Consider the following 57,671-nt stretch of genomic DNA (forward strand, 5'->3'; position numbering starts at 1 on the left):
AGTCGATATCGTGGCAGTCGCAAAGGCCGCGAAGGTTTCACCGTCTACGGTTTCTCGTACCTTCAATCACCCTGATCTGGTCAGCCCTGCGACTCGCAAAAAGATCAACAGGGCAGTGCAGCGGCTCGGGTATATCCGCAATCGTGCCGCTCAAACAATGCATGGCAAACGGTCAGGAACGATTGGCCTGGTCGTACCAACTATCAACCATGCCATCTTCGCCGAGGTCATTCAGGCTTTTTCCGACTCTATCGACAAGGCAGGATTCAGCCTTCTACTGGCGTCGCACGGGTATGATCTAGATCGGGAATACGCGATGGTCCGCAAGTTTCTTGAACATCGTGTGGACGGCGTGGCATTGGTTGGCTTGGAGCATTCCGATGCCACCAATCGGTTGATCACGCAGCAGAAAATACCTGCACTTGCGATTTGGAACTACTCAAAGGATTCGGAACTTCCTTGTGTCGGGGCCGACAACCAGTTGGCCGGCCGTCTCGCAACAGAGCACCTGCTGGCCCTAGGGCATCGTGACATTGGGCTGATCTTTCCAAAGACCAGTGGTAATGACCGCGCGCAACATCGACTTTCCGCCGTGCACGAAGCGCTACAAAATATGGGTGTCTCCGTTCCGGGCGAGCACGAATCTGAAGCTCCTTACAGCGTTTCGCAGGCCAAGCAGGCTGCGCTGAACCTTTTGGCGGAAACATCTCGACTTACGGCTTTGTTATGTGGAAATGACGTCATAGCGCAGGGCGCTTTGTTTGCGGCCCAGAAACTGGGGTTGAACGTTCCCGGCGATCTTTCAATAATGGGCATCGGAGATTTCAAGGGATCAGCTGATGTTGAGCCGGGGCTCACCACCATTCGAATCCCCGCCGAAGCCATCGGTAAACTCGCAGGTGACAAGTTCACCGATTACATTACGTCAGATGAGTCGGAACATTTTAAAATTTGCTGCGAGCTGGAGTGTGTTGTTAGAGGAACAACAGGTCCAGTGTCAGTATAATAGTCGGCATTGCCAACTTGTTTGCACATTCTGAACGGGGGTGTCGCAAACTATGAGGCCCGGTTGACGAACATGCGCGATTTGACGTTTTTCCTGTCGAATAGTTCGTTAACAGATTTCAACATGATCTCATTAAAAGGCTGCCATCTCCTCAAAGATGCAGTTTTGTACGCTGGGTACATCTATCAGTTCTGACACTAGTCCGACCCTGCGATAACAACTTCGATTTCATTTTTGTCGAGCATGGCCAGGATGTTGGCAGGAGGAACGCGGTCCGTATACAAAACATCAATTCCGGCCATGTTATGGAGAGATATCGGGGCCCGCTTGTTGAATTTTCCGCTGTCGGCTACGACGATGCGCACCTGCGCATTTTCAGCCGCAGCACGCGCGATATTGGCCTCTTCAAGATCATGAAGCATGAAGCCCAAATCGCCATTCACGGCTCCAACCGAGAACACTGCCAGCTGTACGTTGAAACGCTTCACAAGATCTAATGCCTCTGCACCGAAAGCGCCCCCATCATGGGCGCGCAGTTCTCCGCCCGCCAGAAACACCCGGTTGTTGTTGTGCTTTGACAACGTGTAAGCGACGAAAACCGAATTTGTAACTACAAACAGGTCTTTGTGTTTCCGTAGCGCGAGCGCGACGTAGGCGGTCGTCGAACCGATATCCAGAAATAGGGAATCCCCGTCGCTAATTGTATTTGCGACTGCCCGGGCTATTGCTTCTTTCGCATGTGCTTGCGTTCCCAAACGGTTTTCAAAGGGTGGCTCTATGGCGTCTTCGCTAAGATGTACGCCGCCATGCACCTTCCGCACGATCTTGCGCTCTTCCAGCGCCTTGACGTTGCGCCGGATCGTTTCATTGGAAACATTCAGTTTTTGAGCCAGGAGGCTGACCCTGCACGACCCGCCCGCATGTTGCAGCTCGCGAAGGATTTCTTCTTCGCGCTGATTTGTGGTTTTTCGTGGCTTTAACATGCGACCTCCTGAAAGGGGGATACGGCAGTCATCCCAATAAAACAATATTACGTCCAATACAGTGCCGTTCGGGGCTTTTTGTGTGAATTATAACGAATATTCGTGGCGAAGTGTGGTTTTTATTGACGTAGTTGTCAGATTGGCGCAGCATGGAAGTGTAATAAACGAAAAACACTCAAAAAGCCACATTCAGGGAGCACAACATGATCAGGAAATTCAATGCACTACACGCAATGGCATTAGTCGCTGGCGTAACTGCTTCGGCTTCTTGGGCCGCCGAATCGACGGACCCAATCAAACTGACGTTGCATGATTGGTCAGGGCAGCTGATCAACACCAAGATAATGGGATCAATCCTGCAAGAGGCCGGATACAACGTTGAGTATGTACAGGCAGACTATATCGCTCAGTTTGCGGGCCTGAAGACAGGTGATCTACATCTGGCAATGGAAATCTGGGAAACCACCGGGCGTGAAGCGCTGGACGAAGCCACCGCCTCTGGAAATGTGGTGAACGTTGGTGAAACCGGTCTGATGGCGATCGAAGAATGGTGGTACCCGACTTACATGAAAGACCGCTGCCCCGGCTTGCCAAACTGGGAAGCTCTGAAAGACTGCGCAGGGGAATTTGCCACGGCTGAAACCTCGCCAAATGGGCGCTATGTCGGCGGACCCGTGACCTGGGGCGGTTTCGACGAAGAACGCGTCGAAGCGTTAGAGCTGGAGTTTGAAGTTGTCCACGCAGGCACGGATGCTGCGCTTTTTGCAGAGCTGGAATCCGCATATCAGCGCGAAGATCCGATCATGCTGTGGGTCTATGTTCCGCACTGGGCCCCGGCCAAATATGACGGTGAATTCGTGGAGTTTCCGCCATACTCGGCCGAGTGCTACAGCGACCCGTCCGTCGGTGTGAACCCGGCCTTGGCCTATGATTGCGGAAAACCGCGCGGTCCGATCTGGAAGGCTGCTTGGTCTGGCCTGCAAGAAAAGTGGCCGGGCGCGTATGACATCATCGAAGCCTATAACATCAATAACGACGAGATGAGCGCCATGGTCGGCAAAGCCGATCTGGACGGTGTGGATATTGATGCAGTTGTCGCGGATTGGATGGAGACGAACAAGGACCGTTGGTCTGGCTGGATCTCTAAATAATCTGCTTGGCCGAAGCGGTTACCCCGCTCTCCTCTACCGCTTCGGTCTTTTTCCGTCTTAGTCCCGGACACCACTGATGACCCCCACAACAAAACTGTCCTGCCGAAACGTTTGGAAGCTTTACGGTCCAAACGCCGAGACCCTTCTGGCGCAAAATCCGAACCCATCGGCAGATGACATTCGAAATGCGGGTGTGATCGGAGCGGTACGCAACGCCAATATTGAAATCGTTGAAGGTGAAATCTTCATCATTATGGGCCTGTCCGGTTCAGGCAAATCAACCCTGGTTCGTTGTCTATCCAGGTTGATCGAACCCACGAGCGGAGAGGTTCTGTTCGACGACGCCGACCTGCTGCGCGCCAGCGAGAAAGAAATGATTGAAATCCGTCGGCACAAGATGGGCATGGTGTTTCAGCATTTTGCCCTGCTACCGCACCTGACCGTATTGCAGAATGTGATGTTCCCCCTGACTATTCAGGCTACGCCCAAACACGAAGCCGACGCAAAGGCGAGAGACGTGGTGGAACTGGTCGGCCTGAAAGGGCGCGAGGACTACTATCCACGAGAGCTCTCGGGTGGTCAGCAACAGCGTGTGGGCATTGCTCGATCGTTGGTGACAGAGCCCGATCTTTGGTTTCTGGACGAGCCTTTTTCGGCCCTCGATCCGCTGATCCGGCGCGAAATGCAGGATGAATTTCTGCGACTCCAGGAACGGTTGCATAAGACTATTGTCTTTATCACACACGACTTTGAAGAAGCTGTTCGCTTGGCCGACCGCATCGCAATTATGAAGGACGGTGAAGTCATCCAGATTGCCACCCCGGAGGAACTGGTGATGAATCCAGCGACAGATTATGTGGCTGAATTCACGCGCCATATTCCGCGCTCCAAGGTTTTGACGGTTGGTGGTGTAATGACCGTCGGCGCTGCAGGTGAAGGTGAGCCCATTGTGCAATCGACCCGCGTCTCGACCGTGGCGGAACGGATCATCGCCGCAGATGCACCAATTCCCGTGACAGACGGCAAAGGTCTGGTTATTGGCGCCATTGATCGCAAGGCTGTGGCCCATGTGCTATTCGGTGAAGGGGACGCGGTATGAGCCGCCTGTCCCGCAGTCAGCTAGTCATTCTGCTGCTTGTCGGACTCACGATCCTGCTGGGGTATTTCGGCAGTAACCTGGGAAAAGCGCTCGATGCGCGCTGGATCACCAAATTCCCGTCGGCCTGGGTCGTCCCATTCAAAACTTATATCTCATCCGCAATGTCCTGGCTGATCGAGGATGCTGCAATCGGCCCAGTTTCGTTCACCGACGTTACCCGCGCTGCTGCTTGGTTGATAGAACAGCCCTATGACCTTGTCTTGTCCCTGCTGGCCGAAGGTTTTGTCACCGGGCAAGGCAACGATGCGCAAGTCATCCTACCTGCGATCAGCTGGATCGTGGTGATCACCGCCGTAATAGCTTTGGGACAGTATTGCCGGGACTGGGGGCTCGCGGCATTGGTCGGCGGCTGCTTTACCTATCTGGCCGTCTTTGGCCAGTGGGACAGCGCGATGGTTACCCTTGCCTCGGTCCTGATTGCGGTGCCCATTGGCGCGGGCGGTGGGCTGTTGTTGGGGATATTGGCCTATCGCCACCTGACTTTCGACCGCATCATCTCGCCCATTCTGGACTTGATGCAGACAATCCCGATCTTCGCCTATCTGGTACCAATTCTGTTCATGTTCGGCTTTGGACCGATTTCGGCGCTGGTCGCCACGATCATCTATGCGACACCGCCTATGGTGCGAATCACCACGCTTGCCTTGAGAGCCGTCGACCCCGAGATTTTGGACTTCGGGCGCATGGCAGGCACGACGCAAAAGCAGTTGATGTGGCGCGTTTTGGTTCCTTCCGCCAGCCACAGTCTGATGGTAGGCGTCAATCAGGTGATCATGCTGACGCTGAACATGGTCATCATTGCCTCGATGATCGGGGCCGGAGGATTAGGGTTTGACGTCCTTGCCGCGCTGCGCCGGCTGGACATCGGCGCTGGGTTCGAGGCCGGTATTGCCATTGTAGTTCTGGCCATTGCCGTCGATCGCCTAAGTCAGGCTTTTGCTGAGCGTATGGGGCAGGTACATCACGAGCTCCCCGGCTCGTGGATCACCCGCCATCGTCGGACAGTTCTGGTAATGATCCTGCTGATTTTGACCTGGGTTCTGGGACAGTTTTCACCCCTGTTGCTGGAATATCCTGAAAGCCAGACGATCACCACTGGCGGGTTCTGGGATGACACGGTCAAATACCTGAACATCAATTATTTTGACACGTTCGAGGCGATCAAGATCTTCTTCCTGACGTGGTTCATGATCCCGATCAAAACGGTTTTGCTGGGAATCCCATGGCCTTGGGCCATTGCCATGCTGACCTTGCTGGGTTGGCACGCAGGGGGCTGGCGGCTGGCGCTGCTGTGCGGAGGACTGGCGTCGCTGATCCTCGTGTCAGGACTGTGGGCCAAGGCAATGGTGACAGTTTATCTCTGCGGAGCCTCTGTGTTTCTTGCTACCCTGATCGGTGTTCCGCTGGGCGTTGTGGCTGCTCTGAACAAACGCGCCGGGACGGTGATCAACCTGTTTATTGATACGCTGCAGACATTACCCAGCTTTGTCTATCTGATCCCGGTAGTGATGCTGTTCCGTGTCGGCGATTTCACTGCTCTGATTGCCATAGTCCTTTACGCACTGGCCCCGGCCGTGCGTTACGCGGCCCACGGCGTGCGATCGGTCAGTGAGGAATTGATCGAGGCTGGATTGGTTTCTGGCTGCACAGGCACGCAACTCCTGCGCCATATTCGCTTGCCCATGGCCCTGCCCGAAATCCTTTTGGGTATTAACCAGACCATCATGCTGGCGCTGTCCATGCTGGTTATCACGGCCCTCGTTGGCACCCGGGATCTGGGGCAAGAGGTCTACATTGCCCTGACAAAGGCTGACACTGGTCGAGGTCTGGTGGCAGGGCTGTCCATCGCATTCATTGCCATCATCGCTGATAGGCTGATCAACGCAAGCGCTCGTCAGGCACGCATCCGCTTTGGAATGGAGAGTTGATATGACCCAATCCGATCTGATGACCCGCATTCGCAAGCTACCGATCTGGCAGGGCGAGATCAAAGCCACCCCTTTGACGGGTGGGATCACAAATGTGAACTACAAGGTTACTGACAGCAGTGGATCCTACGTGGTGCGTGTCGGTGACGACATCCCTTTGCACCAGGTGATGCGCTTTAACGAACTGGCCGCCAGTAAGGCCGCCCATGCTGCAGGTCTGTCACCCGCTGTAGTATTTTCGTCCAACGAACTAACAGTGCTGGAATTCGTCGAAAGCCGCACTCTGACCGAAGAAGACGTACGCGACCCCAGTATGCTGCCTCGGGTGCTGGAACTCGTGAAAGCCTGCCACCTTGAGGTGCCCAAGCACCTGCGCGGCCCGTCGCTGGTATTCTGGGTCTTTCACGTCATCCGCGACTATGCCGCCACTCTCACCGAGCGTGGAAGTTCGCACACGGACCTGATCCCGGAACTTGTTCGAATTGGAAATGACCTGGAAGCCGAGGCCGGGCCGTTCGACATCGTGTTTGGCCATAACGACCTGCTTTGCGGCAACTTTCTGGACGATGGCACCCGCCTGTGGCTGATCGATTTCGACTACGCGGGACTCAACTCGCCATTATTTGACTTGGGGGGGCTGGCCTCGAACAACTCTCTTTCCAATGAACAAGAGGACTGGGTTCTGGAAACCTATTTCCAGGCACCCGTCACCAACCAATTACGTCATCGCTATACGGCGATGAAATGCGCCTCGCTGCTTCGTGAAACCATGTGGAGCATGGTGTCCGAGATCACCTCGGAAATCGACTTCGATTACGCAGCCTACACAAGCGAAAATCTCGCACGGTTTCGCACGGCCCTGACCGACTACAAAAACACCTGAGGACAGATATGACCGACCTTCCAAATACAGCCAAAGCCGTCATCATCGGCGGCGGCATCATCGGCTGCTCGACCGCCTATCACCTTGCTAAGCTGGGTTGGACCGACACGGTGCTGCTGGAACGCAAAAAGCTGACTTCAGGCACCACATTCCATGCTGCGGGCCTGGTGGGGCAGCTGCGTTCGAACGCCAATATCACTCAGCTGCTGGGATATTCAGTCGATCTGTACAACAAGATTGAAGAAGAAACCGGTCTGGGAACGGGTTGGAAAATGAATGGTGGTTTGCGCCTTGCCTGCAACGAGGAACGCTGGACCGAGGTCAAACGGCAGGCCACCACAGCCCATTCCTTTGGTCTGGACATGCAGCTGCTAACCCCGAAGGAAGCGCAGGATCTTTGGCCGCTGATGGATATCGGTGACGTCATCGGCGCGGCGTTCCTGCCCACCGATGGGCAAGCAAACCCCTCGGACATTACCCAGGCGCTGGCCAAGGGAGCGCGCATGGCAGGCGCGAAGATATTCGAGGATACCAAGGCCACCGATCTTGAAATCGAGAACGGCAAGATCCGCGCCGTAATCACTGAACATGGCCGTATCGAATGTGAAAAGGTGATCGTGTGTGCCGGTCAGTGGACGCGCGATTTTGCCGCCAAGTTCGGTGTGAATGTGCCGCTGGTGCCAATGGAACATCAGTACATGGTCACAGAACCATTTGGTGTACCCGGTGATCTGCCTACCCTGCGGGATCCCGATCGGCTGACCTATTACAAGGAAGAAGTTGGTGGGCTCGTCATGGGCGGTTATGAGCCGAACCCGATCCCGTGGGCGGTGAATGGCATACCTAAAGATTTCCACTACACCTTGCTCGACAGTAACTTCGACCATTTCGAACAGATCATGGAGCTGTCGCTGGGCCGGGTGCCAGCGTTGGAGACCGCGGGGATCAAGACCCTGACCAATGGTCCCGAAAGCTTCACTCCGGATGGCAACTTCATTGTAGGTGAAGCACCAGAGCTGAAGAATTTCTTTGTTGGTGCTGGTTTCAACGCCTTTGGCATTGCTTCTGGCGGTGGCGCCGGAATGGTGCTGGCAGAATGGGCCGCCAAGGGCGAGCCGCCCTTTGACCTGTGGTCCGCCGACATTCGCCGTTTTGGCCGCCCGCATTTCGACACCGATTGGGTTCGCACCCGAACAGTCGAAGCATATGGCAAACACTACACTATGGCTTGGCCTCATGAAGAACACGAGTCCGGCCGCCCCTGCCGCAAGTCACCGCTGTACGATACGCTTATGGATCAGGGCGCTTGCTTTGGAGAAAAACTGGGTTGGGAGCGTCCAAACTGGTTTGCCGACGCATCGCTGGGTGAAACGCCCAAGGACGAATACAGCTTTGGTCGCCAGAACTGGTTCGCTGCCGTTGGTCGTGAACACAAAGCGGCCCGAGAAGCGGCAGTGCTGTTCGATCAAACATCATTTGCCAAATTCGCGCTGAAAGGCCCGGACGCCTTGGCGGCGATGAACTGGATTTGTGCCAATGATGTGGACAAACCGGTGGGAGCGCTGGTCTATACCCAGATGCTCAATGACAAGGGCGGAATTGAATGCGACCTGACCGTGGGCCGTGTAGCGCATGATGAATTCTACATTGTCACTGGTACGGGCTATGCCACCCACGATTTTGACTGGATCAGCCGAAATATTCCGGACGGGCTGAACTGCCAGCTGTTCGATATCACCTCCTCGAACGCAGTGTTGTCGCTGATGGGGCCAAAAGCACGAGATATTCTGGCGGCAGTTACCCGTGATGATGTCTCGAATGACGGGTTCAGGTTTGGCACAATCCGGACAATCGGCATCGCGGGTTGCCCGGTCAAGGCGCTGCGGGTGACATATGTGGGCGAGCTTGGCTGGGAACTGCACTTGCCTGTCGAATACGCGCAAACAGTCTATTCTGCGCTGATTGAAGCAGGGCAACCGCAAGGGCTGGTTAATGCGGGCTACCGCGCAATTGAATCTCTTCGGTTAGAAAAGGGTTACCGCGCCTGGGGGTCTGATATCGGGCCTGATCACACGCCGTTTGAAAGCGGTCTGGGATGGGCTGTGAAACTGCGCAAAAACATAAACTTCAAGGGTCGCGCGGCAAGCGAGAAGCAAAAGGCCGAGGGCGTCAAAAAGATGCTGGCCTGCTTCACCGTCGACCCCGATGTGGTGCTGTTGGGCCGCGAAACAATATACCGGGATGGAGAACGGGTGGGTTGGCTAACGTCGGGAGGCTATGGCTATACAACCGGCAAATCCATCGGTTACGGCTATGTCCGAAATCAGGGCGGCGTCGATGCAGATTTTGTTACGTCCGGCACGTATGAGTTGGAGGTTGCGACCCAACGTGTCTCCTGCGACGTGACACTTCAACCGCTTTACGATCCCAAAATGGACCGTATCAAATCGTAAGATAAACTCCTGTTACCTTGATGAGGTTGGGGCAAATGTGTCCCAACCTCAATACCTCGGGAAACGTGGTTATTTTCCAGGTAAACCGAGAGGTGTCTCGGCAGGATTTACCGCCCAGATCACCAGGTTTCTGGCAGATTTGGAGTGCACAAGCACTTTGTTTCCAGTTCGCGCCGCGCAAAAGTCAAATACCCCGCCAGACTACATGCTCTGGAGAGGCACAAGTCAGATGTTCAACTGCATGGATGACTTTGTTCGGTCCATTGCAACGAATGTTCTGAACTTTCGGATGTTCTTGTTCGAAAAGAACAACCGTTGGGTAAGCTTTTCATATTCGGACATATCTCGAACGATAACGATCAGAACAAAATCCACTTCACCAGTAACATAGTAGCATTGCTGAACCTCAGGGGCAGCATAGAAGCTTTTCTTGATTTCATCGATTTTTCCGCCAGTCTCGGTTTTTAGTTCGACTTCGACGAAAATGGTCAGCGGCAATCCCACGGCTGCCGGATCAATATGCGCTGACTGCGCGGCAATGACGCCCTCCGCCTCCATGCGTTTGATCCTCCGCTGCACGCTGGGCGCAGACAGATTCACGCTTTCACCGATTTGACGGTGCGGCACCGTATTGTCCTGCTGCAACACCCTAAGAATCGCGAGATCGAAGCTATCCAGACTTCCTGATAAATATTTTTGTTTCACGGCGACCTCATGCAAGTTTGCTTCAAAATTACCAGCAATTCAGAGCGAAAACATCACTGACATTGAATTATATTTGCACCAACAATGGAAGGACCACAAATGCTCGCAAACTTTGAGACAGTCGGAATTGAAAGCCATACAGCCAAGCCAGGCTTTGGCCATGCCGCCACAGCCACCTTACCCCGCGAGGGATTTGACCTCGCACAGAGGGAAATTCAAAGCTGGAGTGGGTACGAAAGAGCGCCAATGCCGTCTCTTCAAGGTCTAGCCGAAGCACTGGATCTGGGCGCAGTCTATTACAAGCATGAAGGGTTAAGATTTGGCTTGGGCAGTTTCAAAGCACTTGGCGGCGCTTATGCGGTTCTGCGAGTATTACAGCGCGAATTAACCAAAAAGACAGGCCGTGAAGTCACTGCCGATGAGATCCGAAACGGCACCCATACTGCCGGAATTGCAGACATAACCGTCATTTCGGCGACAGATGGCAATCACGGTCGTTCAGTGGCTTGGGGTGCCCAGCGCTTCGGCGCGCCATGCCGAATTTACATTCACAAAGAAGTAAGCGCATTCCGCGCCGACGCAATGCGCCAGCTGGGGGCCGAAGTGATCAGGGTTGATGGAGATTACGACGCTTCCGTGGCACAGACCCGGACCGATGCAGCGGCACACGGTTGGTTGATTGTTTCAGATACTTCCTGGCCCGGTTACACTCAGGCACCTCTTGATGTCATGGCTGGTTACGGGGTCATGGCGCGCGAGATCGTGCAGGATTTGGCTTTGCCACCCACTCATGTCTTCCTTCAAGGCGGCGTTGGAGGCTTAGCGGCTGCCGTCACCGCGGTATTCCTCCACGAATGGGAGCAGAATGCGCCGCGCGTCATCGTGGTCGAACCTGAATTGGCCCCCTGCCTTTTTGCAAGCGCCCAGGCAAATCGGCCTACAGCCGTCGAAGTAGGCGAAGAAACCATAATGGCTGGGCTATCCTGCGGCGCGCCGTCCGAATTGGCATGGAACGTTTTGGAAGAGGCCGCCAGCGGTTTCATGAAAATCCCTGACCAGCTTGTGGCACCGGCCGTCCGCCTATTGGCAAACGGCGCTTTCGGAGATGAGCCAATCGAAGCCGGAGAAAGCGCCGTGGCCGGTCTGATTGGCTTGATCTGCGCGTCGATGCGCACCGACTTGCGAAAACAATTTCAAATTACGCCGCGATCCCGAGTGATGTTGATCGGGTCAGAGGGCGTCACAGATCCGCATGTTTTCGACCGGATCATGAATGATAGCAACTGACTTGCGGAAATGACCCGGCGTGGTATTCCCCCTTGGTGGAAGCCGCGCCCGGCTTCCACCTTCCGGCCACGCCGCAGGAGTTTACCGCTGTCCGGCCTGCAAGATACGCCTTTGTTCTTGGCCAATCATGCAGGTTCACTTCCTTTCGACAGTGAACCGCGTTCCCCAAGGGTCTGTCAGCTCTTGCGGTTGCAATACAGTCCCATCCGTCAACAGCACGATCTCATCCAAGCCGCTGCTGTCAGTTGGACGAGCTTTTGCACCATTGCTGTTCCAGACGTTGCCTGCAAAGTGATGGTGGTACCCACCCGAACTGTAGAACCCTGCTGAACCTTCGTGCAGCATGCGATCCTGCGCTAGATGTCGTGTCATGAATTCGTCGACCGCATTGATATCCCCGACCTGTAGGTGGACATGTCCGACCACCATATTTTCCGGAGCCCCGGACCAGTCTTGACGGGCCGCACCTGCAATGGCCTCCAGGTCCAGATGATGCGAGCCCATGCGGATATACTCTCCATCCATCTGCCATGTTTCAACAGGCCGGTCGGCGTAGATTTCGATCCCATTGCCTTCTGGATCGTTTAGATACAGCGCCTCGCTGACGTCGTGATCCGCCGCCCCGGTCAAAGGGATGCGGTTTTGTGCAGCATAGATCAGCCAGCGTCCCAGGTAATCGTGGTCCGGCATCAGAAAAGCTGTATGGAAAAGACCCGCCGCATGCGGATAGCGCCGCGCAGCACGGTCTTGGCGCAACTCGAGCAGAACGTTGTTTCCTGCGCCCAGTTTCAGGGTTTCGCCATCCCGCGCCAATTCCTCAAGGCCAAGCACTTGTTGGTAAAAGGTCCCAACAGTGTCCAGATTGTTCACAATCAGTGCCACACGGCCGATTGACACGGGGGCTTCGCTGCTTCTCATGCCATAGGCTCCTTTTCTGAGTTTCGAAACCCCCTTCCCATCAACCGCGCTGGCGTAGGCCCGCGTTGCCAGCATATCAGCGATCATCGCTGTACCGGCGGCGGCAGTCAAACCTCCGGCCATCCTGTTTAGAAATCCTCGCCTGTGCACATTGCCGGGTTTGATGGTCATGGGGTTTCTCCTGATCCTCAATACTCGAACACGCCGTTGGTGTTTGCAGATTCTCCGGTCTGCGCTTCTTCGATGTCCCAATGCTCTACGATGAAACCATTGTCATCAAAGCGGAAGATATCGAAAAATCCGATGCCCAGATCGCCCTCAATGTCGAGGTTGGTCTGCTTCGAATGAACCAGCACCATGTCGCCCATCGCAATAGTCTTGGCAATTTCTGTTTTTAGGCGCACGTTATCAGCAGCTAGTCCGGTCAAGTATTCTGCCAGAGCATCGCGCCCATCCGGCACGCTCGGGTTGTGCTGTATATAGTTCTCGGAGGAGATATACGCTTCGACCGCTGATAGATCACTTGGGTTTTCAAAGCTTTTCAGAACGGCGATAGCACGTTCACGGTTCTGCTCGATATTCTGATCGGAATAAACATCTGCGTTTGGTCCCTGAAACATGGTGTTTTCATTCGCCGCGCTTTCGGGGACCTGCTGGTAGTGGTCCCAGTGTTCGACCAGTTTTCCGTCCTCGGCGCGCCAGACATCAACATAGACGTACTGGTCCCCGTTACTGCCGGTCCAGACAGAATGGATTGCAACATAGGAACCCTCGGCAAGCACACGGTAGAGATCCACCTGCACATCAGGATCGGCAGTCAGTTCACTGGCAACGGCCTTGATCAACTCAACCGGCCCGTCGCCATATGCGGTGGCATGCTGAACATAGGTATCGCCGATGTACTTCCCGAAATTGTTGAGGTTCCGGTAAACCAAAACATCCCGATAGAACCCTTCGGCCAGTTTGATCGAGGCCTGGGTTTGTGCGTCAATGCTTAGCTTATCAGCATGGAGCGGAGTGGAAAGCGCCATAACCACAGCGGTTGCAGCAAAGAGGACGGATCTTCTAAACGGCATGGGTTTACCTTTTCGGTTGCATGTGGCGACCAGATAGAGATTTTCATTGATGAAAATAACAGAAAGAATAACCATACAACTCATGAAGAAAAACGATAACAAGGAACTCGGCGTCCGTTTGATACGCATGTTTGCCGCGGTCTATGACACAGGTTCGATCACGGCGGCGGCCAGACGTCTGGAGGTCACACAATCCACTGTCAGCCATGGATTGAACCGGCTACGCGGAATTGTGAAAGATGAGCTGTTTGTCCCTATGGGGCGCGGTATCTCTCCTACGCCGCGCGCAGCCCAGTTGTTTGCACAAGCGCAACATATTCTGGAGGCAGTGGACGCATTTACAGAACCCGCGCAATACGAGCCTCGTGATGACAGCGGCCAGTTTGTGATCGCCGCCAATGATTATGAGACCGAAATCGTGCTGAAACCCTTATTTCACGCGTTGCGACACCGCGCACCGAAGGTACAACTGCGCATTTGGCGCGCGCAGTCGCAACAAGACTGGGCCGAACTACTACGCAACGGGCAGGTCGATCTGGTGCTGGCGCCCGAGCTTACCGGAACCGAAGCCGACTTGATGCAGAAACTGATCCTGACCGACAATGATCTTTGCTATTTCGACCCTGACCACGTGACTGCTCCTGATACAATCGCGGCTTATTGCGCGTTGCCCCACGCGGTCATGATGCCCGGGCAACACGAACTTACCGCTATCGATTTGGCGCTCAGCCACCTGGAAAGGCATCGCCGCATCTCAGTGACGCTGCCCGGTTTCTCGGCAATCGCCTCTCTTATTCGCGGGACCAATACTATTGCGACTATGCCTGCGCGGTTAAAGGACAATATCTTTGCCGGCTTTGCTCATTGCAGCCCACCCGTCGACCTGCCACCCGATAGAATTGCGCAGATCTGGCACATGCGCCAGGCAGCGTCACCTCGCCACCAATGGCTCCGCGCGCTCATCTCGGAGATAGCGACCGCCCGATGAAGGGCAAAGGAACTTTGATTGCCATCTCTGAGATGGCGCGCAAAAGACGTGGTCCGCCGCATGCGGACCCTCCTTCCGACAACCGGAACTGATATCCTAACTGCGAAAGCGGAACGTTCACTGGAAACTTCCTGGCTGATCAACCGCCAGAAATTCATATAGCCCCTTGACGTGCCGATGTGCACCGCGCTGGCGACCTGCCCATGTCTTCCAACAAACATGCTGAAGTCTCGCAGTGGGGCCTTAAGGCGATGTGTTCGACATGCTCCCCAATCTCGCGCGCGTATCTTCTTTTACGTCGCCCATCGCCATGCGCGCAAAGGCTTGCCGCCAGCCAGGGGCGAGGTCCGTCAGATTTGCGAGGGCTTCGGCATCCTTGCGGGAAACTCGTCGTGTCAGTCGGGCGCGGGTCACGTGCTGCACGCTCCAGTCCGGATTGCGCCTTTCAATCAACGTTATTCGATCTCCTGCTTCGACCTCGCCGGTTTCCAGAACACGGTAGTACCACCCAGTGCGACCCGTTTTCTGAAACAGGTAGGGCATCCTTTCATTTCCGGTGTGCAGTCCCAGTTTCCAGCAGGGCTGACGGCCCTGGCTGATTTGAACGATTGCCGTGCCCAGCCTCAGGATGTCGCCAATGCACAGATTTTCCTCGGTCAAACCGGTTGTTGAGATGTTTTCACCAAATGCTGCGGGCTCTGCGCCGGGGGGCAGCTGCCCTTCTCTCTGCCAATCCGCATAGTGATCCTGCGCATAATGGTGAATGGCTTTTTCTGCACCGCCATGCACGGTCAGGTCCGCCTGTGCATCATCTGAAAATCCAGTAAGCGAAATGACCTGACGGCCAGACACCCGATCCTTCTGAATGGCAGAGGGCGGCTTTGCCTCCCAGCGGTTCGTGACACAACCCAGGAAAATGCCACCTATTACTGTCGATAGTTCAGGAAGGGTCATTCAGGCCTCTTTGTGTTCAATACATATCTTTTCTTCTTCGCCACGCTCGAGGCTCACTTCCAGCAAGCTGCAGAAGCCATTTTTCTGACCTTTCTTATGATAGGCGCAGGTCATGCATTTCCCGAACGAGTGACCACCGTTCGCTGCCAATGCCAACATCAAGCTCTGAAGCAGACCATCCTTGAGAGACACCTGAACGCTGGAGGGCAGATTGCCGATGGCGTCAGCAATCGGATTGGCCTCTGTCAAAACAGAGGCGCCCGCCTTGGACAGTTCGTACGAGATCGACCGCTGGTCAGATTTTTGTCGGTGCTCGGCAGCGTATCCCTTGCGCACAAGCGCTTTCAGTGTCTGGGACATCGTTCCGCGGGTTGTCCCAAGGTACTCAGCGACATGTGACGGTGAACGGGAAAACTGATTCGCCTCGGAAAGGTACTCCAGCGCCGCCCTTTGTGTCGGGTTCAGGTCGCCCGTCCAGCCCGCAGCGGAATCTATCCGGGCAAGACGGTTGATAAGGATACGAATACTGTGGGCGGTTCTCATGCCCAACAAGTAGCGAGTCGAAATTAAAGTTGCAATATGTTTCTCCGTTTGGTAGCGAGTCGATATCACTTTACCGGAGATAAGAAATGACACTCACCTGGAAATCACTTGCTGCAGTTGTGATCGGAGCTTCGTCCGCCGTCGCAGAAGGCGATCACGCGATACATCAGGAGGGGGCTGTTGTCTCTCCCGCTGATGTCGCCAAGGTGGCCGACTTTGACATCCTTGCAGCGCATGCGCATCGCAACGGCAATACCATTACGTTCCACATGACCACCAATGGTACTGCCGGGGCATCGGTGCCGGCAGGAACCGGGGCAGTAGGAGGGTCAGACGTCTGGTCCTATGTGTGGCCTACATCCCTGGATACGTCTGCAGTAGGTTTCGAAGGCGGCGCCGGCATCTTGGCAATGGCTGCAACCAGCCACCCGGATTTTGACGACACCCCGCTGTTTGATGAAAACGGCGATGGCGACCCAGCCAACGACGGTATCGAATGGCACAGCCACTGGGTTGTTCTCGCCCCGACCGAAACTTGCGGCCCGGGCGCCCTTGCAGTGCGCGATATCCCTGAAGGGACGACGCCAAAGCTTCCTGCAACCTGGCCTGGATTCCCAATCTTCCTGGACAGCCCAGGGTTCACTCCGCTGTTCGATGGTCCGGAAATTCAAGTCAAAGCCGGATTTTCCAACGACGTTCAGTTGGAAGGCATCGCTTATGATGGCGTAACCTCTGCTCTGCGGGTAAACGCCAACATTCACGCTCCGCTTTTGTGCGTCACGGATGTTTTCGACATTGCCTCGGGCGACCTGAGCCTACCGGGCAAGCTTCAATAACGATGTCAGCCGGTCGTCTCAGGCAGGCGGCCGACCTCTGAACAGGAGAGATCAATATGCAAGCGCCTGAACTGCAGGTCAGTGAATGGTTCAACACTGACAAGAACTTAATGCTTTCGGATTTCCAGGGTAAGGTTGTCGTCATTGAGGCTTTCCAGATGCTATGCCCAGGCTGCGTCATCCATGGCATCCCTCTGGCACAAGCTGTGCGGGAGCATTTTTCCAACGAACACGTCGCCGTAATCGGGTTGCACACCGTTTTCGAACATCACGACGCAATGACGCCGGTATCACTGAAAGCCTTTCTTCACGAATACCGTATCAGGTTTCCTGTGGCGGTCGACAAACAGGGCACCGGGCCTTTGCCGGAAACCATGGCGGCATACGGAATGCGCGGCACGCCCAGCCTTGTTCTATTGGATCAGTCAGGCCGGATTGCGGCACATCACTTTGGCCAGGTCTCTAAGCTGCAGCTGGGTGCAGAGATTGGAAGCCTACTTGCCAGCGAGGCTGCCGCTGTGGACGCAAGTCGGCAACCCAGCCAGGCCAGGCGGTGTGATGACACTGGCTGCGCTGTGTGAAACGGCGGCATACAGAGGGCAAACCTAAGCGTATCTACCTCCTCGGCGTGCGCGACATTGGTTCTCCATTTTCTCTGCTAAGCAAAACTGCCCGGGTTCCACATGTTCGTTTAGGCACGGTACCGCGCCCGTTTCAGACTTGCGTACCCGCGACAGCGATACGGCCGGATTATCTGGACTACGGCTTCACATCATTTGGGGGAAGTTTCGCGAACTCTGTCGTGTACGACTGCAAACCTTGTCGCGTATGAGCGAGTGAACCCAGTGAATTTCTTACTAAATCCGTGTGATCGGCAAACTTCGTCGATACCTTATTTCTTGCAATACTCGGGGAAAAGGGCTGATGAAATTCATTCACATCACTGACATACACCTCGTCCGCGACTCCGGCCCGCTAAACGGCGGCTTTCCATCCCAGCGGCTGGACGCCTGTTTGGACGATATCGTTCGGTGCCATTCCGATGCGGCGTTCTGTGTCATCTCTGGCGATTTGGCTGAATTTGCCGAGGAAGAGGCCTATCGGGCGCTCAAGGCGAAACTGGCCGCATTTCCGCTCCGCTCTTTTCTGCTGATTGGAAATCACGACGACAGAACTGTTTTCCAATCGATCTTCCCGGATCATCCAAAGGATGCCAACGGGTTTGTCCAGCATCGGTTCGAAACGGATGAGGGGGTTTTCTTGTTTCTCGATTCAACCAAAGACGGGCGCGATGTGCATGAAGGGCAGCTTTGCCCTGCCCGGCTGGACTGGCTCAGGCAGCAACTGACCCAAGCCGAGGACAAGCCAACCTATGTGTTCCTGCACCACCCGCCCTTTGACCTTGGCATTCCCCTTGTGGACGAGATCAGGCTGGTCGAGGCGGACGCCTTTGCTGACGCCCTCAAACACGGGCGCAACATTCGGCATGTGTTTTACGGCCATGTGCACCGCATGACCTATGTGAACTGGCGCGGCATTCCATTTACCAGCCTGCCCAGTCTCAACCATCAGATTCCGTTGAATGCGGCCAGTGTCGATGGCGAGTTCTGCGACGAACCTCCGGCTTACGGTGTCGTACAGATCGCCGAGGATCAGCTGACGGTGCATTTCAACACTTTCCTGCAACGTAACCCATTGCATCAGACCTGAGGTATGGAAGCCTATTGGATCGCATTGGTTCTGGTTTCGGCGGCAACCCACCCATTGCGCGACCTTACGCTGAAAGGGGTTGCGCATCCGGTGTCGTGCTATGTCGGAGTGTCTCTGACCTGGGTGATCCTGGCGGCGGTTCATACGCTGGTTATGGGTCAGGAATTGAGCCTGCCACTTGAGACCTGGCCCTTTGTCGCAATCTCAGCCCTTGGGTTGACCTTCTACTACTACGGCACATTGTCGGCCCTGAGACGTGGGAACCTGTCGGTTTATTATCCGATTATCCGTTCGTCGCCGATTGCCATTGTCGCCTTCAGCTGGCTGGCCCTTGATCAGCATTACTCGTGGTTCACCCTGCTGGGGATCGCATTGGTCCTGCTAGGCAGCCTGATGATTCAGAAGTCGCCTGGCGGACTGCTGCATGATCACAAAGCATTCGCGCTGGCAAGTATGGCGATGCTGGGATCTGCCGCTTATTCGCTAAGCGATGCCCAAGCGATGAAGCTGACCAATCCGGCACCTTTCCTGTTTTTCACCTATATTCTGGTGACACCGCTGCTTGCTGGCATCAGAGCCTGGGAAGATCGCCACTTGTCAGCCCCGTTTCTGGGGGTCGTGCGTGGCTGGGCGCAGGCACCGGTGCGGATCGCTTTTGCCGGGATTGCGTCCTATCTGTCTTACCTATTCATCCTGACCGCGTTCCAGCTTGGGGCCGAAGCCGCCACAGTCAGCGCGGTACGGCAAGCATCGATCCCGGTTTCAGTGACCCTCGCGGCGATCATATTGAAGGAATCCCGTTTTCTGCACCGTATCGGCTGGGCAAGCCTGATCGCATTGGGAATCCTTTTGATTACGCTGTCCCGAGGTTGAAACTGTAGTCACTGTCTTGACGCGCTACGAATTCGTCATTCCTTTACTGGCCTTGTTTGGGATCTCTCTGGACGTAAACAATCGGTCCTGTAATGGCCGTGCACGACAGAATCAAACGGCTACACTGATGATCCGAAACACTCCATCTCTGGAACCAACGTGTAGATGCCATAGTCGCTCGGGCAGTGCAAATACGCCAACTCCTTGACGAAAACGAACTTGGCAATCCTTAAGATCTAAATGCCGCTACGGTAGCCGATCTCCAGGTTTTCGCAGCGACAGCCTGCAACAGTCACCGGCCACTGATCCTGCCGAGCCACTCGGATGTCGCTTCTAGCCCTTGTCGCAGAATAGCAAACATATGCTCGATTTCGCTTTTTGTAATGATGAGGGGCGGTGAAAGAACACACATGTTGATCACGGGTCGTACAAGCAGACCGCGTTTCTGGCATTCCATATCGATACGACTGCCAATCTCATAGTCGCGCCCAAGCTCGCTCTGGGGATCGCCATCGACTGAGCACTGAACACACCCCATCAATCCCATCCCACGGGCATCGGCCACAATGTCAATCTGACGCAACTGCTGTAATTGATCCTGAAAAACCGGGCCGACTTTTTGAACGTGTTCGAGTATCTTTTCCCGCTCGAAAATCTCGATGTTTTTCAACCCGGCAGCCGCGCTGACCGGATGGCCCGAATAGGTGTAGCCATTCGAAAAGGTGGCATCTTTTCCCGCAACATCCGCTATCAGCCGATCTGAGATAATCGCGGCCCCCATCGGCGCATACCCGGATGTCATCCCCTTGGCGCAGGTGATTATGTCGGGCTGAATGCCAAAGACAGCCTCGGAGGCGAACCAATGACCCAATCGGCCGAAAGCCGTGACAACCTCGTCTGATATATACAGGACATCATACTTCCTGCAGATGTTCAGGCAGCGTGCGTGATATCCGATTGGTGGCACGATGACACCGCCCGAGGCCAAAACCGGTTCAGCGATAAAAGCGGCAACATTTTCCGGGCCAAGTGCCACAATGGCGTTTTCGAGATCGGCAGCTTTCTCGTTCAGAAAGCTTTCATCGCTTTGACCGGGCGCGCGGTAAAGCGGGTTCACGTCCGGCAGGAAATGCGCCAGGTCGTCGGCCTTGTCGAGCCAAAGCCTGTCACGTTCTTTTCCACTGACGCTGGCTGCCAGATAAGTGCTTCCGTGATAGGCTTTTTGCCTTGAAATGATTTTCTTTTTCTCTGGCCGACCCATAAGGTTGTTGCGGAAATGGACAAACCGGATGGCTGTATCAACCGCAGTGGAACCGCCGGTTGTAAAGAAGACATTATTCAGATCGCCGGGCGCACGTTTGGCGATTTCGCGGGCGAACTGTGCCGCAGTCGAGTTGGTGTTGTTGAAGGGTGAGAAATAGGCAAGGTTCCGGGCTTGCTCGGCCATTGCTTCGGCCATTTCCGTGCGCCCATACCCAATCTGGGTGCACCACATTCCCCCCGGACCGTCGATCAGGCGAGCACCCTTTTCGTTTATCAGATGGATGCCGCTGGCGCCTTCGATAAAGGTGCGGTCGTTTTCACCCAAAGCCTCCATCCCTTCCCACGGGTGCAGGAAGTGGTCGTTGTCCCATTGCTTGGCGTTGGAGTTATCCATGGCGGGCCATGCTTTCCGCGCTTAGTACAATAGGGAATTCTTCGCGCACCCGAGCGTCCAAAGCACCAAAATAATTAGGAAAATGGCTGTCGAGGATGGAATTCGCCTTGTTGCGGGCGCGGTCCAACAGATCCGTTTTCCCCTCATTCTCCCAAGTGTCCGTACGCTCGCGGTCCATCAGCTGTGGGTAGACAAATTCGCTGTTCATATAGCTCAGCGTGTGCGGATTGCCGAGGAAATGACCCGGATCTATGGCGCATTGGTGAATCACATCCACCGCCATGGTTTCATCAGTAACCTCTATCCCACGCAACGATCGCAGGATCATGCCGCCCGCTTCGTCATCGATGACCATGCTTTCAAAGCTGCATCCCATCAGGCTACCGACCATGCCACCAAACTCGCACAGGCGATTGGCACCAGCATGCGCCGCAAGGGTAAAGGTCAGCGCCTTTTCCAACCCGTATTGCGCATCAGGTATTTTTGCATCGGTCATACCTGCACCCACCGAGGTAGGAAGGCCGTAAAAGTTGCCCATCTGAATTGCTGCGGCACCGATCAGCGCCTGTTCGCCGCTGCCGCCAGTAAAAGACCCGCTGCGCAAGTCCGTAATGAAGGGCCAGGCCGCAAAGCAGATGGGGCAACCCGGCGTGATCAGGTTGACGATGGCAACGCAGGCAAGTGTTTCGGCCACGGTCTGAACCAGCGTTCCCGCAAGCGTCGCAGGTGCCGTGGCCCCGGCTTGAGGTGGCACGGCCAGATCGACAGTCAGGCCAAGTTTGGCGGTATCAATCAGGATCTCCATATTTTCCTTGCCGATCCGTAAGGGGGAAACAATGGGGCAGCCGCCGAATATGACGCTTGGCTTATTCAGGAAAGCCCCCTCGCCCCCTTGAGCCAGATCAAACATGCGAATGGCATGTGGAATGTGGCTGCGGTCGCGGAACGTCAGGCAGGCGGGTTTTTGGCTGCCCGCAAGCATGGCATAAATGGTGTTCATGTCATGGGTGAAGTCATCGGTCACATCCGTCGCCAGAACCGTGTCGCCCAGCATGTGTATGTTTTCCAAACGGTCGACCAGGCGGGTGAAATCATAAACATCACGCAGAACCGACGGACGATAGGTTTTGGTTTTGGAATCGAATGTTGTCACGGCGGTGCCGGAATTGGCGAAATAGACGCTTTCTGCCGTGCAATGCATGTCGTCCTTACCTTCGCGCTCCCCTCGGGCATAGACGTAAAACTCCTTGGCGGCGCCTGCCAGAATGTCCTCCATCAGGGCGCGTGGGAAGCACAGCCGGTTGAGGTCACTCAGCACTGCACCTTTAGGAAGCACCAGCTCAAGCAACTCCGGGAAATGGTCGGTAATTCCGGTTTGTTCCAGGACGGTCAAGGCCGCATGATGGATGTTCTCCATATCGGTCTGAGTCAGCGGTCTATAGCGTCCGCCGCTCAGACCCCCGCGTACGGCTTCGTTACCCGTGGTCGTCTGTTGTACCTTCAGACGCGCTGCGCGCCCCCCGCCCCCGCGACGACGTGAACGGGGTGCTTCATTGGTGCTGTTCATGTTGCATCCTCTGCCAAATCAATAATCTCACGGCGAAACCAGTCTTTGTCTGCATCGGCCTTTGGGCGTTCGAAATCGCGGGCGGCGCGATGGCCTGCAAAAACCGCGTCTGCGATCAGCCCCGGCGACGCGGCATCACCAATGAGGTCAAGGGTTTTCAAACCGGCTCCCTTCAGGCTGTCGAAAAGGGCGGTTTCACGCTGGCGCTCGGTCACCAGAACCGTTGAGGCGCACGGGATTTCAGTTTCGCGGTCGGTAAAGGCACAGCCTATCCGCACCGCGTCGCTCTGAACCGCCGTAAGCACCTGATTGCAGCGGATATCGACCGCCAGTTCGATCATGCGGGCCTGGATGCGGGACTGTTCCAATGTGTGAACGGCGTAGGCCGAAACCAAACTCTCAGGCGTGGCAAAAATGACCTGATATCCGGCAGTCGCCAATTTCTCGGCAATCACCCCAGCCAGATAGATGTGATCATCATCATAGATCATCACCGGGCCGTCCGGGGGCAGAACGCCTTTCATGATGTCATCAGGCGTCAACACCTTGGCATCCGGCGTGACCCTAGGCAGGCGGCGCTGCGTATTGCGACCCACTCCATCGGCACGCCAATGGCTGCCGGTTGCAACAAAGACATGCTCGATGCCAAGCTCGGCGACTTGTCCGGCTTCGAGCTTGCTGTCCGTGAATAACTGAACATTGGCCCGCTGTTTCAGATCGTTCAGGCGATAGTCAACCACGCGCGACCAGGCGGCGAGGCCGGGAAGTCTGCTTTCCATACCTACCCGTCCACCAAATTCGGCCGAGGCCTCGGCCAGAGTCACCTGATACCCGCGCCGTGCCAATTGCATCGTGCATTCCAACCCCGCAGGTCCGCCGCCGATGACCAGCACTTCGGCCTCGCTTTTTTTCGGCGCGATGATCTCGGGGTGCCAGCCACGGCGCCATTCCTCGCCCATCGTTGGGTTTTGCGTGCAACGGATCGGAATACCCAGATTGTCCGACGACACGCAGATATTGCAGCCGATGCATTCGCGGATTTCGTCGATCCTGCCTTCCTCGATCTTTTTTGGAATGAAAGGGTCCGCAATGGATGGCCGCGCGGCACCGATGAGGTCGACAATTCCCTTTTTGACCATCGACAGCATCATGTCCGGGGACGTCAGTCGGCCCACGCCAACAACAGGTTTTCGGGTGATCTGTTTGACGTGGGACAGAAACGCGTTCTGATAGCCATCTTCGGGCTGGAAACGGGTCGTTGCGCTGTCATTGGACCAATCCGCGACATTCACGTCCCACAGGTCGGGAAGATCGGCCAATAGCTCAACAACCGCGCGGCCTTCTTCTGCTGCCTGCATACCGTCGGCGCCCATCATCTCGTCAATGGCAAAGCGGAACGCAACGGCACAGCTGTCGCCTATGGCATCGTGGGTGTCTTCCAGCAACTCACGGGTCAGCCGCACACGGTTTTCAAGCGACCCCCCATATTCATCGCTGCGCTGGTTCATATGGGCTAGCATGAAATGTTGCGCCAATGTCATGTTGTGCCCGGCATAGACATAAACGATGTCAAACCCGGCCTCTTTCGCGCGCAGGGCCGCGTCGCGGTGCCAGCGGCGAAGTTCCCTAATATCAGCCTTGTCCATAGCCTGCGCATGCTTTGGTTGCGTCGTATCCACAGACATCTCGGACGGTGCAAGAACCGGAGCGCGGGTCAGCAGGTTTTGCGCGTGGTTGCCGTTATGAACCAGCTGTATGGCCGCCAACGCGCCATGTGAATGCACTGCATCTGTCATCAGCCGCAGCGCAGGCACATCGCGTGCGTCCCACAATCGCCCTTCGGGGAACGGGGACAAGTCCGAGGTCGGGTGAATCTCGGTCTCCTGATTGGACACCACGGCCCAGCCACCTTCTGCTTTCATTCCCCGAACGGCAGCGTCCGCCCGCGGCCTGAGATGCCCCATCCCGGTGCAATGCGGCACCTGATAAAAGCGGTTTCTGGCTGTGACGGGCCCGATCTGGACCGGTTCGAAAAGCAGAGCATATGGGTTCGCGTTCGACATAATCACGCGTTTTCCTGTAGTTGAGTTCCGGAGCCTAAAGGCTCCGGATAGTGGGTTATGTTAGAAGCCGGCTTTGATCCGCTCGAATTCGGCCAGCATCTTCGCCTCAAGCTCGGGGTTCACAGCATCAAAAAACAAGCTACCTTCGAAGAAGCTTTTGGGATCGGAAAAACCATAGGCTTCGATATTGGCCTGATCGGCGATTTCAAACGCTTTTGCGTTGGAATGCGGGTAGCCCCAGTTGTCGATGATGTACTGACCACTGGCAGGGTCCGTAAGCGCGTTCAAAAGGTCATAGACCTGATCGACCGGTGTCGTGGACGATTTCAGATGCACATAGCCACACGCCCAGGTCGCGATGCCCTTGTCCACGTTGCGCATCATGGCCGCGGGCACTTCGTTCCAGATCAGGTTCAGTTCGGACTGGTTCCAGGCCCAACCCATTTCGATCTCGCCACTGGTCATGGCCTGGTCAAACTGACCCGCATCGGACCAGTAAAAACGCATGTTCGGATGGATCGAGCGCAGGAAATCCGATGCTTCCTTGAATTGCTCATCGCTCAGGTTGGTGTAGTCATCCGCGTTTCCGGTGGCCAGCGCGGCCAGGGCATAAGCAGACGATGCGGCATCCGGGATGGCGATTTTACCCGCAAAGGCCGGGTCTGCCATCAGTTGCAGCGAGATGTCATCCCCCGAGATCTTGTCGGTGCGATAGATAAGGCCCGTGTTCCCCCATTCAAACGGCAGCATGTAAAGCTGGCCGTCCAGAACGATGGCGTCGACCTCTTTGATCTCGGGCAGCACATCCGCCCAATTGGTCAGCTTGCTTTCGTCCAAAGGCTGAATCAGATCAGCTGCGACCCATTTTCTGACAGCGTCGGAACAAGGATGTGCCAGATCAGCGGTAAAACCGGAACTCAGCTTGGTAAAGGCTTCTTCCTGGCTTCCGAAATAGGAATAGCTTGGCGCTTCATCCCCGTATTTTTCCATGTAGCTGGCAAAGAATCCGGGATCTTCATATCCCGACCAGTCAAAAACCGTCAGATCGGCGCCACCTGCACTGGCACTGCCTGTCGTTATTGCCGTCGCACACGCGAAGGCCGCAATTCCCTGAAGTTTCATTCTATCCTCCCTCTGTTTTATTCCGAGATCGTACCAAGATCGATCACGCTAGCCGCCTGAAGCCCCAGCCAAACGACATCGCCGCGTTTAAAGTCGACCGTGTGGAAATAGTTCGGAACCGAGACCGAGATTGGTTTCTCGGCCCCAGCCACCTGAATGTGGTAGTGAATATTCTCACCGTAGAAGGCGACGTTGCTGACAGTGCCCTGAACCGTTGATGGGTAGTCTTCTGGACGGTCCTCAGCAATCTCCAACTGTTCCGGTCGAATACCGATGTTCATGTTTCTGGCGCTGGTCGCCACATTGGGGTTTCTCTCGATTTCCATCCGCCCGAAGGCAGCCGCATCGATTGACAACATGTCACCGCTTTCGCTCAGTAACCGGGCCGGCAATATGTTCATCTCACCGATGAAGCTGGCCACTTGTTGATCACAGGGACGGGCATAAAGCGTCGTTGGCGTGTCAACTTGTTTGAGTTGTCCGTTGAACATCACGCCGATACGGTCGGACATGGTCATAGCCTCGTACTGGTCATGCGTGACCATCACAAAGGTAATGCCAAGCGACTGTTGCAGATTGCGCATTTCAAACTGCATCTGTTCACGCAGCTTCTTGTCAAGCGCTGACAAGGGTTCATCCAAAAGCAACACCTTTGGCCGCATGATCAGCGCGCGGGCAAGCGCCACCCTTTGACGCTGCCCGCCCGACAACTCGCTTGCGCCGCGATCCTGAAGACCACCCAGTTCGACCATTTCCAAAGCTTCGGCGACGCGCTGGTCGATCTCGGCCTTGGGCGCTTTGCCCCGCAACCCGTAGGCTACGTTGTTCCCGACATTGAGGTGTGGGAAGATTGCGTAGCTTTGGAAGACCATGTTCGTCGGGCGGTTGTTGGCCGGCACTCCTTCCATATCCTGACCGTCAATCAGCACCTTCCCCCTGGTGGGTTCCTGAAAGCCCGCGATCATGCGTAAAACCGTGGTCTTGCCACACCCTGAAGGACCGAGGAGCGAAAAGAACTCACCCTCTCTGAGGTCAAGGTTTATTCCGCTCGCGGCCACAAATGTTCCGTAGCGCTTTTCGACGTCCCTGAGCTCTATGATGTTTCTGTGTGTCATCGGACCTCTGATGCGGATGAACGGCGGCGGAAGTATTCGGCCAGAACCAGAAGCAGAACCGAAGTCAGCAGCAGGATCGACCCCAGCGCCAACACATTTGGAAGCTTGGCGGGGAAACGGATCTGGCTCCAGATGTAAACCGGCAGGGTTGGCTGGTTGCCGGACAGGAAAAAGGCAAGGACGAACTCATCGAAACTGACGGTGAATGTGACCAAAACACTGGCTACGATACCGGGGGCGACGACCGGCAGCGTCACGCGGCGGAAGGTTTCGAACACACCGACGCCCAGATCGTAAGATGCTTCCTCCAGTGATGCGTCGAAGTCATCAAAGGCTGATTTCAAGATCGAGACAGAGAACGGCAGCGCGAGAAACGTGTGGCCCAGAATGACGGTCAGCAATGACGGCTTGAGACCAAGAAACAGAAACAGGACCAGCATTGAAGAGGCGACGATAATACCTGGGATCACCAAAGGCAGCATCACCAGACCTTCTGCCGCGCGTTGACCCCGAAAACGGTACCGAACGAAGGCACGGGCGGCGAACAATCCCATGGCGGTCGACAGAAGGGCAACAACAGTGCCGACAGCAAGCGAATTCCAAAGCGCCTGGATCAACGTGTCCTGCTCGCCCAGCTTCCGATACCAGTCCAGTGTCCAGCCCTTAATCGGGAACGCAACGATTGTGCCGCTGTTGAAAGAGAACAAAGGCAGGAACAAAACCGGCAGGTACAGAAACAGCAGATACACGAACGCATAGGCTGTCAGGGTCGTAGGACGTCTCATCTGATCCGCCTCCCCAGCCGTGTGGCGGACATGACAAACACGATGGCCGCAAAGCCCACCGACAGCATTGCGATTAACGATAGCGTAGCCCCAAGTGGCCAGTTGTTGGCGGCCCCGAACTGCACCTGAATAAGATTGGCGATCATCTTCCCATCTGAACCACCAACCAGAGCCGGGGTCACATAATCACCGACTGTAGGGATGAAGATGATCAGGCAAGCAGCAATGATACCTGGGATCGTCAGCGGCAGCGTCACCCGCATAAAACGTTGAAAGGGGCTGTTCCCAAGATCTGTTGCAGCCTCAAGAAGGCTCGGATCGATCTTTTGCAGTGAGACATAGATCGGCAGGATCGCAAATGGTGCCCAGGCATGAGCGAGCGTCAGCACGACTGCGAATTCGTTGTAGAGCAGGAAGTCGAGAGGTTCGCTGATCAAACCCAGCGCAAGAAGCGCAGAGTTCATCACTCCATTGAACCCCAGAATGAGCTTCCAGGCAAATACGCGCAGCAAATAGCTGGACCAAAACGGTATGGTGATCAGTAATAACCAGATGGTCTTTTTCTGGGCCTTCATCGCGATAAAATACGCGATGGGATAGGCCAGCGCGACGGTGACTATGGTCACCGCTCCGGCAATCCAGATCGACCGAAGCATCAGGTGTCGGACCAGCGGATCCGCAAACGCATCGCTGTAATTCTTCAGCGTCGGTGTCTTGTCGAGCGTCACATAGGTTTGGGTCCAGAATGAATAGGCAATCAGGATCACCAATGGCGCCGCGACCAGAAAGCCCACGTAAGCCGTGGCTGGCGCGCTAAGGGTATATCCCCGGGACGCTTCGCTGCGAAAGATCACCCAACCTCCCTTCCCGCAATTCACGAGTCACTAATGGACGATCGTCCATTAAATGTTGCGCCAGAATGGCCTTTCGTGTCAATATTCCTGTGAGCTACCTCTATGAGACATTCACAAACGGTTGGTACCATTGAATAAAGCGCAAAGCGTCAAGGAACAAAAACGCGGTTCAAAGCGGGATCCGGAAGCCAATAAACAGCTACTGATCGACGCGACTCTGGACACGATTGCCGATATTGGGGTGACCGATACCTCGGTCAGCCGAATCTGCGAGCGCTCCGGTCTGTCACGCGGAATGATCCATTTGCATTTCGGGGGTAAGGACAATTTACTGACCGCAGCCGCCCAGCATTTCAGCACCGAGTATTATGCCGAGATGGACAGAAGGACAGATCTGGGCCCGAGCGCAAGACCCGAAGACCGTGTTATGGCAGTGATTGAGGCCGACCTGTCAGAAGCACTGCTCAATCCCCGCAGTACTAAAATCTGGCATGCGTTTCGGGGTATCGCAAGCTCTCATCCAGGTATCGCCCGTTACAGCAGCACTCAGGATGACAAACTTGTCGAAACCTTGCGGTCCGCGTTCACAGAGATAGCCTCGGAAAACAGAGGCGACCCGAACCTGGTAGATGACGCAACCAGCGGAACGCTGGCCTTGCTGGAGGGGATGTGGGTGAACTACCTAACCGATATGCAGGGATTTTCACGCCGCCGCTCTGTCAACCTTGTTCGAAGGTTTTTATGCGGACTTTTCCCCGGAAAATTCTAGGTCTAAGCCTAGGCGGCGTCCCAATTCAAATTGGATAGCTCGGAGACAGAAGTTTCTGAGAGATAATTGTTCCGGGCGCATGCAATCAGCTCGCCTGTGCTTTCGTTTTGCAAGATTTGCGATAGCCGTGCCAACACTTAATTGTCCTTACTTCAGATACTGACAGGTGACGAAGCACCCTGCCCCTCGGGCCCTAACGCGCTTGTCCCACTTGTCGAACAGATACAGGTTTTTCGTACCCAAACTGGATATGCGTGACCTTTCCCATAGGCGTGGACTCTGGCTTTACCATCAAAACAATGCCCACACGCCGCCGAAAAAATGTTTCACTTTGGGGAATTTTTTCCAGGTGCCTTCGTAGTTGTATTGTCTGCCATTCGGCAGACCTGAAACAGTCGGAGAATACAATGTCCCTAAAGTCCCTTACTTTTTCTGGTGTCGCGCTGGTTGCGACTGCAACCGGTTCATTTGCGGATGGTCACACCGGTGCGCCAGCCGTAACTGGCAAGCTCAACGGAGAAACCTTCCTTATGGATGCGCACAAGATGACTCTCTATACCTTTGACAAGGACGAAACAGGCGTTTCGAATTGCTATGATGACTGTGCCACCAAATGGCCGCCGCTGATGGGTGATGCCAACATGGAACTGAAAAAAGGCTACAGCCTGATCGAACGCATGGATGGCAGCGTTCAGATCGCCTACAAAGGAAAGCCGCTTTATCTATGGTTCAAAGACGAAAACCCTGGGGACATGACAGGGGACGGTGTAAAAGGTGTTTGGCATATCGCACGCCCCTGAACCTTGGTGCCGGGGGAAGGTTTCCTCTCCCGGCTTACGTACATGCTTCAGTCATTTGAAAACCAGCTTGAAAACTGCCTCCCCGATCTTTGGCGTTATGCCTGGTCGCTGACCCGTGATCCGGATGCGGCGGATGATCTGGTGCAGGATTGTGTTGAACGCGCCCTTCGCAAACGATTGCTATGGCTTCCGGGACGGCCGTTGAAACCATGGCTCACTAAAATATTGTTGAACCTCTACCGGGACAGGTGGCGTCGAGAGACCAAATTCAACACTGTCGATCTCGACAACATTTCGACGCTGGCAGCTACGACAAGCACGGCCGAAGAACGGTTGGAACTCAAGGCTGTCTGGAAGGCGCTGGATTCTGTTCCCCAAGATCAGCGAGAAGCCCTTCTTTCTGTTGTGATTGGTGGGTTAAGCTATGACGAAGCGGCCACAACTTTGTCCATTCCAAAGGGTACGCTGATGTCGCGGATCTCGCGCGCGCGTACTAAAATCAAATCTGAAATGGACGCTTCGACCGCCGTGAAGATCAGGAGCGTGAAATGACGCACACCCCATCCATCGAAGACCTGGTTCAGCGTAGCATAGACGGTGAGTTGTCACCGGAAGAGAGCGAACGCCTTGACCGTCACCTTGCCCGTCACCCGGACGATGCAGCGCGCGTTCGTGCAATGCAGCGTCAATCTGATCTGATAAACAAGGCGGTCCCTGTACCTTCTGCGGCACATCTTCGAAGTCTGCGGAAACAGGCCACGCCACCCTCGCCAGTCTCTTTGAGGCTGGTTGCTTCGGTCGCGGTTTTTACAGTCGGATTCGGCTTGGGATCTTATTTGCAACCTTGGAACAGTGGAACAACCGACGATCTGGCATTGTTTTCGCAACACGCAAAGGCGGCGCATTCTTTATTCGCCGTTGAGGTTCTTCACCCTGTAGAAGTCGCCGCTGCGGAAAAAGACCACTTGCAAACCTGGCTCTCCAATCGTCTGGGCTCTGCCATTATCGCGCCGCAACTTGGGGAAACCGGGTTTTCCCTGATTGGAGGACGCCTTTTGCCCGCAGGAGACCAAGCCTCAGCTTTATTTATGTACGAGAATGCAGAGGGTGATCGGTTAAGTTTGATGGCCACGCATGGCGACACAACTCAAACTCAATCATTTCGGTTTCGACAAGAGGACGGGTATCTTGTCGTCTTCTGGCAGGACGGACCCTGGCAGTATACGTTGGTCGGGGACCAGAAACGTGACCCGATGGAACACATCGCCCGCCTGGCGCATGGTCAAATGATCTAGAAACCGCTTTCGACGGCTTGGCTCGCGCAGAAGATTTGCGACAACACCTTTGGGGTTATGGCAGATCATCCAGCAACATCGGGTACAGCAAGTTTCCTGCCTGCGGCCCGGCCCCAAGGTAATCAACCCATTGATCGGTCGACTCGTTGTACCGCCGGTACCGTTCGATCTTGTCATATAGCCCGTTGACGATGGTTTGCTGCTCTGAAATCGGAAGGCGCACCCAATCATCTTCAGTAATAGTCATGATCTGAGACTTATAGGGCAGGTCAGACAGGTATTCGTCCAACGCCACAGCTTCGGCAAGGCTGGGGTCTGATTGGCGTGATACCTGATCAGGTCTGCGGCTCATGTCTGCGGCAACTCCAAGAACCTGTGCAAAGAACTGATCAGGGTTCACGACGTTCCGCTCGGCCTGGTCGACAATGATCCGCAACGCTTCTTCCAGGTTACTCAGATCCGCCTTCGAGATGAGCAATCTGATAGACAAAGGTTTCAATCCTGGTCGATCAAAATCCCGATCCGCCACATAAGCTTCAAACAAGTCGGGCGCTCGCGCGCCTTCTGTTTTTCCAAGGTAGGCCAGTTGCATAGTCCGGCTTGCTGTACTCAGGCCGGAAAACCTGTTGTCACCTTTGTCAGCAATGGCGTCTTCGTCCAAAATCTCGTCGCCGCCGCTGCGACGATAAGAAGACGTATGCTTTGCCACAATCCCACCCAACGTGCGTGCGGTTTCCTTATAGACGTCTGGGTCACCGTTCTCGATCGGGAAATACAAGGGAGCAGAATTCGGAAAGGCGGTCAGTTGCTTATAAGCCGCTTCAGCCGAAGGGTGGTCTTTGGCACCTCGCGCGGTACGCAGATGCATGACGGCCATCGCACCACCTATGCGCTCACGGACAATCCTGTTCAGACTTTCGGCGCTCAACCCTGTGGCAGAATACTGATCATCGAATTCGCGTGGACCTGCATCTGTAACCAGTACGATAAACCGTCCCCCAAAGTCGCTCCAGTCCATGCCTTCCAATGCGTATTCAATACCGCGATAGCTGTCTTCGCGAAAATTCTTACTGCTGGATTCCGCTTCTTGCATCTGATCGATGCCACTCAGGAAGTTGTCAACGTTAAGGCCCTGCTGAAGATCCACGAATGTCCGAACGTCATACCCAAGGCCCGGAGCTGCCTCGAGGCTGTCGCGATAGCCAACAAGCCCGAAACTGATCGCGTCTGCTGCCGCTGATCCTGCGGCCTCTCGATAAACCTCTTGCAGTGCTGCACGGGTAGCGCGGATATACGGCTCCATCGATATCGTAGTGTCCACGACAAAGACCACTGCTGTTTTTAAGTCGCCCGAATTCTGACTACCCGATGGCGCCGGGCGGTTCGGGGCGTTGGCACTGGCAACGGCCACTTGCAGCAGATTTACGAACGGTCCGATGTCGAACACAGCCTCTTCCGTTGCCAGGATTGGCATTACATAAAGGTTTTGACGCTGATCAATCGTTTCGCGCGGGCCTAAGGCGATCACGCTTTCTGACGGTTCGCCGCCCTGCTCAGCTGCCAGCGCTTCATCTCTGGCGTTTTTTGCAAGACCGGCGGGGTTTTCGCTTTCGATGATGTCATAGATCGGGTCGATATCATTAAAAAACAAAACGCGTCCGACATTGTCACTGCCTTCCAACGTTGCAACAATGTTCTGATTCCAGGGAATAGCCGCCCCTTCCGGAATCCACATAAGATCGTCGCCTTGATCGCTCGCTCCGATTTGCATCCAGTCGCCGTCACGAGCATAGACAAAAAACACCTGTAATGGAGAAAGAGACGCCGCGGAACTTTCGCTGTCTGGCTCGGGCCTCGCGTCGATCCGCTCACGGATCAGAACCCTTTGATACAGGCTTTCTTTGCCTTCGATTGGAAGCGGAGATCTTGATTGCGCCGTAGCCGGACCGACCATAGAGGCCAACAAGGCAACTAGGGAAATAACTCGTATCAACATCTTCTTCACCTCCTCACTCAGCCAATCGATCCAAAGCCTGACGCGCCGTGTCCGACCCAAGATCAGCTGCGCGCTGATAATAACGCCGTGCTGCCGACGGGTCAGGGCGCGGGAAAGGCGATGTAACGGTGCTGTGCGTTTTAGGATCATACATCTCAGCAATCAGGATATTGGCTGATGCCCGATCCTGTTGGGACAACTCCTGATCGTTGCTGATCGCAATCAGCGCGCCCAAAGCGGCATCCAGATTCTGTGCCCCGCCCACAGCCAAGAGGTCTCGTGCGGCTGTCAGTGGGTTATCGGCAGCAACGGCCTCCTGCGCAATCCCGACAGACTCATTGACCTTGGCTGACGAACCACCAGCTCCTGACAGAAAATACCATGCACCTCCAGCAATTGCGATCAGAGCGACGATACCCGCCGCAATCAAAGGTAGTTTGCTGCCCCCACCCTGGTCGGGCGCGGCAGTCGGCTGACGGGGTACAGCCGCCGAAGTCGGTGCTGCCTTGGCACCGCTCATTGCTGTGCGAAACAAGCCAGGCAGGTCACTGGGACGGTCTTTGGGGTTGGCTTTCAGCAGGTGTTCCAAAACAGATTTCAGACCGGGCGCAACCTTTGGATCGGTTATCTTGATGTCCACCTTTCGGTCTTCAACCGCGGCAAAACCTTTACCTTCACCTGGCAACTCGAGCCCGGTCGTACGCATCAACACAAGACCCAATGCGTAGGCATCGGTCGCGGCTGAAACACTATTGCCAAACAAACCCAACTGTTCTGGAGCACAATAGCGCAGCTTGCCTGCAAAACTGTCGCCGATTATCGATTTGTCGGTTCCGATGCTGTCAGATGCCAAACCGAAATCTATGAACTTCGCTTGATTAATGTCTTCATGCGAGATCATCACATTGTCGGGTGCAACATCTCGATGAACGATGCCCAGTTTATGGATTGCCTCCAGCCCCTGCGCCAGTCGCAACCCCAATTTTAGAACGTCATCGGACGAAAGTCGCGCGCCCTTTTTCAGATAATGCGACAGAGGATGACCCGGTACAAATTCCATGACCAGAAACAAGCGCCCGTCCTTATCCAGCATGGAGGTTTCGAACCGGACCACCGCCTCGCTACGGACAGTTCGCAGCAAATTCGCTTCGCGCCGGAACAGGTCAACCGCTTTTTGGTTCTTGGCAAAGCTAGGTGTCATTACTTTGATTGCCACTTCGTGACCGCTGGCCCGGTTCAAACCCCGGAATGTGGCACCCATACCACCTTCACCCAACAGAGACTTGATCTCGTAGGTATCCTGAAGGACGCTGCCGGGTCGAAGCCCAAGTACAGAATGTTCCATAGCTTATGTTACCTCCGGCTCTTCAAACTGATCGCGCTGTGTTTGGAAAAGGTGCGGATATCCATGATTTGAAAACAGATGCCAGCAAAAACAAGCGAAGCGGTAATCCCGAACACCACAGTCAGAAAGGCTGCAATGATGGTCGTTGTATCCGGCCCCAGCGGAGATAGCCGCAACATCGTAATTGCTGTGAAACAGAAAAAGACAATGGATAGACAAGTCGTTATCCAGACCAGTACTTCAAGCGATTTGTTCAATACATCCCGCATAGTTCAACCTTTCCAATTCATTCTTCGACAAACGACAAAGCAACTGCCTGAAAGTCGTTCGCAATCTGATCCAAATCCGAATAGCCAGCTACGCTTCGCGCACCGATATGATCCTGAACCATAGCAAGGCAAGTCGCGCGCTCGCGACCCCGCTCTGCTTCTGTCGGATAGATGAAATCGATCTGCTTGCGCAGCAAAACAGGTGAATACTGATCGACCAACCCTTCGATCAGGTTGGCATATTCGACAATATCAGCCTTGGCCTTGGCCTCAAGTTCGGCCAGCTTGGCCGCAGCGTCCTCTTTGGCAGCAAGCACTTCGTCAAGGAAAGACTGGTCCCCGCTTGCCCGCGCTTCCGCCTCCAGCGCATCCAGCTCAGGTGCAATTGTCAGTGATGAAATCAGCGCATTTAGATAACGTCGAATGCCCTGCCCGCAGACAAGTACACCCGAGGTCAGGATAAGGCGGATCGACTGGTCGCGTTGCGCGTTACGTTCCACACGCCCCCTGTTCAAGGTATCCTTGATCACCGCCAATTGAGTTTTGGTCCGATCCGACAACGTCTCGGCCGATATCTCATCCAGAAGGTCCATCGCCTCTTGTTCGCTGGCCGCTACAGCAAGACCTTCGTCCGGGCGTGCCAATTGGTCCAGTCCATCTTTCAGAGCCTGGTCCTGATCAGCCGAAGTAATGGCCAAGCCCTGCAACACAAGACGTGTGCCGGTAAACCGGTCCGCTGAAGAGGTATTGGACAAAATGTCAAACGGCGGCACTTCGAACCGGGTCGAAGAAGTGATGTCCGCCAAGGGTGTGCGTGCATCACCCCCCCGTTTCACAAATCCTCCGGCCTGTCCGTGCAATCGGCCGTGACGGACCAAAGCAAATGGATCGCCAACGATTTCGGCCGCATTGCCCAGCATGTCATGCAGACCCAAAGGGTTGGGGCGCAACGAACCTATAACCTGTAATTTACCGCCCGCCGACGCTGTTCCACCATGTGCTATGAATTCGTCCTGCGGCGTCCCTTCCGGAATCGGGGGCAAGGGCGCCCGGAACAGAGCTTGATCAACGGCCAACCCACCGCGGGCAGAGTATTCCCACTCTTCTTCAGTCGGCAATCGCAGATACCCACGTGTTTCACCGACACGCGGTAACGTATCCGGGGCGTTCTGCATCAACCATAGCGTATAGGCCTCAGCAAAGCGCTGATAGTCGAGCTTTGATTGTGCGACGGCAGGAACAAACTCGCGTCGGCGGGGTTCCTTTTCGGAACATTGACCAGCCATGACCACATCCCATTGTGCCTGTGCCAACTCGTATTTGGCCATGTAGAAGTAGCCCTTGGCCGCACCATCTTCATCCGCGAACGCACCAGATACAAACGCCCGGCGAAGACCGTTCAGATAGGGCTGCTCGCTTCCTTCCTGACCAAGTACAACCGAAACATCGCCAATCACGCCGTCAGTATTAGGAGTTGCGATCTTTCGAAACGTCATCGCTCCGCCGCACGGCATTGGCAGAGTCAAATCTCCCTCGGCGGGTTGCGGATTAAAATATTTCTCGCGCCAAGTGATGTCCTGCGCCTGTGCGGTTGAAGTCAAGCTGAAAAGGCCGATCAGAGTGGCAATCATACTCAGAGGAAGTCTAGGCATGGGTCAAAACCTCCTGTGGTTCAACATTGCGAACGGCAAATACCGCCCAGGCCGCTGCCGTGACAGCTGTCACAGCGCCCAGACCCAGAGTGGCCAGAATGTCACCGGGGTAAAGGCGCGCAATGGCCTCTCCGGGCGCCGTTTCGAAGCTGGCATTGATGGCAAGCAGAAAAGGCAGGATGATAACCAAGGTCGCAATCACACCACCCAGTACAAGCGTCAGGCTTTGCACAACGGGAATGACGCACCGCTGACGATCGGGCATCGTCAACATGGAAAACAAACTGAAGATGACGCGTTGACGCTCGACCATACCACGAAGGTTGGCTGACATTGCAGCCCAAAACCCGAACATCGCCAATGCCGCTACGGCCGTGAAAAGGATGTTTAAATTCCGGCGAAATGACAGCAACAGCGCTGCGTTTTCAGCCCTTGGACGAGATTGCAAACCGATATCCGCCAAATAAGCGGAAAGGGTTGCGATATCTTCGAGAGACCTGGCATACAGGCGATAGCTGGCAAAGCTGTCAGGTTCCGGAACCGGGTCCGTCCAGTTACCAGGTGTCGCGGACAGGTCATCCCGGAACCGCTCAACTGCCAGCAAGTCGGGAACCGACAGGAAGATTGCGGGCCGCGGCCAGATCTCAGGCGATAGCACACCGATAACCGTCAGGTCGCGCCGCGCGTTCTCGCGCTGCCCGTCGACCTCGCGCCCGATAATCATGTCCAGTGTATCACCTGCGGAAACCGAAAGATCACTTGCCAGCGTGTCTGATATCCAGATCCGGCCGGGACCGACGGCCTCGCCCTTGACCAAGGGGTCACCCGCAGATGACGGGATCAATGGCACCGCCCGCTCCAGTTTCCGCTGCGCCTCATTCCGAACAGCGTTTGCGGATGTGTTGATTGAGCGTGTTGCAGGAACAACAAAACCTACATCTTGCCGCGCACTCAAACCTGCAAAGAAGGCAGCATCATGCTGCCCCGCACCGATGGCCAGGATTTCACGGTTCGACGGATCTTCGATCAGACGCCCGACCATTGTGCCGATGACCCCATTCTTGAGCGCAAGTATGATCAGCAGAGGTCCAAGAACACCAGCCAAGGCAGCGACAAAACATAAAGCCGATTGCCAGTCGTGCTTTAACTCCCTGAGGGCCAGTTTGGTTGGTATTTTCAACATCATGCCACCTTGGCCGCTACACGACCCGCTGTGGAAAAGATGGAATAGGACTGCCCCTGATGATCCAGAAGCCGATGATCAGCCCGAGGCGTTTGCGCAAACTCACCGGTCTGCGCCTGATGGCTGGCCAACACGACAGCAGACCCGGCCTCTGCCGCAAGATGCACGATCAAGCCCTCGACCTCGGCGACATTCGCGGGATCCAATGCCGACACCGGCTCATCCAGCAGCAACAGGGCCGGTCGACCCAACAAAGCCCGCGCAACGGATACTCGCTGTCGTTGACCAACAGATAACTGACCCGGCTTTCGCGCCCCATAGTCACCCAGGCCCATCGACCGGATAAGATGGTCCTGCCATTCTGCATCGGGTTCCTGACCCGCAACGCGCACGGGCAGTTCGATGTTTTCGAGCAATGTCAGATATGGAACCAGTGTGTTTGTTTGAAGTACAAATCCCAGCTTGTCCGGCCCCGCAAAATCCGCACGAGGCGTATCCGGCGTCACCGTAACGCCAGCTATCTCGTGGTGCGTATCCGGCAATGCAGTCAACGGAAGCGCCCCCGCGATCAACCCCAGAGCGGTACTTTTACCCGCCCCGCTGACAGCATCCAGAACAATGGTCTCACCTGCCCTCAGGTCCAGTTCTTCGATCACAACAAAGAAACTCGGCGCTCGTTCTATACCAAGGTTCCGGATTGACAGGACGGTATCAGGGTCGTTTGAGGACAAGCGCTATCCCTCCCAGTTCAACCCTCGACGTGGTGTTGATCTGCACCGGCTCGTTTGGCTTGAGGCGCCGCCCGTCAACCTTGGTCCCATTCGAAGACCCAAGATCTGTCAGCATCATCTTGCGCCCCTGCAGAGAGAGGCTTGCATGACGGCGGCTCAAATTGCGATCAGTGACTGTCAATGTGTTCTCGCTGGCACGCCCGATGGTGACACCGGATTGCAACTGCCGAGCACTGAACTGCGCAGAATGACCCGCCATGCCCACGGCAAGAATAGACCGCCCAGAGGATTTGGAAGACGCAGCCGACCGCTCGGGTTTAAAATCAGCCTTACCGCGACTTTGCGAGACGACATAGTACATCCCACCGATCACCACAGCGCCTCCACCGCACAATACAGCAAGGATGATCAGAAGGTTGCTGTCTGACGTACCACCGGAAACGACAGTTGGATTGTCAGGATCACAACCTGCCTTGTGACGCGTGAACGGGACATTGCTGTCTTGCAGGAAACCGGCGATGGAATTGGCGGATGGTGCAAAGAACGTGCCGTTAGCAGGAGTTTCACCATCCGAATTCAACATGACACCGGCGGTGTTGATCCCCAAAACCGAACCGCAGAAATCGATCATCGGCCCGCCGGAGTTTCCGGGGTTGATTGCTGCAGTGTGCTGAACAATTTCTTGCGTACCACGATTCCGCTGCGTTTTTCCGGGTGAAACTTTGCTGACGGCCCCTTGTGTCAATGTGGTCTCAAAAAAGGCCAGCTCGTTTCCGCTGTCATTGGATACGTCTGAAGTGCCAGGAAAACCGACTGCGGCAACCTGCTCGCCTTTGTTGATTGTCCCAACACGCACCGCCAGAACGTTGGGTTTGTGATCAAAGGATTCCTGCGGTGTGATCTTCAGGATAGCCATGTCCTTTTCAAAGGAATCGTATGCGACCTGAACGCCGTATTTGTAGATCCGGTCGCCTTTCTTGAAGCCAACAAACGCGCTGACGCCACCTTCGATCACGTGGTGATTGGTCAGAAAATAATACCCGCCTCCACCCGGCAAAGGCGCAAGCACAAAGCCAGACCCGGTTCCCCATCCGCCATCGTATTGGACAACCACACGCCCAACCGCACCATCAGCCACCGTAACGACTTCGGATTGGATCTGCGCGCATGCTGCTGACACGCCGAAAGCAGCCGACCAAACAACTGAGAAAAACAATGCACGAAGGGCGATCACAACATTCACATCAAAGTTCCATACGCAATTACGGCCACAGCAACGACCAGAATAAACATCAACACCATTAGCGATGCCTTATACCCAGCACGTCCACCGCGCTTATGTTGAGGCGTTCGACCGTCCTGTGGTCGCTTTGGTTTCGGGTCAGGTGGTTCATGTTTCTCGACAGGGTGACGCAAATCGATACCTGAAATCCGGGCATAGTCTCGCGCAGTCTGAATTCGGTCTCGGGGCAACAGCTGACACCCCATGTCGATCGCATTGAGCAGAACGTCATCATATTGGGCCTGCACACGGTTGCGGATCAGATTCTGACGCACGGGCACATAAGGATCACGACCAGTGGCCCGCTTGTCTTTCCAGCGTTCTTCCGCATTTGGCGGCAGGCTTTGCGACACCATTTCGTAAAGAATAACGGACAATGCGAACAGATCGCTCCACGGTCCTTCGTGAACTCCGCCTGCCAACCCGGTTTTTTCGGGCGGAAACTGCTCGATCGCGGCGTATTTCCGTGTGAACATAGAGGCCAACCCGCTGGACTTGCCCATCAGTCGCGCTGCTCCGAAGTCAATCAGGATCGGCTGCCCATCCTTTCGGATCATGACATTCGCAGGCTTCATGTCGCGATGTACTATCCCAACCTTGTGAACCGCATCCAATGCACCAAGCATTGATTGGAGAAACTTTTTTACGAGGTCCTGAGGTACGGAGCCACGTGCCTCGATCATACGGGTCATCATCCGGTCCAACGGATCGCCGTGGATGTATTCCATCACGCAATAGGCTGTACCATGCTTGCGAAAAGCTGCCCGAACACGCATCAATCCCTGCTGCTGCGGGAGATCGCGCAACATGTTAGCTTCCTGTAAAAACGCCTCGAGCCCCATGTGAAAAAGCTGACGCCCTTCGCTTGTAGGAACGACTGCGTTCTTGGGTCCGCGACTGGCGTAATCCGCTGGGAAGTACTCCTTGATTGCAAATCTTTCGCCTGATTCCCGGTTGCGCGATTGATATGTGATGCCAAAGCCCCCTTGCCCAAGCACGTCCCCCAGGACATAGCCGGCAAAGGTTTCTCCCCTTGGCAAATGAGCGGACACGGGCGGCGCTACTCCTGAACTACTGAATCAATGGACGGCTTCTCATCCTGATTGGTCACATCCTCAGTGGGCTGGTCACCAGACGCTTCAGGCGCGTCTGACGGAAGGGTTTCTTCACCAGACGCTTCCGGATCAGCCACCGGTTCCTGAGTTTCCGATTCCTCGGGGGCGGGGCTATCACCACCTTCAACAGGTGTTTCCGGTGAAACTGGATCGGTGACCGAGCTGTCTCCGATACTGCGTTCTTCCTGTTCTGCAGGAACGGGCTCGGGCTTTGGCGCCGGATCAGTCTCCGCTGCCTTCTTGTCACCGAAACTCAGCGCACCAATAGTGGCCCCAATGGCTAAAGCCCCAAGTCCGATTGCAATATACTTCAGTGTTTTCTTTCGATTGTCAGCGGGTGTGAACGCCCACTGGCTGCCCCGCAACATGCTGCTCATGCCTTCCTGAACATGAGCATAAACCACAACAGTCGTATTATCCTGTTTCGGTTTGCCTTTCGCCTCGACGGCATTCAGCAGATCCGAGGCCACACCACGCATGTCGCGACTTTTACCGCTTTGCAACACGCCGGTGATCTCGGCTTGCGACAACGTATCAAGCCCGTCAGAACATACCAGTACGACATCACCGGGTTTCAGGTTGATCGCGTTGATATCCGTCAGTGAAATCCGATCTCCCATCAAGGCAGAGCGCAGTGCGTTGCGACGCGGATGGTTGTCAGCCTCGTCCTGAGTGATTTGACCAGACGCAACCATCTGCAAAAGCTCGCCGTAAAGCGAGTGATCAGCGTTTAGCTTTTTCAGCCGTCCGTCGCGTAGTAGAAACAAGCTGCTGTCTCCGACGGACAACCAGACCAAACGGTCACCCAGTTTCAGGGCGGCAACAAGTGTACACCCCATGCCCTTTAGATCCGGTTGGCTGCCAATCTTGTGACGCAGAGCTTCATTGGCCGCGATCAATGACTCCTGCAACCGGTCTCGAGGACGAGGGGCGTTCGAGCCTTCGATGAAATGGGATTTGAAGGTTGACAACGCCATGTTCGCGGCCACTTCACCACCAGCGTGCCCCCCCATCCCGTCGGCGACCAGCATGAGGATATCTGATTTGGGGTCACGTTCATTCTGGAATACGATGTCAAACGCATCTTCCTGGTTCTCGCGCTGGCCCAGGCTTTGCTTGCCGCTGATAATTGTCATCTGAATTAGTCTTCAGAGGATTGGGCCAGTTCCGACCAGTCAAAATCCTCGTTACAGAAAGCAACAAAACGCACATGAGTCTGCTTGGACAATTCAATCAAAGCATAGTTCTCAAGCGGCATTGTCGTGGCGACGATCTGCCCGTTGATCCGACTGATATTGCGGCCTGTTCCGGGGGCTGCAAAGAATACCCGATTGGCGTCGTCAAAAATGATACGCAGATGATCCTTACCAGAAATCAACTTGTCACCAAAATCCAGTGACACACGCTCTCCTCCCTCGCGTCCCAGCGTGTTCATACCTGAACCCAGGTTTACAGACTGTCCCAGTCCGGGGCCCTTCACCACGACCAACCACCCTGTAATGGGATCAATCATTGGATCAAATTCGGCTTTTCCGGAAAAGCTCTTGGACATACCTCCGTGGTAGATCTGCGTCTTGTCAGATTCTACATATTCGGTCGGGGCTTCGCTGTAGGATGATCCGCCGATTGCATGTGTCGGTTCATTGTTCGAAGGGGCAAGGCTTTCGGTAAAACCGTCATCTCCTTCTATGTCCAGATCGTTCAACTCTTCGTCATCCTTATCGAACAACCAGCTAGTCTTGTTATCGTTACCCATTTTCATCACCTTTCCTGTTCAGATGATCTGGCGGATTAACCGCGGACCAGTTTCAGGCGCACGGGCCCAAGGCCCACAGTGTCACCCACATTTATTCTTTGCGTGCCTTTGATCTTGCGATCATTGACCAGCGTCCCGTTCAGACTATCCAGATCACTGAGTGTGAACTTGCCATCCAGCGATCCGCTCAGTTCGGCATGAACACGGGATACGCCGCTATCGGGAACGACCACGGCGTTAGTGCTGCTGCGGCCCAAGGTCGAACGCCCTGCGGGCACCGGAAACCGATGTCCATTGTCAACACGCACAAGAAAGGCAACCGGAGGTGGTACATGCGCAGCCGTCGGTGCTGCGTCGCGGTTCGGCACTTCCTCAGCATTTGGGATATCCCCCAGTTCGATCTCTTCCAGATCATCATCAAAACCAGAGCCCCCGCGACGCATCAGCAAGAACGCCAGCAAAAGTACCAGCAATGCCAGAACACCGGCACCGACATAGACATACAAAGCCGGCAAGCCGAAAATCAGAGTTTCATCCACTTCCGGTTCAGCCGGTTCTTCCGTTTGCGCCGCCGCTACATTGACAGGCTGAAACTCTGCCGAGTAGCTCTTGGTCTGTGTCTGACCAGGTTGACCAACAACAGGTTCGATCATGTCAATCGTGATACGCGCTGGCGCCGCATCGCCTACGGGGACGATCAGGCCTGAGCCCTTGACCGAATTTCCATAAGTTCGAATGAAGCTTGAAACTACCGTGTTTGCTGTTTGTTGGTTCTGAAGAAACACTTCTTCCATTAGACCTTGTTGAGGATCGGTCAGGCGTTTCAAAACATCGATGCCGCGCGTGGTACGGGCATTCCCCTGTGCCCGCCAGAACATCCCAAGAGCTGAGACAGACACCCCTGCCTTTTCCGCAGCCGCTGAAATCTCTTCAACGGTGGCCAACCCTTCCTCGTCGCCGTCGGTGATCAGGATCAGGTTTTTCAACAGCACATCGTCCTGCTCGCTGAGCAATTCGATTGCCCGGGTCGAGTTTGCAACAAGGCGCGTGTTCTGTTCTTTGATTTCTAGAGATTTGACCACGTCTTCCGCGCGCGAGCGGCTGGTGGAGAATGGTGAGAGTTCGACAATATCGTTACCGAAACCGTAGATTGCAACTTTCTCATCTGGCGGCAGGTTCGTCACCACGCGCGATATAAGGTCCCTCTCGCGGCTCCAGCTGCGCACCCTGCCACTGCGATCCCCGACAGAAAGGTCAATCAGAACCATTGTAGCAGAGAGGGTCAGGTTACCGGGCAATTCGTCGACATCTTTGACGAACTCGAAATCAGCTTGCGTATCACCAAGGGATCGAAAGCTCATACCGCCGCGTTCGTTGCCTGACGGTACCCGCACCAGACAACTGTCTTCCGGTGCAGGTTTTGCCGGAGCGCAATCCAGAATGGCAAGCCCGGTCGCAGGCGCACGCGTCTTACCGTCCTGCGCCTGGGCTGAGCTTGCAAAAACCAATGCAGCCGCAACCGCAATAAATGTGCGTGATATTCCGTAGGTCACGATCCCAAGACCCCCCTCAGGCAAGTTGTCCCGGTCGTCGCATGCGTCGACAAGCGCCGACCTGGCGTGTTTCTTATCAGATCGACAGCGCGCGATAGGCCGACTTAATCCGGTTCAGTTCGTTGCGTACAACAGACGGATCAGCGCCGCTTGATACGTCCCGTTCGACGGCCCCCAGTTGATTGTCCAAAGCCTGAACTTGCTGCAGTTTCACCGGGTCCGAAGCTGACGCTGCGCGGGCTTTGGCCCCTTGGGCTTTGACTTCCGCAATCTGCTGACGCAACGCGTTTATCTCGCTTTGATTGGCATTGCGCTGCGCCGCTAGCTGAGCGTTTCGCTGCTCAGCCGCCTTGTTCTGAGCAAGAATGGCATCCGCTTGCGCCTTGTTCTGCGCAATCTGGCGATCGTATTCCCCGGAATTCAGGTTAGCTATATTGTCGAAGAGAGTCGCGGTGGTTGGGTCCGTAGATCCTGTACATCCCGCAAGGGCGATCAATGAGACCAGCATTACCGGTTTTGAGAAACGAAAAAGATCAGAGGTCATGGTACACACTTACTATTGGAAATCCCGCGTCCGGTAACGAACGCGGGTCAAAGAAACTTAAAGAAGATTGATGGATGCCCGCGTCCGCGCCAGACGATTTTTGTTGCTGACGGCTGCATTCGTGGCTCCACCCAGACCAGGCTGGCCTTTGCTTGAGGCAGCACGCAACTCGGAAATCGTTCCATCCATGTTCTTTTCGCTGCGCTTTAGCTCATTCGAAACAACCTGGCGGTTTGACTTGATAGCCTTGACGCGTGCGTTGTACGCCGATTGAGAAACCTGGCCGCCATCCAGTTGACGACGAAGCGACTTCAGTTCCGCGTTTTGCGATGCCAGAACTGACCGCAGGTTTGCTTCGACCGAATTCAGTTGCTTACTGACGTTGGACAGATTGGCCAGAACAGCCTTGCTGTTGACGATTTCAACATTTTTGGCTGCCGCTTTCTTGCCGACCTGATTGCCGCCTACGCCGCCGATCAGGCCACCTGCTGCTGCACCAGCGGCACAATCGCTGCCACTGCCACCCAGCAACAATCCGATCCCACAACCAACGACTGCACCAGCCAGGGCACCCTGAATGGTATTGTTGACGATGATATCTTTTGAAACCTGATCCAGGCTTCGAACCTGCTTTTCAAGTTGCTTTTCCTGCTGCGTCTTGCCAGCGACTGCCGATGATGACGCAGATTGAATTGTTTCTTCTGTACAGGCTGAAAGTAGAAGAGAAAAAACCGCAAAAATAGAAATTGCTACTGAACGCATCAACAAACTCCGTACTCATAATTTTCTTCGTAGTTGATTATGAAGTCACATACTTTTTATTTTCAATCAACGATTCGCATGTGTGCAAGTGAAGAATGGTAATATCGTCTCACGTCGCCGAACACGTGAATTCCTTATTTATCAAACTCGAGATTTTCAATGAAATTACCCTTTGATATCAGAGATAAACTCTCACTCGCAAATGATATTTTTACCTTCCTTGGGCACCTCGGTGCCGGAGTTGGCGCATTTCTTGCGTTTCTCGGTATTACTTCCAATTTGACGAACAATACGTCCAGTATTGTGTTCAATGTTCAGGTTTCTTCACTGTCTTTACCTGTCCGCCTGACATTATTAGTTTTAGTCGCTGCGGCATTGGGATGGGGATTGGGTGCACTTGTCGGAAAGCTAAGTCAGCAAAGAAATGAGTCTCTTGGCTTTGCAGCTTATGTCGTCGCGCTTTTGTGGGGCGGCCTTATGGTGGGGGCCGCTGACTGGCTTTCTATTGCGCCCCACCAACAGGTCTTGCCGGAAGTCCTGTTATTCACTGTCACAGGAACGGGTCTTGCCGTGTGGGTCGCTGGATTCCATTTTCAAAGCGCCGGTGCAGGTGGTAGACGAGCACTGCGGATCAGGTGCGACGCGCTGTTCCTATTCTCGATCGGCGCGGCCCTTTTTATGGTGCTTACTTTGTTGGGGGCGCGGACATGAAGCTCAGTGGACCTCTGGATTCAAAAAACGCCGCGCGCCTGCTGAGCGCCGCCGCTGTCCTAGATTTTATGTTTCTGGGTTTTGTATTGGTCACTTTGGAACCTGTGTTGCGTCAGGAACTACGGTTGGGAAATACCGGTCTGGCCTTACCGGTAGGGCTTTATCTGATCCTGGTTCTTAGCTACTGGTTGATCTGCGAAGGTTTTCTTGGTGGGCACAGCCTGGGACGATATGCCTTACGTCTGAATATGCGCGACAAACGCGGCAATCCGGTATCTCATATGCGGCGTTCTACCCGCGCGTTGAAGAAGATCATGTCGTTTGGCTTAACCGGAGCAAATCCGAACGTCGCATCCCGGTATGACAGGGCCGCCGATGTGACATGGTACAGCCCGATGGCTCCCCGCGCCTTGGCCTTTTGGCAACTGGTTGTTCTGAACGGCCCGGATCGCGGCAAGTTTGTCGAATTTCGGAATGTTAAAGGCTTGTCTAACACACATCAGATCAAAATCGGACGTGACAAGAACTGGGCTGATCTTGCGCTTTCTCGCAGCGAAAGAACTTCGGGTCAGCATTGTGTTTTACGCGTAGAAAAAACGGGCGATCTTTTTATTCGTGATATGGGCTCAACGAACGGAACCTGGACAGGTGGACGGCGTGTCGGTCCTGAAAAATGGGTACCGTTGGCCGCGGATGGTCGGTTCCGTGTAGGAAATGTCCAGATTGCCACGGTCAGGTGACCAGTTCCAACGTACCGCGGGTTTTAGCATAGTTTGTTAGCTACAAATGCACGGCAGGTATTGCGGCTGGTTAATTCCCTAAATTTGACTTTGGAATTGGTTAGTCACTCAGGATTCCACGGTCATCAATTGCGATCCGGTTGCGACAAGACCTCGGTACAGGTTTCGGGCGGATCACCCTGACGTCATGGTAAATTTGTTTGACATCAGACTACCGGTATCTCATATTTCTGTCATGACAGAAACAACTGATTTATCCGAATCCTCGGCCCGTTCACAATTCATCCTCTATTGGGGTGATATGGGCAGCCAGTGGGGTGTGAACCGATCCGTAGCGCAGATACATGCGCTTTTGTACCTCAGCACTTCGCCCATGAATGCCGAAGAAATCGCAAACGAACTTGGCATCGCCCGGTCAAATGTTTCAAACTCGCTGAAAGAGCTGGCCGGATGGCGTTTGATCCACCGCGTGCCCGTCCCCGGTGATCGTCGCGAGCACTTCGCAGCCGAAACTGATGTCTGGAACATGGCCCTTCTGATTGCAAAAGGCCGCAAAGAGCGCGAGATCGACCCCGCGATGCGGGCGTTGGACATCTGCGTGCAACAAGCCTCGGACGAGGCTGATCTGTCCCCTGTCGTATTGGAGAGAATGCAAAATATGCAACAGTTCCTGACTACGGCCGACCAATGGTCCGAGCAAATGCTGTCGGTCCCTAAGTCCAAGCTTTCGGCTCTTATGAAGATGGGCGACAAGATCATCATGCTCCTCAAGATCGGGAGCAAGAAAGGCAAGTCGTAAAAAATTTTGAGAATATATTTCTCTTCATACAGAAATAACAGCAACTACAGCATATGGTGTGATATGAAACTGAGCAACTTCTCTCCGCATGTTATGGACATGTCCGATCAAAGGTTTCGCGACTTGGTTGGCCCCGCAGCTTGGGCCGCCCTGCCCCATCAGGTCCGGGCGCGGTTTGGTCATTGCCTAGCGAACGGCGCCAGCGTGGTCTATCAGGGCAAAGTTGTAGCAATGCGTCTGACGCTGGCCGGGCAACTGCTGGCGCATCTGGCCCGTCTGATCGGCGGCCCCCTACCCTTTGATACATCCAGCGTGGATCAGCCCGCGATTGTCACCGTGACCGAGGATAGTTCCGTTAACGGACAGTTCTGGATCCGCCAGTATGGGCGCGCCGGAGGGTTTCCTCAAGTTATCCACAGCGCAAAACGGTTCTCTGGACCGACCGGGATCGAAGAATACATCGGCGCCGGTATCGGTATCGCATTGCGCGTTCAAGCAGACCGCACCGGTCTCCGCTTTCTCAGCGATCATTACTTCGTTCAATTGGGTGATAGGAAACTGCGCCTCCCGCGCTGGATTCGCCCTGGCGTTCTGACCATCACTCACACCGATCTTGGCGACGCGCGGTTTCTGTTTTCCCTAAGCCTTCATAGCCGCCTGTTCGGAGAGTTGATCCACCAGGACGCCATTTTTTACGACAGAAAGGATCCGACATGACTGACCCGCTGCTTTGGACATTGATTGCCCTTCAGATCTCGATGGGTGCATTCGACACGCTGGTGCACCATGAAGGCACCGAGCGGCTGGCCTGGCGCCCTTCGCAACAGACCGAACTGCGCCTGCATGGGGTCAGGAACGCTTTCTACGCCGTCATCTTCCTGTGCCTTGGATGGTTCGAACCCCACGGCACGTTTACCATTGCTCTGACCATAATCCTGGGCCTTGAGGTCCTGATTACCCTTTGGGATTTCGTTGAAGAGGACCTGACCCGCCGTCTCCCCGCCACAGAACGGGTCAATCACACTTTGCTGGCGCTGAATTATGGTGCGATCCTCGCGCTGGCTGCCCCATACCTTTGGACCTGGTCTGCCCTGCCGTCAGAGATGGTACCCGTCCATCGCGGCGGTTGGAGCATCATGGCGACCCTTGCCGCGATTGGTGTGGCGCTGTTCAGCGCGCGCGATTTGGTGGCGGCCGCACGCAGCACGCGGTTGAATGCTGTCAACGCGACCTCTCTGGTCGCGCAACTCGCGCCCCGACAACATCTGCTGATCACGGGTGGCACCGGTTTCATCGGACAACGCCTGGTCGAAGCCCTGGTTGCTGGCGGCCACCACGTCACCGTCCTGACCCGCAATCTGCAAAAGGTCGACGCTTTGACCCATCCGGTACGCCTGATCACCTCACTCGAGCAAATTGACAACACAGAGCGTTTTGACGCCATCGTCAATCTGGCGGGTGAGCCGGTAGCAAACGCGCATTGGACGCCTCGGAAACGCGCGCGCATCCTGCAGTCTCGGGTCAAGATGACGAAAGATTTGGTCGCACTGATCCGCAGGCTGGATCAAAAACCATCTTGTCTGATCACCGGCTCCGCCGTGGGCTGGTATGGGCTGCGGCAAGACGAGACCCTCACCGAAGACGACACGCACTGCCCCGCCTTCATCCATGAGGTGTGCGACACATGGGAGCGCGCCGCTGCGCCAGTCGTGGATATGGGCGTCCGGGTTGTGCAACTGCGTATCGGTCTGGTGCTGGGGGTTGAAGGCGGCATGCTGGCCCGAATGCTGACACCTTTCGAGTTTGGTGCCGGTTGTCAGCTGGGGAATGGACAACAGTGGATGCCCTGGATCGAACGGGATGATCTGATCCGCGTCATCGCATTCGTCATGTCGCATCCGGATATCAACGGCCCGCTCAACGCCACTGCTCCAAACCCGGTGCGCAACGCAGAGTTCACACAGGCTTTGGCAAGCGCATTGAACCGCCCTGCCTTGATACGTCTGCCTGCTTGGCTGATCACAAACGTCGCAGGGGATATGGGACGTGAAACGATACTGGGTGGCCAGCGTGTCATTCCGGCAAAACTGCTACGCAGCGGGTTCCGTTTCAATAGCCCCGAGCTGGCCCCCGCCCTTGCCAGGATCACGGGCGCTCGGGCCGCCTCAAACAGCGTCAGCTCTGAGAAACGCCGCGCCTGACCCGCGCCCGCTGCGCAACGCCGGGATCCAGAAAATCCCGGTGTTGCACGAGGCAAGGGTTGGTCGTGTTACGGCTTGGCTTGCTTGTTGGTGCACAGACCCAGAAGCGCATAGATCGGACAGAATTTCATGAATGCCGTCACCACAAACACAGCCCCAAGCCAACCCCAGGGGCCGATAGTACCGGTCAGTGCCAGAAGGATCAGCACACCACCGAGGATCAGGCGCAGAATCCGGTCGACAGAACCAACATTAGACGTGAATTGCATGGTCGAATCTCCTTGATTGTCTGGCCCAAGATTCACTGTTTTCCAAGCCATATTATGTGACGAGGTCACACAACCCCCGTTCTGGCATGGTGGTGCAGAGCTGGGCGGTCCTGCAGATAAATCACACCTCGCTCAAGCCTGACCCACCCGCGATGTTCAAAATCCTTGAGGATACGGGACATGACTTCGCGCGCGCTGCCCAGTTCGGCTGCAATGCGCTGGTGCGTGGTGCGAATATCGCCCGAAGTTGCGCCCTGATCCAAAAGCCACTGCGCCAGTTTCAGGTCCATCCGGTTAAGTAGAAGATCATCGATAACCTCGGACAGCTCAACAATGCGTTGTGAAAACGCCATGAAGACCGCGCCCCGAAACTCGGCATCTGTAGCCAGCAACGTGTTGAACTTGTCCCGCCCGATGGCCAGCGCCGTCACCGGCCCCTCGGCATAACCGAACCCTGAATAGGGGATGTCCGACAACATGCACGAGGTCGTCATAACGCAACTGTCGTACGGGCCAACCCGATAAAGAACAACGGTGCGTCCCGACGGACTGGTTTGTTCCACCCGGACGATGCCCGAACGGACGATCAAAAACATCTCACCGTAAGCGCCCGGAGCAAACAGTTGGGATCCGTCTGGTATAGTCAGATTACTTCCTGCGGACTTGAGCCGGTCGAGAATGGCCTGGCTCCAGTTCTGTTGGGTCACTGCTCTACCTCCGTCTCACACTCACTCCCGGATTTTTAGCCTTGGGGACCTCGCGAGCAAACCCAATTTGCCTGTGACAAACCCACCCGCGCGGAACCAAAGTTGACAATTCTACTACGGTCTTAATAGCGGCAGCATCAGTGGAGATGGCGACTCGATTGGCCTGCCAGTTGGGCGAAATGCTGAAATGGACGGAGTCCAGGGGAGATCTGCCTTTAGCGGATCATGTTTTTCAGCTTAATGGTCGTCAGGGCAAATGCGGTTGAAGCAAAGGATTTGATTGCCAGCATGGGTCTGGATCCTCTGTCGCTAAAACGCCGTTTTATTCGGTAGGCACGGATTTGAAACAGAATCGAAACGAAACGCTTCACGATGCGTTCGCGCCTACGGGTTGATTGATGTGTGCTTTCGGCTTGGTTGTTCAAGCCTTTGTGCGAGATGCGTCGATGCATCTCGCCTTCGCAGTTTACACAAATGGAAGTGGTAAAAAGTTACCGTGTCAGGTCACGTCAGATCGTCGACACGTGCGTCAGGTGCGTTCCGTTTGACGGAATCGATCCCGTTATCCCGCCCTGAAGTGCTGGTATAGCTCTCGCTGGTGCCGATCACCTGACCGTTGCTGGCCTTCAAGTTGAACATATGACCGCCGGATTTGGTTTCCTTGCGCTCGTACCGGCCGTCATCCGGCGCGTTCTTTTTGACAGACTCGATCCCGTTCGTGGCACTCGCCTTTTGAACATATCCTTCACTGGCCAGAATGATTTCACCATTCCCGGCTTTCAGACGAAACCGAAATTCACCAGCCTTGTCTTTATATATCTCGAACTTCCCGGCCATTTGACGCCTACTCCTCTGTTCTACTTTCGGTTTTTTCAAATACATTCCTATAATTAAACATTCGTCTCAAGAAAAAAGATGAGGCGAGCAATCTACCCAGAGCAAGATACCCCCAAAGTCACAGGTAAGATCGAAATGGATGATCTGATGCTGGCTTCGGTTCCATTCGTTACACCTCGCCTGAACTGGCAGGATGCGAGCAAACCCGTCCTTTACCAAGGGACCTCAGCAGCCACCTAGCGATCAGCTTCAGCCATCCGCGTTCTCCATCCCCCATGCCGCCAGCAGTTTCGGCAACGCTACGTTCCAGTCCATCACGCCGACGGTTTCCGCCCAAGCCTGGTATTGATGGATCATGTCTTTCTCAAGGGCGGCGTTGCGGCCCGCTAGGTCGGTCAACTCGGTACGGTCGGCCTCGATATCGTAAAGCTCCCAGGGGCGGTCATGCAGTCGAACCAGCTTGAACTGGCCCAACCGGATGGCGGCATTGCCCTCGTGCTCCCAGAAGATCGGCTGCTCGCGCTGCCAGTCCTTGCCCTTCATTAGACCTAGCAGAGATTCCCCTTGCAACGGTTGGATATCATGACCGCCCACCTCTGTCTGATAGGCGCCTCCGGTGGCTTCCAGGATGGTCGGCAGAATATCGACCACATGGCAAGCTGCATGAGCTGTGCCGCGCGGTTCGAACCCATTTGGCCAATGGGCCACCAGTGGCGTGGAGATACCGCCCTCGTGGACATAATGCTTGTAAAGCCGGAACGGCGCATTGGAGACATTGGCCCACGGTTTGTCATAGCTCTGGAAGGTTTGGGCATCGCCGGGGCGCAGACCGGTCACATTGCCCATGGTGATCTGCTTGCCGTCATGGGTGCGGTCGGGATAGAACTTAGCCCAGCCGTCCTCGGCCATGAATTCGGCGCAGCCGCCGTTGTCTGACAGGAACAGGATCAGCGTGTTGTCGAACTGACCGAGCCGTTTCAGGGCCGCAACCAGCGTGCCGATCGACTGATCCATTCGGTCAACCATCGCCGCGTAGGTGGCCATCTTGCTGGCCTCCCAGTCCCGGTTCTGTTCCTGCTCCCAACCATGTACAGTGCTGTCGCGGGGCGAGATGTCCCAGCCGCGCTGGAACACACCCTGGCTGTTCATGGTTTCATGGCGCGCGGTGCGAATATGGTCCCAGCCTTTTGAATAGACCCCATCGTATTTTGCGATGTCCTCAGGGTGGGCGTGCAACGGCCAGTGCGGCGCTGTGTGGGCTAGGTAAAGGAAGAAGGGTTTTTCTTCCGCCACAGCGCTTTCGATCATACCAATAGCCTTTTGGGTGATGGCGTCGGTGAAGTAGAAGTCATCGGGGAAGGTTTCGACCCGACTGTCATCCTCCAGCATGTAATGCGGCGAAAAGAAATGTGTGGCCCCATCCATGATCCCGTAAAACCGGTCAAAGCCGCGTTGGCGCGGGGTTGGGTGTTCGACGTCGCCAACCCGCCAACTGTCCACCTTACGGGCTTCAAAATCGCCCGCCACATGCCATTTCCCCGACATCAGCGTGGCATAACCGCTGACGCGCAGATGCTCGGCAATCGTGGCACTGTCATTGCGCAGGAAGCCCTGATAGGCAGGGGTGCCCAGATTGGCGCCCATGTGGCCAACGCCTGCATTATGCGGATAAAGCCCGGTCAGAAGCGAAGCACGGGTGGGGCAGCAGCGGGCGCAGTTGTACATCGCCGACAGCATAACGCCGCCCCGCGCAAGGGCGTCGATGTTGGGGGTCTGGATTTCAGAACCGGTGCAGCCAAGATCGGCAAATCCCATGTCGTCCGCAAGGATCAGGATGACATTGGGCCGGCTGGTTGCTGCCTGTGAGTTGAGGTGGGTCATTGCGATACTTTCGCTAAGGTCAGGCCGCAGCAGCGGGCGCGAGGGGCACGCCCTCAACAGTGACACGATGCATCAGGCGGCGGAAGCCGTGATAATCATTGATCGCCTTATGCCAGGTGGCGCGGTTGTCCCACATGGTAATGTCACCGGCCTGCCAGCGCACACGGCATTGGAACTCGGGTTGCTGGCAATGGGCATAGAGCATGGCCAGAAGCGCCTCAGACTCAGCCGGGGCCAAACCCTCGATACGGGTTGTGAAGACCGGGTTCACAAAAAGGCCACGCCGTCGGCTCAGGGGATGCGTGATAACGACCGGATGCCGGGCGTCCTGGATTGCGGCCTCTGCATTGCCCAGACGTCCTGACTTTACTGCCTCGCTATCCATTACGGCAGCGCCGAACACATGCCGCGAGGAATGCACGGCCGTCAGCTCGCCGAGAAACCGGCGCATCGGGGCCGAAAGCGCCTCGTAGGCGGCCCCCATTGAGACAAACAGCGTATCGCCGCCGTAAGGCGGCATTTCGATCGCATGCAAAATCGAGCCCATCGCCGGTTCCTGATCGTAGGAATGATCGGTATGCCAACCTTCTCCAACGGCTTCTTTCTGGTTCTTCTCTTTCAGCACCATGGCGATCTCGGGGTGCCCTTTGACCGGCTTGAAGAACCGGTTCACGTTGACCGGCCCGAAACGGCGGGCAAAGGCGAGGTGATCTTCCGGGCCCACATCCTGCCCCCTCAGCACAATCACCGAGTATTTGGCAAATGCGCGCTGAATGGCGTCAAAATCTGCATCGCTGCGGACATCCGCACCCAGAATTTCGGCACCCAGCCCCCCCGTCAGAGGAAGAATCTCCATGTGAGTCTCCTGTTTGTCCCAAAAGCAGCATAGGGCTTGTCAAAAGGTCGGTAAAACTGATTTAATACACCTCAAAAGTCAGTTTTTTAGATGATTAATTTCACCCTTCGCCAACTCGCCTACCTGTCAGAAACCGCCCGGCGGGGCGGTATTGCCCAGGCTGCTCGGCAATTGAATGTTTCTCCCGCCGCGATTGCCTCAGCGGTGGACAAACTGGAGGCGACCACCGGCCTGACCCTGTTCGACCGCTTTCCGGCGCAAGGTATGCGGCTGACGCCTGCGGGAAAGGAGTTTTTCGCCCAGGCTGAGGCGCTGCTGGCGCAGGCCGCGGCGCTGGACAGGCAGGCCGAGAACCTGGCGTCAGGACGCACTGGCAGGATCCACATCGGCACTCATCACGCACTGGCACAGCGCATCGTCCTGCCTGCGGTGCTTGCCTTCCGCGAAAGCTACCCAGACGTTCGTGTCGAGGTGAAGGAAGCGGATTATCCGACCTTGGTGGACGCACTGGATGGTGGCGAAGTGGATGCGCTGGTGGTTTTTGACCAGGGGTTCGATCTCAAGCGGCATGAGGCAGAAGTGCTGCTGGAGCTGCCGCCCCTGGTTCTGCTGTCAGGCGAACACCCTTTGGCAGCAAAAGCCCGGATCAGCCTGTCCGACCTGATCGGACTGCCCTATATCGCTGTATCACCAGCCGGGCCTGGCCCTAGCTATCTTCAACTGCTGCAGGCCGCAGGCGTTCACCCCGAAGTGCCATTCCAATCCCAATCACGCGAGCTTGTTCAGGCCTACGTCGGCAAGGGGTTCGGCTTCACCCTGGCAGGCTTCCCGCCCAAGCAGGATCGCACGATTGAAGGCGACCCCATCGTTGCGCGACCGCTCGAGGAAAGCATCGGACACTACAGGGTGGTGATTGCCCGCTCTCGCCAAGCAGTGCAGACAGCGTTGATTGACCGGTTTCTAGAGATTTGCAGGTCGCCGATCTCTGTGCCTAGCCTTGCAGGTAAACCGTTGAATGAAAAAGCCAGTACATCTCGTTAGCGAATCCTGAAACAAGGCAGTTGATGCTGCCGTGCGGGTCATGGAACCTGCGGTTCGCTGCATGAGCAAACTCCTACTCTGCCCGAGCTCGGGAATATCGGGACTTTTGCCTGGCGTCGCATTGAGAACAGACACGCATTTGGCGACAGTTCTTCATGATGAGATGACCTCAGCTGATTCCACACCTCAATCCACGGATCGCACCCTTGCGGGCGTTGCACTGATGCTTGGATTTTGCCTGACTGCTCCCTTGCTCGATGTAGCTGCCAAGCTCGCATCGGCCAGTGTGCCGGTTGGGCAGATAACGGCCGCTCGCTTTGTATTGCAATGTGCGTTGATGGGACCGTTTGTCTGGAAAATGGGACTGTCATTGCGTGTCGCGAGCGGTGAATTGATGGTACTTGTATTCCGCTCAATACTTTTGCTGTTCGCGACTTTTTGTTTCATTACGGCTATCCGAGTGATGCCGCTTGCTGATGCCCTTGCCATCGTGTTTGTGGCACCGTTCATTGTCTTGCTGGTCGGCAAGTTTTACCTTGGTGAAGATGTCGGTCCTCGTCGCGTCGGGGCAGCTCTTGTAGGGTTTGTTGGCGTATTGTTCGTCATCCAACCCAGCTTCGCGGCTTTCGGCGCAGTGGCAATTATTCCTCTCGGTACGGCTGTTGCTTTCGCTTTCTACATTCTTGTGACGCGGGGCTTGTCGCGACGGATGCACCCGGTGGCTCTGCAATTTCACACTGGCCTGGTTGCCAGTCTGTTTTGCATTCCAATCTTATTGGTTGCGCAAGGTTCTGGTTCCGAACTTTTCGATCCCGTTTGGCAGAAAGACATTGCACTGTTGTGGCTTCTTGGGACCGGTTTTTTTGCGACGGTAAGCCACATGATGATGACTTATGCGCTGTCATTTGCCCCGTCTGCCACATTGGCTCCTTTGCAGTATTTTGAGCTGCCGGTAGCAACCTTGTTTGGCTACCTTGTCTTCAATGACTTTCCGAACAGGCTTAGCCTGCTTGGCATTGCCATCATCATCGGTGCAGGTCTGTACATGATACATCGCGAAAGAGTTACTGCCAGACAGTTGATCACAGCGCGCGCAGCACCTCCAATCTAAGATTGCACGTGATTGCAACCTTGTGCAGACCTTGATGGATCGAGCGGCCCCTGCCAGGTTCCCTTCTGTACTCAAAGGGTGTTCCACCATTGGATTTCCTGGTCGGGTCGCCTTTTCATACAGCAATGTCGGAAGCAGTGAATTCTTACGCATAGCTTCCCAAGTAAAGTGCTTTCGACAACCAAACTCATCAGGTGTTGAAACTGACCAGCGGAGCCGACCCTGGACAGTTTTCAAACAGCAGATTTGGCCGAAGGGGCACGAAAGTGGCGCACCTACTCGATTCGTTTCAATTGAAACACCTGACTTTGCGCAACCGCATCGTCAGCACGTCCCATGCGCCGAATTTTGTTGAAGATGGCCATCCCCGGGACCGCTACAGGTTGTATCACGAGGAAAAGGCAAAGGGCGGGGTTGCCCTGACCATGGTCGGTGGGTCGACCAATATCGCCCCTGATAGCCCATCGGTGTTCGGCCAGCTTTATGCCGGTGATGACAGCGTCATTCCATGGTTTCGGAAACTAACGGATGGCGTTCACGAACATGGTGCCGCGATCATGTGTCAGATCACTCATATGGGGCGCCGCACTGCATGGGATGATGGCCATTGGCTGCCTGTCATAGCTCCGTCCAGTATCCGCGAACGTGCACATCGTGCCTTTCCCAAGGCCATGGAACAAGAAGACATCAACCGCGTGATTGACGATTTCGCAGCCGCTGCGCGTCGCTGTCAGCAAGGAGGATTCGACGGGATCGAGCTCCTGTCCCACTCACACCTTCTGGGGCAATTCCTGTCCCCGCTGACAAACAAGCGCGACGATGACTATGGTGGAACGCTGGAGAACCGCAT

The 57,671-nt window shown here is 55.2% G+C and carries 55 protein-coding genes (2 of these 55 only partly in view); 25 read left to right on the forward strand and 30 right to left on the reverse strand.

All coding sequences use genetic code 11. The features are described 5' to 3' along the window. A protein-coding gene (locus ACR0AD_RS14050; protein WP_480488012.1) for a LacI family DNA-binding transcriptional regulator crosses the window boundary here: on the forward strand, positions 1-1,006 show its 3' portion. The gene continues 23 nt to the left of window position 1, outside the view; only the last 1,006 of its 1,029 coding nucleotides appear in the window; its start codon lies beyond the left edge, outside the window; its stop codon occupies positions 1,004-1,006. A gap of 197 nt (positions 1,007-1,203) precedes the next feature. On the opposite strand, the gene ACR0AD_RS14055 is transcribed toward ACR0AD_RS14050, so the two are convergent. Continuing rightward, positions 1,204-1,989, reverse strand: coding sequence for a DeoR/GlpR family DNA-binding transcription regulator (locus ACR0AD_RS14055; protein ID WP_480483469.1), 786 nt, complete (start codon positions 1,987-1,989; stop codon positions 1,204-1,206). A gap of 203 nt (positions 1,990-2,192) precedes the next feature. On the opposite strand from ACR0AD_RS14055, the gene ACR0AD_RS14060 reads away from it, so the two are divergent. The 5 genes from ACR0AD_RS14060 to ACR0AD_RS14080 all read left to right on the forward strand — a co-directional run bounded on the left by ACR0AD_RS14060 (position 2,193) and on the right by ACR0AD_RS14080 (position 9,563). Beyond that, the gene (locus ACR0AD_RS14060) at positions 2,193-3,140 is read left to right on the forward strand and encodes an ABC transporter substrate-binding protein (protein ID WP_480488010.1); all 948 of its coding nucleotides are present in this window, start codon (positions 2,193-2,195) and stop codon (positions 3,138-3,140) included. Positions 3,141-3,216: 76 nt separating this feature from the next. Further along, positions 3,217-4,239 (forward strand): quaternary amine ABC transporter ATP-binding protein, encoded by a 1,023-nt coding sequence (locus tag ACR0AD_RS14065; RefSeq protein ID WP_480488008.1) that lies wholly within the window; start codon positions 3,217-3,219, stop codon positions 4,237-4,239. Next, the gene (locus ACR0AD_RS14070) at positions 4,236-6,227 is read left to right on the forward strand and encodes an ABC transporter permease (RefSeq protein ID WP_480488006.1); all 1,992 of its coding nucleotides are present in this window, start codon (positions 4,236-4,238) and stop codon (positions 6,225-6,227) included. The genes ACR0AD_RS14065 and ACR0AD_RS14070 overlap by 4 nt, the downstream gene beginning before the upstream one ends. Position 6,228: 1 nt before the next feature. Beyond that, positions 6,229-7,110, forward strand: a complete 882-nt coding sequence (locus tag ACR0AD_RS14075) for a phosphotransferase (protein WP_480488005.1) — start codon at positions 6,229-6,231, stop codon at positions 7,108-7,110. A gap of 8 nt (positions 7,111-7,118) precedes the next feature. Then, positions 7,119-9,563: a GcvT family protein gene (locus tag ACR0AD_RS14080; protein ID WP_480488003.1), complete on the forward strand. Its 2,445-nt coding sequence runs from the start codon at positions 7,119-7,121 to the stop codon at positions 9,561-9,563. 225 nt (positions 9,564-9,788) lie between these two features. Here the strand turns inward: ACR0AD_RS14080 and ACR0AD_RS14085 are convergent, their stop codons facing one another. Continuing rightward, complete coding sequence (locus tag ACR0AD_RS14085) at positions 9,789-10,283, reverse strand: Lrp/AsnC family transcriptional regulator (RefSeq protein WP_480488002.1); 495 nt, start codon at positions 10,281-10,283, stop codon at positions 9,789-9,791. A gap of 84 nt (positions 10,284-10,367) precedes the next feature. On the opposite strand from ACR0AD_RS14085, the gene ACR0AD_RS14090 reads away from it, so the two are divergent. After that, positions 10,368-11,555, forward strand: a complete 1,188-nt coding sequence (locus ACR0AD_RS14090) for a diaminopropionate ammonia-lyase (RefSeq protein ID WP_480483483.1) — start codon at positions 10,368-10,370, stop codon at positions 11,553-11,555. A gap of 135 nt (positions 11,556-11,690) precedes the next feature. Here the strand turns inward: ACR0AD_RS14090 and ACR0AD_RS14095 are convergent, their stop codons facing one another. Continuing rightward, the gene (locus tag ACR0AD_RS14095; RefSeq protein ID WP_480487999.1) at positions 11,691-12,644 is read right to left on the reverse strand and encodes a VOC family protein; all 954 of its coding nucleotides are present in this window, start codon (positions 12,642-12,644) and stop codon (positions 11,691-11,693) included. Between the two features lie 17 nt (positions 12,645-12,661). Beyond that, positions 12,662-13,651 (reverse strand): nuclear transport factor 2 family protein, encoded by a 990-nt coding sequence (locus ACR0AD_RS14100; RefSeq protein ID WP_480483487.1) that lies wholly within the window; start codon positions 13,649-13,651, stop codon positions 12,662-12,664. Between ACR0AD_RS14100 and ACR0AD_RS14105 the strand changes: the two genes are divergently transcribed. Next, positions 13,632-14,537 (forward strand): LysR family transcriptional regulator, encoded by a 906-nt coding sequence (locus ACR0AD_RS14105; protein ID WP_480483489.1) that lies wholly within the window; start codon positions 13,632-13,634, stop codon positions 14,535-14,537. The genes ACR0AD_RS14100 and ACR0AD_RS14105 overlap by 20 nt on opposite strands. A gap of 243 nt (positions 14,538-14,780) precedes the next feature. On the opposite strand, the gene ACR0AD_RS14110 is transcribed toward ACR0AD_RS14105, so the two are convergent. Together ACR0AD_RS14110 and ACR0AD_RS14115 are read right to left on the reverse strand one after the other, a co-directional pair. Further along, a complete protein-coding gene (locus tag ACR0AD_RS14110; RefSeq protein ID WP_480483491.1) occupies positions 14,781-15,491 on the reverse strand; it encodes an MOSC domain-containing protein in 711 nt (236 codons plus the stop codon). Further along, positions 15,492-16,127, reverse strand: a complete 636-nt coding sequence (locus ACR0AD_RS14115; RefSeq protein WP_480483493.1) for a MarR family winged helix-turn-helix transcriptional regulator — start codon at positions 16,125-16,127, stop codon at positions 15,492-15,494. It abuts the gene before it with no gap. On the opposite strand from ACR0AD_RS14115, the gene ACR0AD_RS14120 reads away from it, so the two are divergent. The 4 genes from ACR0AD_RS14120 to ACR0AD_RS14135 all read left to right on the forward strand — a co-directional run bounded on the left by ACR0AD_RS14120 (position 16,121) and on the right by ACR0AD_RS14135 (position 19,453). Beyond that, the gene (locus ACR0AD_RS14120) at positions 16,121-16,870 is read left to right on the forward strand and encodes a hypothetical protein (RefSeq protein ID WP_480483495.1); all 750 of its coding nucleotides are present in this window, start codon (positions 16,121-16,123) and stop codon (positions 16,868-16,870) included. The genes ACR0AD_RS14115 and ACR0AD_RS14120 overlap by 7 nt on opposite strands. A gap of 56 nt (positions 16,871-16,926) precedes the next feature. Then, positions 16,927-17,451, forward strand: a complete 525-nt coding sequence (locus ACR0AD_RS14125; RefSeq protein WP_480483497.1) for a redoxin domain-containing protein — start codon at positions 16,927-16,929, stop codon at positions 17,449-17,451. 343 nt (positions 17,452-17,794) lie between these two features. Then, on the forward strand, positions 17,795-18,580 hold the full coding sequence (locus tag ACR0AD_RS14130; RefSeq protein ID WP_480487997.1) for a phosphodiesterase: 786 nt from the start codon (positions 17,795-17,797) through the stop codon (positions 18,578-18,580). 3 nt (positions 18,581-18,583) lie between these two features. After that, entirely contained in the window at positions 18,584-19,453 is an 870-nt protein-coding gene (locus ACR0AD_RS14135; RefSeq protein WP_480487995.1) for an EamA family transporter, read from the forward strand. 292 nt (positions 19,454-19,745) lie between these two features. Here the strand turns inward: ACR0AD_RS14135 and ACR0AD_RS14140 are convergent, their stop codons facing one another. Genes ACR0AD_RS14140 through ACR0AD_RS14170 form a run of 7 tightly spaced genes read right to left on the reverse strand, consistent with a single transcriptional unit; the run spans position 19,746 to position 28,616 of the window. After that, positions 19,746-21,110, reverse strand: a complete 1,365-nt coding sequence (locus ACR0AD_RS14140) for an aminotransferase (RefSeq protein WP_480487994.1) — start codon at positions 21,108-21,110, stop codon at positions 19,746-19,748. Further along, a complete protein-coding gene (locus ACR0AD_RS14145) occupies positions 21,103-22,677 on the reverse strand; it encodes a trimethylamine methyltransferase family protein (protein WP_480487992.1) in 1,575 nt (524 codons plus the stop codon). The genes ACR0AD_RS14140 and ACR0AD_RS14145 overlap by 8 nt, the downstream gene beginning before the upstream one ends. Next, positions 22,674-24,740: an FAD-dependent oxidoreductase gene (locus ACR0AD_RS14150; RefSeq protein ID WP_480487990.1), complete on the reverse strand. Its 2,067-nt coding sequence runs from the start codon at positions 24,738-24,740 to the stop codon at positions 22,674-22,676. The genes ACR0AD_RS14145 and ACR0AD_RS14150 overlap by 4 nt, the downstream gene beginning before the upstream one ends. 60 nt (positions 24,741-24,800) lie before the next feature. Next, positions 24,801-25,862, reverse strand: a complete 1,062-nt coding sequence (locus ACR0AD_RS14155; RefSeq protein ID WP_480487988.1) for an ABC transporter substrate-binding protein — start codon at positions 25,860-25,862, stop codon at positions 24,801-24,803. 17 nt (positions 25,863-25,879) lie between these two features. Then, positions 25,880-26,977 carry an ABC transporter ATP-binding protein gene (locus tag ACR0AD_RS14160; RefSeq protein WP_480483511.1) on the reverse strand — a complete coding sequence of 366 codons (1,098 nt, stop codon included), beginning with the start codon at positions 26,975-26,977 and terminating at the stop codon, positions 25,880-25,882. Continuing rightward, positions 26,974-27,762 carry an ABC transporter permease gene (locus tag ACR0AD_RS14165; protein ID WP_480483513.1) on the reverse strand — a complete coding sequence of 263 codons (789 nt, stop codon included), beginning with the start codon at positions 27,760-27,762 and terminating at the stop codon, positions 26,974-26,976. The genes ACR0AD_RS14160 and ACR0AD_RS14165 overlap by 4 nt, the downstream gene beginning before the upstream one ends. Next, positions 27,759-28,616: an ABC transporter permease gene (locus ACR0AD_RS14170; RefSeq protein WP_480483515.1), complete on the reverse strand. Its 858-nt coding sequence runs from the start codon at positions 28,614-28,616 to the stop codon at positions 27,759-27,761. Before ACR0AD_RS14170 ends, ACR0AD_RS14165 begins: the two co-directional genes overlap by 4 nt. Positions 28,617-28,746: 130 nt before the next feature. Between ACR0AD_RS14170 and ACR0AD_RS14175 the strand changes: the two genes are divergently transcribed. From ACR0AD_RS14175 to ACR0AD_RS14190, 4 genes are all read left to right on the forward strand, one after another. After that, positions 28,747-29,385, forward strand: a complete 639-nt coding sequence (locus ACR0AD_RS14175) for a TetR family transcriptional regulator C-terminal domain-containing protein (protein WP_480483517.1) — start codon at positions 28,747-28,749, stop codon at positions 29,383-29,385. 407 nt (positions 29,386-29,792) lie between these two features. Continuing rightward, positions 29,793-30,185 carry a COG4315 family predicted lipoprotein gene (locus tag ACR0AD_RS14180; RefSeq protein ID WP_480483519.1) on the forward strand — a complete coding sequence of 131 codons (393 nt, stop codon included), beginning with the start codon at positions 29,793-29,795 and terminating at the stop codon, positions 30,183-30,185. 42 nt (positions 30,186-30,227) lie between these two features. Continuing rightward, positions 30,228-30,737 carry an RNA polymerase sigma factor gene (locus tag ACR0AD_RS14185; protein WP_480483522.1) on the forward strand — a complete coding sequence of 170 codons (510 nt, stop codon included), beginning with the start codon at positions 30,228-30,230 and terminating at the stop codon, positions 30,735-30,737. Next, a complete protein-coding gene (locus ACR0AD_RS14190; protein WP_480487986.1) occupies positions 30,734-31,480 on the forward strand; it encodes an anti-sigma factor family protein in 747 nt (248 codons plus the stop codon). Before ACR0AD_RS14185 ends, ACR0AD_RS14190 begins: the two co-directional genes overlap by 4 nt. Before the next feature lie 55 nt (positions 31,481-31,535). Here ACR0AD_RS14190 and ACR0AD_RS14195 read toward each other — a convergent pair whose 3' ends face one another. From ACR0AD_RS14195 to ACR0AD_RS14250, 12 genes are all read right to left on the reverse strand, one after another. After that, positions 31,536-33,476: a vWA domain-containing protein gene (locus tag ACR0AD_RS14195; RefSeq protein WP_480483526.1), complete on the reverse strand. Its 1,941-nt coding sequence runs from the start codon at positions 33,474-33,476 to the stop codon at positions 31,536-31,538. 13 nt (positions 33,477-33,489) lie between these two features. Then, positions 33,490-34,821: a serine/threonine-protein kinase gene (locus tag ACR0AD_RS14200; protein ID WP_480487984.1), complete on the reverse strand. Its 1,332-nt coding sequence runs from the start codon at positions 34,819-34,821 to the stop codon at positions 33,490-33,492. A gap of 286 nt (positions 34,822-35,107) precedes the next feature. Beyond that, positions 35,108-36,742 carry a formylglycine-generating enzyme family protein gene (locus ACR0AD_RS14205; RefSeq protein ID WP_480483530.1) on the reverse strand — a complete coding sequence of 545 codons (1,635 nt, stop codon included), beginning with the start codon at positions 36,740-36,742 and terminating at the stop codon, positions 35,108-35,110. Beyond that, a complete protein-coding gene (locus ACR0AD_RS14210; RefSeq protein ID WP_480487982.1) occupies positions 36,735-37,925 on the reverse strand; it encodes an ABC transporter permease family protein in 1,191 nt (396 codons plus the stop codon). Before ACR0AD_RS14210 ends, ACR0AD_RS14205 begins: the two co-directional genes overlap by 8 nt. Next, on the reverse strand, positions 37,925-38,656 hold the full coding sequence (locus tag ACR0AD_RS14215) for an ATP-binding cassette domain-containing protein (RefSeq protein ID WP_480487980.1): 732 nt from the start codon (positions 38,654-38,656) through the stop codon (positions 37,925-37,927). The genes ACR0AD_RS14210 and ACR0AD_RS14215 overlap by 1 nt, the downstream gene beginning before the upstream one ends. Beyond that, positions 38,637-39,899 carry a trypsin-like peptidase domain-containing protein gene (locus tag ACR0AD_RS14220; RefSeq protein WP_480487979.1) on the reverse strand — a complete coding sequence of 421 codons (1,263 nt, stop codon included), beginning with the start codon at positions 39,897-39,899 and terminating at the stop codon, positions 38,637-38,639. The genes ACR0AD_RS14215 and ACR0AD_RS14220 overlap by 20 nt, the downstream gene beginning before the upstream one ends. Continuing rightward, positions 39,896-40,990 (reverse strand): serine/threonine protein kinase, encoded by a 1,095-nt coding sequence (locus tag ACR0AD_RS14225; RefSeq protein WP_480487977.1) that lies wholly within the window; start codon positions 40,988-40,990, stop codon positions 39,896-39,898. Before ACR0AD_RS14225 ends, ACR0AD_RS14220 begins: the two co-directional genes overlap by 4 nt. 8 nt (positions 40,991-40,998) lie before the next feature. Next, positions 40,999-42,189, reverse strand: a complete 1,191-nt coding sequence (locus tag ACR0AD_RS14230) for a PP2C family protein-serine/threonine phosphatase (RefSeq protein WP_480487976.1) — start codon at positions 42,187-42,189, stop codon at positions 40,999-41,001. Positions 42,190-42,194: 5 nt separating this feature from the next. Further along, positions 42,195-42,809: an FHA domain-containing protein gene (locus tag ACR0AD_RS14235; RefSeq protein ID WP_480483542.1), complete on the reverse strand. Its 615-nt coding sequence runs from the start codon at positions 42,807-42,809 to the stop codon at positions 42,195-42,197. Between the two features lie 35 nt (positions 42,810-42,844). Then, positions 42,845-44,362: an FHA domain-containing protein gene (locus ACR0AD_RS14240; protein ID WP_480487974.1), complete on the reverse strand. Its 1,518-nt coding sequence runs from the start codon at positions 44,360-44,362 to the stop codon at positions 42,845-42,847. Between the two features lie 76 nt (positions 44,363-44,438). Further along, complete coding sequence (locus ACR0AD_RS14245; protein ID WP_480483546.1) at positions 44,439-44,906, reverse strand: hypothetical protein; 468 nt, start codon at positions 44,904-44,906, stop codon at positions 44,439-44,441. A 57-nt stretch (positions 44,907-44,963) separates the two neighbouring features. Further along, complete coding sequence (locus tag ACR0AD_RS14250) at positions 44,964-45,668, reverse strand: hypothetical protein (RefSeq protein ID WP_480483548.1); 705 nt, start codon at positions 45,666-45,668, stop codon at positions 44,964-44,966. 159 nt (positions 45,669-45,827) lie between these two features. Here ACR0AD_RS14250 and ACR0AD_RS14255 point away from each other — a divergent pair, with 159 nt between their 5' ends. The 5 genes from ACR0AD_RS14255 (at position 45,828) to ACR0AD_RS14275 (ending at position 50,119) form a co-directional block, all read left to right on the forward strand. Next, complete coding sequence (locus ACR0AD_RS14255; protein WP_480483550.1) at positions 45,828-46,379, forward strand: hypothetical protein; 552 nt, start codon at positions 45,828-45,830, stop codon at positions 46,377-46,379. Next, positions 46,376-47,119 carry an FHA domain-containing protein gene (locus tag ACR0AD_RS14260; protein WP_480483552.1) on the forward strand — a complete coding sequence of 248 codons (744 nt, stop codon included), beginning with the start codon at positions 46,376-46,378 and terminating at the stop codon, positions 47,117-47,119. Before ACR0AD_RS14255 ends, ACR0AD_RS14260 begins: the two co-directional genes overlap by 4 nt. A 235-nt stretch (positions 47,120-47,354) precedes the next feature. After that, positions 47,355-47,918 (forward strand): GbsR/MarR family transcriptional regulator, encoded by a 564-nt coding sequence (locus ACR0AD_RS14265; protein WP_480483554.1) that lies wholly within the window; start codon positions 47,355-47,357, stop codon positions 47,916-47,918. Between the two features lie 63 nt (positions 47,919-47,981). Beyond that, positions 47,982-48,635, forward strand: coding sequence for a DUF4166 domain-containing protein (locus ACR0AD_RS14270; protein ID WP_480487972.1), 654 nt, complete (start codon positions 47,982-47,984; stop codon positions 48,633-48,635). Further along, positions 48,632-50,119, forward strand: coding sequence for a TIGR01777 family oxidoreductase (locus tag ACR0AD_RS14275; protein WP_480487971.1), 1,488 nt, complete (start codon positions 48,632-48,634; stop codon positions 50,117-50,119). Before ACR0AD_RS14270 ends, ACR0AD_RS14275 begins: the two co-directional genes overlap by 4 nt. Positions 50,120-50,187: 68 nt before the next feature. On the opposite strand, the gene ACR0AD_RS14280 is transcribed toward ACR0AD_RS14275, so the two are convergent. From ACR0AD_RS14280 to ACR0AD_RS14290, 3 genes are all read right to left on the reverse strand, one after another. Then, entirely contained in the window at positions 50,188-50,388 is a 201-nt protein-coding gene (locus tag ACR0AD_RS14280; protein WP_480483558.1) for a YgaP family membrane protein, read from the reverse strand. Between the two features lie 65 nt (positions 50,389-50,453). After that, positions 50,454-51,095: a Crp/Fnr family transcriptional regulator gene (locus ACR0AD_RS14285; protein ID WP_480487969.1), complete on the reverse strand. Its 642-nt coding sequence runs from the start codon at positions 51,093-51,095 to the stop codon at positions 50,454-50,456. Between the two features lie 504 nt (positions 51,096-51,599). Beyond that, positions 51,600-51,932, reverse strand: coding sequence for a YegP family protein (locus ACR0AD_RS14290; RefSeq protein ID WP_480483560.1), 333 nt, complete (start codon positions 51,930-51,932; stop codon positions 51,600-51,602). A gap of 78 nt (positions 51,933-52,010) precedes the next feature. Here ACR0AD_RS14290 and ACR0AD_RS14295 point away from each other — a divergent pair, with 78 nt between their 5' ends. Then, positions 52,011-52,172 carry a hypothetical protein gene (locus ACR0AD_RS14295; RefSeq protein ID WP_480487967.1) on the forward strand — a complete coding sequence of 54 codons (162 nt, stop codon included), beginning with the start codon at positions 52,011-52,013 and terminating at the stop codon, positions 52,170-52,172. A 9-nt stretch (positions 52,173-52,181) separates the two neighbouring features. Here the strand turns inward: ACR0AD_RS14295 and ACR0AD_RS14300 are convergent, their stop codons facing one another. Both ACR0AD_RS14300 and ACR0AD_RS14305 read right to left on the reverse strand, forming a co-directional pair. Next, positions 52,182-53,813, reverse strand: a complete 1,632-nt coding sequence (locus ACR0AD_RS14300) for an arylsulfatase (protein ID WP_480487965.1) — start codon at positions 53,811-53,813, stop codon at positions 52,182-52,184. A gap of 19 nt (positions 53,814-53,832) precedes the next feature. Next, positions 53,833-54,669: a TauD/TfdA dioxygenase family protein gene (locus ACR0AD_RS14305; RefSeq protein WP_480483563.1), complete on the reverse strand. Its 837-nt coding sequence runs from the start codon at positions 54,667-54,669 to the stop codon at positions 53,833-53,835. A gap of 90 nt (positions 54,670-54,759) precedes the next feature. On the opposite strand from ACR0AD_RS14305, the gene ACR0AD_RS14310 reads away from it, so the two are divergent. From ACR0AD_RS14310 to ACR0AD_RS14320, 3 genes are all read left to right on the forward strand, one after another. After that, on the forward strand, positions 54,760-55,710 hold the full coding sequence (locus ACR0AD_RS14310) for a LysR family transcriptional regulator (protein WP_480483564.1): 951 nt from the start codon (positions 54,760-54,762) through the stop codon (positions 55,708-55,710). Between the two features lie 163 nt (positions 55,711-55,873). Continuing rightward, positions 55,874-56,821: a DMT family transporter gene (locus tag ACR0AD_RS14315; RefSeq protein WP_480488063.1), complete on the forward strand. Its 948-nt coding sequence runs from the start codon at positions 55,874-55,876 to the stop codon at positions 56,819-56,821. 266 nt (positions 56,822-57,087) lie between these two features. Continuing rightward, positions 57,088-57,671, forward strand: partial view of an oxidoreductase gene (locus ACR0AD_RS14320; RefSeq protein ID WP_480487963.1) — the start only. The gene runs 1,444 nt beyond the window's last position; 584 of the gene's 2,028 nt are visible here — the first part of the coding sequence; its start codon is at positions 57,088-57,090; its stop codon lies beyond the right edge, outside the window.

It is taken from the genome of Ruegeria sp. BH8 (assembly GCF_056538065.1).

Coding starts and splice junctions, on each gene's coding strand:
- ACR0AD_RS14205 (WP_480483530.1), bottom strand. CDS start 36,742: ATGCCTAGACTTCCTCTGAGTATGATTGCCACTCTGATCGGCCTTTTC.
- ACR0AD_RS14065 (WP_480488008.1), top strand. CDS start 3,217: ATGACCCCCACAACAAAACTGTCCTGCCGAAACGTTTGGAAGCTTTAC.
- ACR0AD_RS14060 (WP_480488010.1), top strand. CDS start 2,193: ATGATCAGGAAATTCAATGCACTACACGCAATGGCATTAGTCGCTGGC.
- ACR0AD_RS14280 (WP_480483558.1), bottom strand. CDS start 50,388: ATGCAATTCACGTCTAATGTTGGTTCTGTCGACCGGATTCTGCGCCTG.
- ACR0AD_RS14090 (WP_480483483.1), top strand. CDS start 10,368: ATGCTCGCAAACTTTGAGACAGTCGGAATTGAAAGCCATACAGCCAAG.
- ACR0AD_RS14160 (WP_480483511.1), bottom strand. CDS start 26,977: ATGACACACAGAAACATCATAGAGCTCAGGGACGTCGAAAAGCGCTAC.
- ACR0AD_RS14180 (WP_480483519.1), top strand. CDS start 29,793: ATGTCCCTAAAGTCCCTTACTTTTTCTGGTGTCGCGCTGGTTGCGACT.
- ACR0AD_RS14095 (WP_480487999.1), bottom strand. CDS start 12,644: ATGACCATCAAACCCGGCAATGTGCACAGGCGAGGATTTCTAAACAGG.
- ACR0AD_RS14290 (WP_480483560.1), bottom strand. CDS start 51,932: ATGGCCGGGAAGTTCGAGATATATAAAGACAAGGCTGGTGAATTTCGG.
- ACR0AD_RS14255 (WP_480483550.1), top strand. CDS start 45,828: ATGAAATTACCCTTTGATATCAGAGATAAACTCTCACTCGCAAATGAT.
- ACR0AD_RS14075 (WP_480488005.1), top strand. CDS start 6,229: ATGACCCAATCCGATCTGATGACCCGCATTCGCAAGCTACCGATCTGG.
- ACR0AD_RS14250 (WP_480483548.1), bottom strand. CDS start 45,668: ATGCGTTCAGTAGCAATTTCTATTTTTGCGGTTTTTTCTCTTCTACTT.
- ACR0AD_RS14310 (WP_480483564.1), top strand. CDS start 54,760: ATGATTAATTTCACCCTTCGCCAACTCGCCTACCTGTCAGAAACCGCC.
- ACR0AD_RS14120 (WP_480483495.1), top strand. CDS start 16,121: ATGACACTCACCTGGAAATCACTTGCTGCAGTTGTGATCGGAGCTTCG.
- ACR0AD_RS14110 (WP_480483491.1), bottom strand. CDS start 15,491: ATGACCCTTCCTGAACTATCGACAGTAATAGGTGGCATTTTCCTGGGT.
- ACR0AD_RS14265 (WP_480483554.1), top strand. CDS start 47,355: ATGACAGAAACAACTGATTTATCCGAATCCTCGGCCCGTTCACAATTC.
- ACR0AD_RS14155 (WP_480487988.1), bottom strand. CDS start 25,862: ATGAAACTTCAGGGAATTGCGGCCTTCGCGTGTGCGACGGCAATAACG.
- ACR0AD_RS14055 (WP_480483469.1), bottom strand. CDS start 1,989: ATGTTAAAGCCACGAAAAACCACAAATCAGCGCGAAGAAGAAATCCTT.
- ACR0AD_RS14300 (WP_480487965.1), bottom strand. CDS start 53,813: ATGACCCACCTCAACTCACAGGCAGCAACCAGCCGGCCCAATGTCATC.
- ACR0AD_RS14315 (WP_480488063.1), top strand. CDS start 55,874: ATGACCTCAGCTGATTCCACACCTCAATCCACGGATCGCACCCTTGCG.
- ACR0AD_RS14235 (WP_480483542.1), bottom strand. CDS start 42,809: ATGGGTAACGATAACAAGACTAGCTGGTTGTTCGATAAGGATGACGAA.
- ACR0AD_RS14070 (WP_480488006.1), top strand. CDS start 4,236: ATGAGCCGCCTGTCCCGCAGTCAGCTAGTCATTCTGCTGCTTGTCGGA.
- ACR0AD_RS14270 (WP_480487972.1), top strand. CDS start 47,982: ATGAAACTGAGCAACTTCTCTCCGCATGTTATGGACATGTCCGATCAA.
- ACR0AD_RS14275 (WP_480487971.1), top strand. CDS start 48,632: ATGACTGACCCGCTGCTTTGGACATTGATTGCCCTTCAGATCTCGATG.
- ACR0AD_RS14125 (WP_480483497.1), top strand. CDS start 16,927: ATGCAAGCGCCTGAACTGCAGGTCAGTGAATGGTTCAACACTGACAAG.
- ACR0AD_RS14150 (WP_480487990.1), bottom strand. CDS start 24,740: ATGTCGAACGCGAACCCATATGCTCTGCTTTTCGAACCGGTCCAGATC.
- ACR0AD_RS14190 (WP_480487986.1), top strand. CDS start 30,734: ATGACGCACACCCCATCCATCGAAGACCTGGTTCAGCGTAGCATAGAC.
- ACR0AD_RS14295 (WP_480487967.1), top strand. CDS start 52,011: ATGAGGCGAGCAATCTACCCAGAGCAAGATACCCCCAAAGTCACAGGT.
- ACR0AD_RS14080 (WP_480488003.1), top strand. CDS start 7,119: ATGACCGACCTTCCAAATACAGCCAAAGCCGTCATCATCGGCGGCGGC.
- ACR0AD_RS14210 (WP_480487982.1), bottom strand. CDS start 37,925: ATGTTGAAAATACCAACCAAACTGGCCCTCAGGGAGTTAAAGCACGAC.
- ACR0AD_RS14130 (WP_480487997.1), top strand. CDS start 17,795: ATGAAATTCATTCACATCACTGACATACACCTCGTCCGCGACTCCGGC.
- ACR0AD_RS14165 (WP_480483513.1), bottom strand. CDS start 27,762: ATGAGACGTCCTACGACCCTGACAGCCTATGCGTTCGTGTATCTGCTG.
- ACR0AD_RS14195 (WP_480483526.1), bottom strand. CDS start 33,476: ATGTTGATACGAGTTATTTCCCTAGTTGCCTTGTTGGCCTCTATGGTC.
- ACR0AD_RS14245 (WP_480483546.1), bottom strand. CDS start 44,906: ATGACCTCTGATCTTTTTCGTTTCTCAAAACCGGTAATGCTGGTCTCA.
- ACR0AD_RS14105 (WP_480483489.1), top strand. CDS start 13,632: ATGAAGAAAAACGATAACAAGGAACTCGGCGTCCGTTTGATACGCATG.
- ACR0AD_RS14145 (WP_480487992.1), bottom strand. CDS start 22,677: ATGAACAGCACCAATGAAGCACCCCGTTCACGTCGTCGCGGGGGCGGG.
- ACR0AD_RS14305 (WP_480483563.1), bottom strand. CDS start 54,669: ATGGAGATTCTTCCTCTGACGGGGGGGCTGGGTGCCGAAATTCTGGGT.
- ACR0AD_RS14140 (WP_480487994.1), bottom strand. CDS start 21,110: ATGGATAACTCCAACGCCAAGCAATGGGACAACGACCACTTCCTGCAC.
- ACR0AD_RS14135 (WP_480487995.1), top strand. CDS start 18,584: ATGGAAGCCTATTGGATCGCATTGGTTCTGGTTTCGGCGGCAACCCAC.
- ACR0AD_RS14185 (WP_480483522.1), top strand. CDS start 30,228: ATGCTTCAGTCATTTGAAAACCAGCTTGAAAACTGCCTCCCCGATCTT.
- ACR0AD_RS14260 (WP_480483552.1), top strand. CDS start 46,376: ATGAAGCTCAGTGGACCTCTGGATTCAAAAAACGCCGCGCGCCTGCTG.
- ACR0AD_RS14200 (WP_480487984.1), bottom strand. CDS start 34,821: ATGGAACATTCTGTACTTGGGCTTCGACCCGGCAGCGTCCTTCAGGAT.
- ACR0AD_RS14230 (WP_480487976.1), bottom strand. CDS start 42,189: ATGACAATTATCAGCGGCAAGCAAAGCCTGGGCCAGCGCGAGAACCAG.